The following is a 57,671-nucleotide window of genomic DNA, read 5'->3' as shown; positions in this document are numbered from 1 at the left end:
TTAATTGCGGTTTCATCGCCGATAGTCTCTGCAGCTTCTTGTAATAACCATGCGGCTTCTATATCGTGACCATAAGAAACTATGCTCGATTTTACTTCCCATTGCTCCGTTAAAAACAGGTTGAGATGGTTGGTTTCTTTATTGATGATATGTTCGTTAAAGTTCTTTAGCAAGCTATTAATCGCTGTCTTTAATCGTTCATCTTCCCAAACGGAGTACAGATTTGCGTACGCTTCTATTATGTGTAGATGCGTATTCATGGTCTTCTTTTCGTTTTGGTCTTTATCGCTTAACCGCGGATCTGCAATGGGCTGCCATTCTTTTGTAAACGCCTCTAAATAACCTGTGTTTGCCTTATCGAAGCTGTAAAGCTCTAATAGGGAGAAGATTTCTTTGGCATAGGACAGCGCAATTTCGTTGTTGGTGATTTTGTAGTATTCGGCGAAAGCGTAAATGACGAAAGCTTGCCCGTAGATTTGCTTCTTTGCATCGAGCATGTTACCCTTCTCATCTACCGACCAATAAAAGCCACCGTTAACTTTATCTGAGAAATGTTCAATGAGATAATTAAACGCTCGGTTTGCTATTGCCAGATAATTTTCTTTTGGAGATAGTGCATGTGCAGCCGAAAACGTGTAAAGTATTCTTGCATTAAGTACTAATCCTTTTTCTGCGTTTGGTATAACAGCATTGTCATTAGCTATTCTGCCATAAAAACCACCGTTTTCTTTGTCTAAGGTGTGATTTGCCCACCATTCTAAAATGGTATGCAATTCTGTTTTTACCTCAGAAGCGTAAGTTTTGATACTTTCTAAATTCATTTATTTGGCAGGGCGTATATTCGTATTTAAGAATTCTTTTGTTTAGCAGCGAGATTATTGTTATTTTCGATAATATTAAGAATAGTATGCACCGAAGTGGCTGAGCGTAACCCGTCTTCAGGGTTGTTTATTACATAATCTAACAGTTGATTTACAGAGCTTTTTGCAACATGCATTCTGGTGTCTGATGATGCATAGTAAATATAAACGGTTCCGTCTTCATCGGCTATCCAACCATTGCTGAAAACTACATTTGATACATCTCCAATTCTTTCATCACCTTCTGGAGCTAAAAAATAGCCACTTGGTTTGTGTGTAACTTTGGTTAAATCGTTAAGGTCTGTCATAAACATATAGAGTACATACCTTAACCCGGCGGCAGTGTTTCTTACACCATGAGCCAAATGTAACCATCCTTTTTCGGTTTTTAGCGGGGCAGGACCGAGACCATTTTTTGCTTCGTAAACGGTATGGTAAACTTTTTTATCCATCACTTTTTCTGTGGTAACAGTTGCATTTTGTATGGTTTCTGATAAACCAAAGCCAATACCTCCGCCACTCCCAGCTTCTACAAAACCATCTTGTGGTCGAGTGTAAAAAGCATACTTACCGTCTACAAATTCTGGATGTAGTACTACATTTCTTTGTTGTGGTGATGGTGTTTTAAGATCTGCCAGTCGTTCCCAATCTTTTAAATTTTTTGTACGGGCAATTCCACATTGTGCAACAGCTGCGGATTGGTTGCCCTCACTGGCAGACGGATCTCTTCTTTCGGTACAGAAAAGCCCATAAATCCAGCCGTCTTGATGTTGTACCAGCCTAACGTCATACACGTTTGTGTCTGGCTCTTCGGTTTCTGGCATTAGAACAGGTGAATCCCAAAAAGAGAAGTTATCAACCCCGTTAGGACTTTCGGCTATTGCAAAGAAAGATTTCCGGTCGTTTCCTTCAACCCTAGCCATGATGATGTATTTATCGTTCCATTTAATAGCGCCTCCATTTAAAACAGCATTTATTCCAAAACGTTCCATCAAATATGGATTTGTGTTTGGATTAAGGTCATATTTCCAAGTAAAAGGAATATGGGCAGCGGTTAAAATGGGGTTTTGGTAACGGTTAAAAAGACCATTGCCGGGTGTAATGATATAATTATCTTCCTTAATCAGCGCTTGTTGATTCAGTGCCAACTGTGAAATACGTTCTTCGAAATCTGTTTTCATAAATGTTTTCTTAATCTTCTAATCTGTTCCACCAAGTTCTTTTTAAAACCAAAATAATTACGGTCAAAATGCCGATGGTTATCCATAAAGGCGAGTACATTCCTGTAATGAGATACATTGGGAAAATGGTTAAGCAAAGTTGCGCTATAACGCCAAGCACCACGTTAAACATATCTAGTTTAAAGTTTTTGTTTGCTTTAAAAGTTGGGTCTTCTGCAACTACCAAATCATGTATTGGTTTCCAAAAACCCCAAGGTCTTACGGTTTTGTAAAATGATTTTAATACACTTTCATCAGTAGCTGGAGTAGCGTAAGTGCCAGCGATACAGCCAATCATAGATAATACAAAAAGAGCAGGCCACCAATATAATGGCAAGCCGGTAGTTACATAAGGCATTAATAAAGCAGCGCCTACGCCAATTGCCATTCCCCAGAAAAAGCCATTTGCATTAAAGCGCCACCAATACCATTTTAAACAGTTGGCGGCTACGTATCCACCATATAAACCTCCTACAATCCATTGTAAAATGTCGTTCACATTATTGGCCATAAAGCCAAAGAAGACGCCAACAATCACTACCACTACACCAACAATGTAGTTCATGGAAATTATTTTTTTCGTAGGTGCATCGGGGTTTATGTATTTTAAGTAAATGTCATTTACGATATAAGCCTGTGCTGCATTTAATGTGCCGCTAAACGTTCCCATAAAAGCGCCCAGTAAGCCGGTTAGCACTAAACCCAATACACCAACTGGCAGAAAGTTGTTTATGGTTTCGGGTAAGATCCTTTCGAAATCTGTTACGCCATCTGGTCCTTTTAAATACAATTGATTATAGTACAACAAGGCCAAAACCGTTAAGCCGGTAATCATGCTGTAGCGGATTGGCAATAAGATGATGCTTACAAAGCCGGTCATTTTACTGGCTTCTTTAGGACTGCGAGTGCTTAGTACTTTTTGCATGTCGTAGTTTGGTGCCGGACCAGCGAGTGATGCGAATACGCCCTTCAGCAACATCATCATAAAGAAAATACCGAATAAACTAAAGCCGTCTTCTGCTATTTTTTTATTGGCGTCGGCGGCTATTTTGCTCCAGTCTAGATTTAGTTCCCAGCTAAAAAACGGATCATTCCATCCTGCAGGTACATTTAGCGTTTGTCCTTTTAAGTGTTGTACGGCAATTACCCCAATCGCGATACAGGCTAAAGTCATGATGCAATATTTAATGGCATCGCCCAAAACAATACTGTGCATCCCACCCAAAATGGAATAAAACATAGCAAATAGGGTGAATACGATACCATAGAAATGAGGGACGTATTTTTCGCTTACATGGAACGGAACGTAATCTTTTATTAATTCCCAAGGGATAAAAACTTGCATAAATTTACCCAAGCCTACAAATCCATAGGCTAAAAATCCTAAACAACTAATGAGTGCAAACGCAATTACTATAATGTGTGAACCTTTAACCCCTGGGCCGGTTAGTCCAAACCTGGTTTTTAACCATTCTGCACCGGTAGTGGCGTTACTTCTCCTTAACCATTTAGATAAAAACATCATCATAAAAACCTGATTAAAAACAGGCCATAACCAAGGAATCCAAATGCTTTTGAAACCATACACAAAGCAAAGCGCTACCATCCACATGGTTCCGCTGATATCAAACATGTCGCTGGCATCGCTTAAGCCAAGCATATACCAAGGCAGTTTTTTGCCACCCATGAGGTAACTGTCTTTATCTTGCTTCGCCTTGTTCCTCATATAAAAACCTATGAGTATCATGGAAACCAGATAGGTGACAAGAATTATAATGTCTATTGATTGTAGCTTCATAGGTGCCTTATCGTGATTGGTAGATGTTCTTCCGTCTTAATTTCTTTTCGAACATTATCTTCCTGAGTTTATAGAATTTTTTAAAGTCTGGGGCAGAAACCTGACCTTTAAATGGAGCGTAATAATGCATTTTTTGTATGGAAGGCATATAGCCAGCATTGCGCCAAACCAGCACATAAGAAAGTTGAAAGTCTTTAATGGCGGGCCATAAAGTTCCGGTCCACCACTCGGGGTCTGGAACGGCTTCAAATCCTGTTTCTGCAAAAGCGGCTAACTTGTTTTTTTGTGATGCTATTGCGGTGAGTATTTGTAGTTCGTGTTTTACAGAATCTATGAATACGTTTTTGTCTTGCGCTGCGAACTGATACAGATCAAAACTGACTACATCCACGTAACTGTCTCCGGGGTAGCGCTCTAAAAATGCTTCTTCGTTTGACACACCGTTGGTATTATATACATAAATAAGGTTATGCATTTTTTTTTCGTTGCGTAAATAATCTACGGTAAATCGCCAAGCTTCCTTTAGCTCAGCGGGGCTGCAAGTGTTTTTACCCCACCAAAACCAGTTACCTATTAACTCATGGAAAGGACGGAATAAAATTGGAATTGCTTCGCCTTGATCTCCTTTGAGGGTAGCCATAAAAACAGCGGCTTTATCTAGCCAGTTTTTGTACAGCTCATGTTTTATTCCACCCGGTAAAATACTGGCAACAGCATTTTTTGTAGTATCCCAAGAAGACCCACCCGACAATGGGTTGTTGAAATGCCAACTTATCGTAATTACGCCTCCTCTTTTGTATCCATCTTTAATGTATTGTCGCATTTTATCGAATGACACACCGTCGATATTATTAGCAGCATCTAATTCTAGACCGGCTATGTCCCAGCCATAGACGGCAGGAAAATCATTCACGATGTCCTTGATGTCACTTTTGCCGGGTACATATTTCCAATTTGCTCCGTAAGCCAAATCATCTTGATGACCGAACATTGTGTGTTTCTTGCTTAATTTGTGCAAGTTTTGATAAAGCGCTAGGCTTTCTTTTGTTGCCGCGTTATCAATCAGTGATTGTGCATTTGCCTTTCCCATTAAAGAAAAAAGGAAAACCTGCATCAAAATAATTATGTTGATTTTCATAAATGCCAATTAAACTTATTGTGGTGTTAAAACTTGTTGAATTGCATTTCCAATTATATGACCATTTTCAAATTTAAAACCCAGCAAAGCAGCTATGGTTTGTGCAGCTTGGTTTTGGTATAATTGTCCTTTTTGCTTTATTAGCTGCCATATCCCAAAAGAAGGGCATTATTTTAGCCCTTCTTTCTTTTTCGTTTTACCCCAATATTTTCTGATACGGGATGTTGAATCTTGAGATTTGAATTTTTTATTATCAGACTCTTAATATGTGTTTGTTACTATTGTTAATAGAAGCCAATATCATCTACATAAATATTCGATGTAAAACCGCTAAATTCCTGAAAAGTTAAGTACTCTATTGTTGCTGGTGTTCCGATGTTGATTAATTGTACTTGATAGTCTGTCCACTTTCCTTCTGTTAGCAGTAGCTCATAAGAGCCCGCAGCTGGAGAAACAGATATTTTAACTTTTTTACCTTGGGTACCTACACCTCCATACATTGAAAGTTTAAGCATGGTGTAGCCCGTTGTAGAGAATTTAGATGATAATCTAAATCTCAAAGCTGAAAAGCCTTTGTGATTTACCAAAATTGAACTTGTTCCTCTTCTTACCACGTCCGAATTATTAAAAACAAGACCCAGAGTAGAGTAGGAGGTATTTGTCCAGCTGTTTCTTAGTGCGTCATCGTAAATCACATGTTTTAATCCGAATGTTTTGGTAGCAGTTGCTACACCTACGGGTGTTGTAACTACGACAGCGCCATAACTAACCCCAGCAGGTACTTTTACTTTTATCTCTGTTTTAGTGCTAGATAAAATTGTTGCGGCTAGGCCATTAATTGTTACGTTGGTTACGCCTTTAAAGTAAGCGCCCATGATGGTTACTTCATCGTCTGGTGCGCCGGCAGCAGGATTAAAATCGTCTACTCTAGGCATTGGCTGCATAATTTTAAAGTTTAATGTAGCCGTTCCGTACTTAGTTGTTACCGTTATTGGGTTGTTTACCGGGTCTACTAACTCTGCTGGTATTTTTACCGTAATGCTAGTGTCATTAGCAAAAACTAATGAATCTTTGACTATAGCGCCATTGAAATCAACTTTAAATGTTGTACTTAAGTTTTTACCTGTAATGATAATCCACTCGCCATAGCCTATAGATGGTAAATTTGCCGATCTATTGGTCAAATTGGTTACTGCACTTAAAGTTGGAACCGCGGTGCTTTCATTTTTATCCTTTTTACAAGCAACAATAGTCATAAATGTTAGCATAACTAAGCCCGCATTTATATATTTTCTGATCATTTTCATATTTTGAAAAATTAGTTGTAAAAGTTACCAGTTAGGGTTATTGCCTGGGATAGCTGTGTTTGAGTTTAATTCGTTAATTGGTATTGGTAACAATAGGTTTCTTGTATTGCGTACCTTTGAAATATTATTCTGTCCGGTAGAAATTTTATTCATCACCTGAAGGTAAATGCCCCATCTCATCAAATCAAACCTTCTTATACCTTCTAAATTAAACTCTCTTGCCCTTTCAGCCAATACATAACTGCGAAATTGCTCGGGTGTCATTCCGGCTGGAGCATATGCTTCTGGTACTGGTACCGCTGGCGAACCTGTTGTAGGGAATGAACGAAATCTAACTTTATTTAATGCGGTGTAAGCATCTGGAGTAGCGCCGTTTACTTCGTTTTCTGCTTCTGCATACATCAAATAAACTTCTGCATAGCGAAGCAATGGATAAAAAGCATCGCTGTTGGCTACCGTTGGATCAGCTACACTACTGTATTTAATGGTATAAGCTCTTTCTGCGGTGGTACTCCCGGTATTGTTGTAAGTAATGCCATCTACTACTTTATATTGTGCTGCCTGCGCTTGCGGATAAAAAATATAGGTGCCTTGTAAAGTCTGATAGTTATGGGTGATGCCATCAAGCACTCTTTTGTCCAAAATGTCATAATCTTTGTAATGGTTGTTGGTTGTCCATACAGCACCAACACCAAAAGTAGAACGAGCAGAAAAATAAACGCCTAAATTGTTGATGAATTCGGTTCCAGCTAAAGATTGGATTTCCCACATTTGCTCTTTTGAATTTCGACCGGCAATACTCCAAAGGTCTTTCCAGTTAGGTGTTAGTTCGTAAAGATTGCTCGAAATTACTTCTTGGGCTTTATCTCTAGCCAAAGTATAATAAGCCTTCGCGTCTAAACCTTCTAATCCCTTTACAACATCTTTGGTATAAGTATAATAGCCATTATCTGTGCCTCCACGAACCATGATGTTGCCAGTTGAAGCGCCAGAAGCCATTGTTAAATAGGTTTTAGCTAAAAAAGATTTGGCTACACCTTGGTTTACCCTTCCTGCATCACCAGCTTTCGGATGACCATAAGGCAACAAGTTTGTTTCCGCAGCTTTCAAATCCGCAATTACTGCTTCATAAGTTTCTTTTACGGTAGCCCTTGGTACATTTGTATTAGGGTTAGTGGCAGAAACAGAGCTTAAACGGATAGGTACGCCACCATATAGCTGTACCAATTGAAAATAAGCCCATCCTCGTAAGAAGTAAGCCTCACCCAAAATTCGTTTTTTAACATCAGGATCTATATCAGTGATATTTGGTACGTTTTCTAAAACTGTATTGGCTCTAGCAATAACAGTATAACAGCCAATCCAAGGACCATCTACTCCCCAATAATTTTGAGGATTACCAGCACCCGTACTTCCTAAGAACCAATCTGCACCAGAAACATGGTCATCGTCTAAAACAGTCATATTCCAAAAAGGTTGAATAAACAGATCATAAGTATAAAGTTCTGCGTAAACTCCGTTTATTGCTGCTTTTGCATCACTTTCGTTTTTATAAAAGTTTTCTGGCGAATAAAACGAGAACGGTTTTTCTTCTAAAGCTTTTTTGCAAGCGCTACTGCTTAGTAATACTAAGCCTATAACCGATGCTATAATATATGTTGAAAATGCTTTCATGTGATTTTTAATTAAAGTTAGAAATTGCAACGTAATGAGAAGTTATAGGTACGTGAATTAGGATAGCCACCTAAGTCTACACCAAATACTGCAGGATTATCGCCGTAACTGTTGATTTCTGGGTCAAAACCCGAGTAATTAGTAATGGTAAATAGATTATTTGCCCCTACAGAAACCCTTAATGCAGTAAGTGTTTTAGATTTTAGTGGTACATTATAACCTAATGTTACATTTTTAACCCTCACAAAACTTCCATCTTCTATAAATCTCTCGCTAAATAAAAGCGTTCTAAAAAACTGGCGTATTATTTTAGGACCAGTGGCATTGGTGTTATCGTTGCCTTGTGCCCAAGCGCCATCAGCCATTTCTTGTGTGATGTTTTTGTTGGTTCCAAGGTTTGCATTAAACCTGGTATTCATATTAATAATGTTGTTGCCTTGCACTCCGTTTACAAAAACACTTAAATCAAACCTTTTGAACTTAAAGTTATTGGTAAAGCCAAAAGTGTAATCTGGGTTTACGTCTCCAATAAAAGTTCTGTCTTTCTGGCCGATAGATGTAGGGTCATTGTCTAGGTTTTTATATTTAGCTTCACCTATTGTGCGCTTAATGATAGCATCACCTTGGTTGGTGTAAACCAAATCATTTCTTACTTCAGCTTCATTGTCATAATAACCATCTTCTACATAGCCGTAAAGCGCACCTATTGGTTTACCAACGGTTTGTATAAACGGAGCATCTCCTGTAGAAATGTTTCTTCCATACTGTTCAGTTACATCTGAGCCTAGGCTTAAGATTTTATTTCTGTTAAAAGAGATATTGAAGTTAGAGCCCCATTCAAAATTTTTGGTTTTGGCAATTACACCACTTAGAGTTACTTCTACACCTTTATTTTCTATAGAGCCTGAGTTAACTAGTTTGGTTCTAAAACCTGTGGATGATGGGATAACTAAATTCTGCAACAGATCGTCGGTAGTTTTTTGATACAGATCAATGCTTAAATTCAATCGGTTTTTAAACATGCCAAGGTCTAAACCCAAATTGTAGGCGCTAGTAGTTTCCCACTTTAGCTTTTCATTAGCTGGCCCGGCAAATAAATCGTTTGCTAAGCCTGTTTGCACAGCACCTCCCAACACATAATTATATACACTAAGTTTAGATAAAGATGCATAAGAGCCAATACCTTGATTACCTGTTTTTCCGTAGCTGGTACGCAGTTTTAAATCACTAATTGCGTTTACGTTTTTTAAGAAATCTTCTTCAGAAATTTTCCATGCCGCTGCTGCCGAAGGGAAACCCGCCCACTTGTTGTCTTTGCCAAATTTACTAGACCCATCCTGGCGGTAAGAAACCGTGAGGAGATAGCGGCTGTCAAAATTATAGTTTACACGCCCTAAAAATGAAATTAGGGTAGATTGATAACGAGAACTAATTACAGGCATTATTACTTCTCCAGCTGCCAGGTTTTCATTCTGCAAGCCATCATTTGGGAACGTTTTAGCTTCAACTCTTTTGCTTTGACCGTTTGTGCGTTCAAAGGTGCTAGCACCTGTTGCATTAACCGAGTGTTTGTTGATTTTTTTATTGTAAGTCACAATACTTTCTGAGGTAATGTTGCTCCAAATATTATCAGCTTTTAAACCCCAACCTTTCATCGAAAAGCCTTCATAAACACCTCTTGGGTAGTATTGGTCTCTCGCACTGTTCGAGTAATTGAAACCCACGTTTTGCCTAAATTTAAAATCCTTTAGAAAATTTGCTTCTACATAATTGGAAGAAAAAATATTCAAGCCTTTAACTTTGTTCAGCACCTCGTTTACATAAACATAAGGATTGGTGATAAATGCATCGCCAACACCGTCGTAAGCAATTGGGTCGGATATGGTAGATGGAAATGTAATTGCAGAACGAATAATACCAGCACTTGCGGCGTCAGACTTATCGGTACCGGTTTTTACCCCGTTTGTAGTTGTGTTGGCAAGCGAAGTGCTTGTTCCCATTTTAAAAGTCTTACTAATATTTCTGTTTAGGTTAAGTCCTAATCCAAATCTGTTGTATTTAGAATTTAACACTGTACCTTCTTGATCTAGATAGTTGAAAGTTACACTGTGTGTGCCTGCATCTGTACCGCCGGCGATATTTACCGAATAGTTTTGATACACCCCTTGGCGAAAAATCCGATCTTGCCAGTTGTTGTTATTGCCTACATAATCTTGCGGACCTTTATCGTAATAGGTTTGTCCTGGATTTAAAGGATCCGGTACCTGTGTGCCAGAGTAGGGGACAGCGTAATTGGTTCCGGTATAAATATTTGAATTAAGATATGCTAAGTTTTGGTAGGTAGCATACTCAGATGGGTTTAAAACATCCATTCTTTTAGATACTTGTGCAGTTCCCACATTAAAAGTCCCTTCAATTCTGTCTTTACCGCTTTTGCCTTTTCTAGTGGTAATTAACACTACGCCGTTTGCGCCACGAGACCCGTAAATAGCAGTAGCCGAAGCATCTTTCAAAATGTCGATGCTTTCAATGTCGTTTGGATTGATGAAAGACATTGCATTAAGCGTCTGTTTTTCGTCTTCGCCGATAGATGAAGGCGTACTGCCCGAGCTAGAATTGTTGAACGGAACGCCATCAATAATATACAAAGGTTCTGTGCCTCCTAAAAATGAGTTTGAACCCCTGATTCTGATACTTAATCCAGCGCCTGGCGCACCGTCGTTTTGCGTAACATTTACGCCCGCAACTTTGCCTTGCATGGCTTGTAAAATATTTGTGGGTACATCTTTTATAAAATCTTCCCTTTCTATTCTGGCAACCGAGCCAGTAAGATCTGATTTTTTTACCGTTCCGTAGCCGATGACAACAACATCAGAAAGCATCGTGTTTTTAGATTTTAGCCTAACGCCGAAAAAAGTTTTGTTGCCAATGGGAAGTTGTAAACTCTCCATACCCAAATAAGAAAAAGCGATGGTTTGCTCCTTGGATGTTGCGCTAATAGTGAATTCGCCATTGGCGCCAGTGAGAGTACTTGTTTTTGTGTCTTTTATGCTCACGGAAACCCCAGATAGCGGAGAGCCAGTGTCATCAGAAACCCGTCCGGAAAGTTTTAAGCCTTGAGCGAAAGACTGAGTCGTATATAATAGACAAACAAGTACTGCCAATAAATTAAGAGTAAGTTTATTAAGCATATTGGTTTAAATTGGTTTAACCAAATGTAGCAAGTGATGTCATCCATTAAGTAATACTTTTTTATCATATTTCAATGTTTTTAAAACTTTATAATATTGATTGTTAATGATAAGGTGGTTTTATGATTTGTTATAGTCTTTTTATTAGCTATTTATCTTTTGTTGCTATATATTTGTTGATGGTGTTATTTTATCCTATATATTGATATTATTTTAATTAGCGTGAACCACTTAAATATAATAAAAGAAATTACGCCACTGACTACCAGTGATTGTTTTACGATTTTCGAAAGAAAAAAGCAAGACTTCGATTTTCCTTTACACTACCATGAAGAGATGGAACTGAACTTTATCTCGAACGCTAGCGGAGCTAGGAGGGTTGTAGGTGATCATATTGAAGAAATCGGAGATGCCGAACTGGTTCTTGTAGGCAGTAACCTACCGCATGTTTGGGAAACGTATAAGTTAGCAGGAAAAGAAATACATGAAGTAACGATCCAGTTTCATAAAGATTTATTCGATGAAAAATTTCTTCGGCGTAACCAGCTCCGTGTAGTTAGAGAAATGTTCGAAAAATCAAAATGCGGTATTCTATTTTCAAACGAAACGGCCGCGGCTGTGGGCCCACGATTGATAAGACTGAAAAAAAAGCATGGCTTTGATTCTGTACTAGAATTAATGTCTATTCTTCATGATCTATCAACGTCTAGGGATATGCGTACACTGTCTGATGCAACTTTTAGTAATGCCGAATTTTCTTATAAAAGCCGTAGAGTAGAAAAAGTAATGGAATATATCAATGCAAATTTTGACAAACCGGTTAATCTTGCAGAGGTAGCTAAAATTGCCAGCATGACAGAAGTTTCCTTTAGCAGATTTTTCAAAAGCAGAACCGGCACTAGCTTTATCGATAGCTTAACAGAGATTAGGCTAGGTCATGCGTCTAGAAAGTTGATAGATACCACGGAGGCAGTTGCTGAAGTAGCATACAATTGTGGGTTCAACAATATCTCTAATTTTAACAGGATTTTTAAAAAGAAGAAAGGCTGTACACCTAAAGAGTTTAGAGAAAGCCTTTCTGGCAAACGGATTTTTGTATAGTATGATGAGGAATATAGTTTTGTTAATTCTCGGTTTTTGGACTTGCGCTTTAAGTAGCAAAGCAGGTAATGTGTCTCATTTTTATCCGGCCAACCATAGCTATATCCAATATACCGGACGTGTCGATTTCTCTACACCAACAAAGCCAAAGATTTGGGCATCCGGGGCTTATCTGCAAATAAAATTTAGTGGCAGTTTTTGCATGTTACAAGTTAATGACGAGTTGCTTTGGGGAAAAGTCAACAATTATTTAACCGTAAAAATTGATGATCAGCCTGCTTATAGAATTCAATTAAAAGGTAAAGAAAATGAGCTAATACTTGGGAAAGACTTAAACGAAGGGGTGCATACGGTTTTGGTATGTAAAAGTACAGAGTCTGAAAATGGGTACATTGAAATTTTGGGGATTACTTGCGAAAAGCTCCTTAAACAGCAAGCAAAGCCACCACGGAGAATAGAATATATTGGGGATTCCATTACCTGTGGTGCCGGCAGCGATGAAAGCCAAGTTAAATGTGGGGACGGCGAATGGCACCACCAGCACAATGCTTACCAAGCTTACGGACCTACAACGTCAAGAAGTTTAAATGCGCAATGGCATTTATCGTCAGTTTCTGGAATTGGATTAATGCATAGCTGTTGCGGAAAAAAAATAGTGATGCCACAGGTTTTCGATAAAGTAAACATGGCTAAAGATTCCATAAAATGGGATTTTAGCCTTTACCAGCCAGATGTAGTTAGCATTTGTTTAGGGCAAAATGACGGCGTACAAGACTCTGTGCTATTTACCAGTGCTTATGTCAAATTTGCTAAAACACTAAGAACTTATTATCCAAAGGCGAAATTGATATTTTTATCTAGCCCAATGGCTAGCACCGAATTAAAGCAGGCTTTGGTGAAATACCTAACAGCGGTTGAGGAAAAAATGATCGCAGATGGCGATCACAACGTTGGCAAATATATTTTTACCCAGCAATACCATAAAGGCTGTGGAAGTCATCCTTCCGTTGCAGAACATACAGAAATTGCTACTGAACTAACGGCTTACCTTAAAAAAACTATGAAATGGTGATGTTAGTTAGTTTTTAGTTGTTAGTTAGTTAGTTAGTTAGTTAGTTAGTTAGTTAGTTAGTTAGTTAGTTAGTTAGTTAGTTAGTTAGTTAGTTAGTTAGTTAGTTAGTTAGTTAGTTAGTTAGTTAGTTAGTTAGTTAGTTAGTTAGTTAGTTAGTTAGTTAGTTAGTTAGTTAGTTAGTTAGTTAGTTAGTTAGTTAGTTAGTTAGTTAGTTAGTTAGTTAGTTAGTTAGTTAGTTAGTTAGTTAGTTAGTTAGTTAGTTAGTTAGTTAGTTAGTTAGTTAGTTAGTTAGTTAGTTAGTTAGTTAGTTAGTTAGTTAGTTAGTTAGTTAGTTAGTTAGTTAGTTAGTTAGTTAGTTAGTTAGTTAGTTAGTTAGTTAGTTAGTTAGTTAGTTAGTTAGTTAGTTAGTTAGTTAGTTAGTTAGTTAGTTAGTTAGTTAGTTAGTTAGTTAGTTAGTTAGTTAGTTAGTTAGTTAGTTAGTTAGTTAGTTAGTTAGTTAGTTAGTTAGTTAGTTAGTTAGTTAGTTAGTTAGTTAGTTAGTTAGTTAGTTAGTTAGTTAGTTAGTTAGTTAGTTAGTTAGTTAGTTAGTTAGTTAGTTAGTTAGTTAGTTAGTTAGTTAGTTAGTTAGTTAGTTAGTTAGTTAGTTAGTTAGTTAGTTAGTTAGTTAGTTAGTTAGTTAGTTAGTTAGTTAGTTAGTTAGTTAGTTAGTTAGTTAGTTAGTTAGTTAGTTAGTTAGTTAGTTAGTTAGTTAGTTATTTAGTTAGTTAGTTAGTTAGTTAGTTAGTTAGTTAGTTAGTTAGTTAGTTAGTTAGTTAGTTAGTTAGTTAGTTAGTTAGTTTTTAGTTTAGAAATAGGTAACTACTCGGTTTAAAAGAAGCTGGATTTCTTTTAATGATTAAATGGTTTGTCAATACACGAACTAATAAGAAATTCTATAAAATTGATGCTTTTAAAAGTATTCCAAGAACTGTTGGAATTCCAATTTAAACAGGTTTTTCTTTTTAAAGTCGATGCATACTTCTCACTTTCTTATTACACTGCCAGCAAAATAGCCACATAGTGGCAAACCGCTGCTGCTAAAACGAAAAAGTGCCAAACAGCATGGTTAAACGGATACTTTTCCCACAGATAAAAAATAACGCCCAATAGATAAAGTCCACCTCCAATCAAAATCATGATCATTACGTTGTTTGGTATAGAGGTGAAAAAGGTTCGTCCGCCCACTAATAAAATACAGCCCATCGTCACGTAAACAATCGTTGAAGTTATGTTCCATTTACCAGTAAAAAATATTTTGAAAACGATTCCAAGAGCTGTTAAACTCCATAATATGGATAATAAAGTAATACCAAATGGATTGTTTAAATAGATTAACAGAAAGGGTGTGTAAGTTCCTGCAATTAGGAAATAAATACTGATGTGGTCCAGGATTTCTAAAACGCGTTTTGCTTGTGGATGTTGAAAGCCGTGATACAGCGTAGAGAAAGTAAAAAGCTGTAAAAAACAAAATCCATAAATGGCAGCGCCAATAACTCCTGAGGTGTTATTGCTTTTAAGTGCTAAAGCAATTAAGATTGGAATACTCACAATCCCGAAAATAATTCCGAAACCATGTATAATGCTATTTACAAGTTCTTGTTGAATCCGTAAGTTACGTTTCTGATTTTCCATGACGATGATAAATTTGTCTGGCAGGCGTTTATGCGCCCGTTTTTATTTCAGTATAAATATACGCAACCTATTCAATTGAGTGTCTTTAGATGGTAATTATTCGGTCTCTAAAAAGTCTAATTTTGTTCTGAAATGGATTGTTTTTTACTAAATTAGATGAGGATTACTTGGGTAAATTTACTTTGCCTTTAGCTGAAAAGTAGCGGCGATCAATCATGCACTTTACTAGTTAGGCAGGCATACAAATGTGCTTTAACCATACGTCCCATGTGCTTAATTTTAGTAAATTTTTTATCTTGATGATAAGCCGCCAATTCCTGTCCCAGTGCCAAAGTTTTTTCCAAGGGAGCAATTTCATCGTTTAAAGAAGCATCAAAAAGTTCACGGATTCGGTAGCGACCTAATTTTACGCGGTGACTAATGATACTTCGTTCTTCTTGTTGATATTGCTTCATGGTTTGCTCGTTGATGGAATCCATCCCTAAAAAAACCAGGTTATTGTTTTCTTTAAAATACTGTGGTAGGTAAAGTTTTAGCTTGCCTTCGTAAGATTGTTGGTCAAAATCTATCGCCCTAATCCGGTATTGATTACCTTCAATGTCGGGCGTAATGTCCACCACGAAATTGTAAGAGCGCATATCGCCCAATAACCGCACAAAACAGCGTTCATTAAATTTAACAAATTCTTTGCTGATCCGAGTTTGGTTGAACTTAATGTCGTTGATATATTCATCTACAAAAACATCGCCCGGTAAACCCGGAATATGCTCCTCAATTAGTGTTTCTTTATTGGTGATGTAATTTATTCTGTTTGGAGATAAAATGTGCTCCAGCTCTAAGCCGTAAATCCGTGAAGCATCAGCTCGTTTTACATAAAAATGGTCGTAATTGTCATTCAAGTGGTTGATAATACGAACTCTGAAAGGCTTTGAATTGCCAAATGAGCAATAGTCTATCCTCGATACGGAAAGGTGATTCATTACAGCTAAGCGCCCCGCCGCATGCATCAAGGCATAAATGTATTTTAAACCCGCATAAAGTTCTTTCATCTCACTTTCGTCATAATAAACGGTTTTCCAAAGCGTGTCTTTGTCGTTCTTATCCAAAAGTGGCGTGGCCAAATTAAAGCGAAGCATGTCAGCATACTGTATGGGCAGTTCCAGCTCTCTATCAAACTTAATTAAGTAATTTCTTAAAGGTTGTTGAATCGGATAAAAAATCTTCTTCTTAGATGGTACGTCGTTTCTATCTTGTAAAATGCTCATTATAATGTGCTCTAAATTAGGCTTTCGATTTAAGCTTTTTATATTAAGCTTTCAACCTTTTTATATTTTCCTTAACAAAATATCCACTTCCTTTGCTACCACCTGTCCGGATATAATTGCCGGAGGAACGCCTGGACCGGGAACTGTTAGCTGACCAGTAAACAACAGGTTCTTAATCTTTTTGGCTCTCATCGCTGGTTTAAAAAATGCCGTTTGCGCCAGTGTGTTTGCTAAACCGTAGGCGTTTCCTTTGTAAGAGTGATAATCCTTAGTAAAATCCTGCATGGCGTAACCTCGTTTTACAAGTTCGTGTCCACGGATGGTTTGCCCCGTTATTTTTTCAAACCTATCCATCATAATGTTGTAATATTGCTCACGGTATTCTTCGGTATCCTCCAACCCTGGAGCTAGTGGGATCAAGAAAAACAGGTTCTCTTTTCCCTCTGGCGCAGAAGCTAAATCGGTTTTACTTACACATGAAACGTAGAATAATGGTTTTGACGGCCATTGTGGTGTTGTGTAAATTTCTTTAGCATGCTGATCTAGATCTTCATCAAAAAATAGGTTATGATGTTGGATGCCGTCAATTTTCTTATCTAAACCGATGTAGAAAAGTAAAGAGGAGGGCGACATGGTGCGGCTTTCCCAATATTTTTCATCGTAGTTTCTGTATTTTTTCTCGATGAGATTTTGCTCTATAAAATGGTAATCGCCGGCAGCAACCACAAAATCTGTTTCATAATCTCCGTTATTGGTAATCAGTTTTTTAGCGATACCATTCTCAATGTCAATCTTCTGCACTTCAGTGTTTAACACGATTTTTACGCCGTTATCAGTTGCAATTTTGGTCATCGCTTTTACAATCTCGTACATGCCGCCCATGGGGTACCAAGTGCCCATGGCTAAATCTGCATGGTTCATTAAGCTGTACATTGCCGGTATTTTTTGCGCCGTTGCACCCAAAAATAAAACAGGGAACTCTAAAAGTTGAATCAGTTTGGTGTTGGTGAAATACTGGCGTACATGTTTTGCCATCGGTTTAAGCATGTGGATGCGCAAACTTTCGAGCATCATTTTTAAATCGATGAATTCGCCTAAATGGTGAGATGGCCGAAAAACGTAATCGCCCATGGCACTTTTATATTTATAGGCAGCTTGGTCCATAAACTTCCGCAACCCAACAGAACTTCCAGCTTCGTAATTTTCGAAGAGCGCTTCCAAATCCTGCATGTTTGCAGGTATATCCATAAAATCATCCGCACCAAAATAAACTCGATAACCTGGGTCTAATCTTTTTAAGTCGTAAAAATCGCTCACTTTCTTTCCGAAAAGAGCAAAATAGTTTTCAAAAATATCGGGCATCCAGTACCAACTAGGGCCCATGTCAAAAGTAAAGCCTTCGCTTTTCCACAATCTTGCCCTGCCACCAGTTTGTTCGTTTTTTTCTACGATAGTTACATCATAACCTTGTTTTGCCAAAATAGCTGAAGCTGCCAGGCCGGAAAATCCAGAACCGATAACATGAATTTGTTTTTTTTGCTGCATATTCACTGATAATTCTAAAATTAGCTATTTTGTTTGGCGCAATTGAAAACAAAAGGAACAAAAAACCGTATTTTAAAAAATATGTCGAAACTATCCATGAATCTTTATAACGAAACTTGTTTCGAGTGCAGCAAAATCATCACCAATAAGTACAGTACTTCCTTTAGTTTGGGTATCAAAGCATTTTCTAAAGAGTTGCAGTATCCAATTTATGCGATTTATGGCTTTGTGAGGTATGCTGATGAGATCGTAGATACCTTTCATGATAAAGATAAAGCATATCTGATTGGTAAGTTTAAAACAGATACTGAAGAAGCTATCGCTCAAAAAATCAGCTTAAATCCGGTTCTGCAGGCTTTTCAGGAGGTGGTAAATAAATATAACATCACTTTTGATTTGATAGAAGCCTTTCTAAAATCTATGGAAATGGATTTGGATAAAACCAGCTATACTGATGATAGCTATCACGAATACATTTATGGATCTGCCGAGGTAGTTGGGTTGATGTGTTTGCGGATTTTTTGTGATGGTGATGAGGAGAAATATCAGGATTTATTACCCCAGGCCAGAAGGTTAGGTGCCGCTTTTCAAAAGATTAACTTTTTAAGGGATATCAAGGCTGATTTTGATGAACGTGGCCGAACGTATTTTCCGGGTGTAGATTTTACCCGTTTTACAGAGCAGGACAAAAAAGATATTGAAGCTGATATTAAAGCCGATTTTGATGATGCATTGTTGGGGATTAAACGATTACCAAAAGGTGCAAAACTAGGTGTTTATATTGCTTATGTTTATTACTTAGAGTTGTTTAAAAAGATTAGAAGTACTTCTTCAGCAACCATCTCCGACCGCAGAATTAGAATTTCCGATTCGCGTAAAATTTATTTGATGGCAGAAGCCTTGCTGAAGAGTAAATTAAACTATGTTTGATTTTAATTCGTTTACCAGAGTGTAAACCACACATTAGAGATGAAGATTATTTTAACCATCATATTTTTTATCGGCTCATTTTATCAATCCAAAGCGATCGATATTAATCAGTTGCGGAAGGATTATATTTTGTCGGTAGATGATAGCGACAAAGCCGATGAACTGTACAAAAAATTAAAGGCAGTGAAGAATCCGGATGCTTTAATACTGGCTTACTTAGGTTCGGTAGAGGCAATTCAAGGTAAACACGCTTGGAATCCTGTAAATAAATTAAGCTACTTAAAAAAGGGTTTTGCAACCATCGATAAAGCAGTAGCCAAAGATCCAAACCAGTTAGAGGTGAGGTTTTTGCGGTTTAGTTTGCAGTATTACGTTCCCGCTTTTTTAGGCTATAGCAAAAATTTAACGGTTGACAAAGACAGAATTGTTGCGCTTGTTAAAAGCAACCACACATCGGAAACAAAGATGGATAAATCGGTTTTTAACACGATTGTGAATTTTATGATTGATAGTGAAAAATGTAATGCGCAGGAAATTGCTGTTTTAAGAAAAGCTTTAGTTTAAATGGATAAAAATTACACTTACCTACTTATTAATTTTTTTACCATTCTTTTTCCACTGATTTTATCTTTCGATAAAAAAGTGGCATTCTATAAAAAGTGGAAATACATTGTGCCTGGGTTGTTGATAGCAGGTGTTTTGTACTTAGCTTGGGATTCTGTTTTCACCCTAAAAAACGTTTGGTCTTTTAACGATGATTATATTTTAGGTATCAAGCTTTTCGGATTGCCGTTAGAGGAAATGCTGTTTTTTGTCACGGTTCCGTTCGCTTGCATTTTTATTTACGAATGCTTGATCTGCTATTTTAAACTAAAAATCAGCGAGAAGCTGGTGAAATATATCAGTTTATTTTTGTTGGCACTGAGCCTGATTCTAGCACTTCTATTTGCCGATCGCTTATATAGTATTATCAACTTTTTAACCTTAGCAGTCGTTTTGCTTTATACATTAACAAAGCCCATTAATTTGGATATGGGCAAGTTTTATGTGGCTTACGCGGTGTCGCTAATTCCGTTTTATATCGTTAACGGCATATTAACAGCCATTCCAATTGTTAGTTATAATAACGCTCAGAATATGGGTTTTAGAGTTGGGACAATTCCTTTTGAGGACCATTTTTATTCGATGTCTTTGATTCTGTTGAATTTACTTTTCTTTGAATATTTTAGAAATAAAGATGGAAAGCGAATTGCCTAAGTACACGAAATCACAGTTGGCTTTACGGAACGGACAAGATAAGCCCCAGATTTGGGTGGCTTATTTAGGGATGATTTACGATGTAACCGAGAGCCGTTTATGGCGAGCAGGTAAACATTATGAGCATTGGGCCGGTCAGGATTTAACCGATGAATTGAAAGATGCGCCGCATACCGAAAAAGTTTTTGAGAAATTTAAGGTGATTGGAGTGGTGAAGGGGTGAAGAGGAAGGATGGAGTTTTGGAATGTTGGAAAGGATAATTTGTCTTGGTTCTTGTGTCTTGTCTCTTGCTTCTAAGTAATTGAAGGAAAGAATGCTTAAATAGTCCAACAAGAAGTTGGTCCTTGCTCCTTAATCTTTTGCTCTTTGTTCTCAAAGCTCGAATTCTGACTGATAGAATGCTTGTGAAATGGAGACTGAGATTTCATTGTTAAGAACAAACCGACGTGATTCTTGCTACTTATATCTTCCTTCTCAAATAGATTTTCACAAAAATTTTGCAATACAAGTTTGAATAGCTACTTTTGCAATCCGATTTAAGGAAAACGCAATGTTTTAAAATTAAAAAGGGCATTAAAATAATAAAATGGACCTGTGGCTCAACTGGATAGAGCACTTGACTACGGATCAGGAGGTTAGGGGTTCGAATCCCTTCAGGTTCACCATTAATTTAAGGTAAAGCCTTTTTGCCAAAGCAAAAAGGCTTTTTAATTTTAATAGAAATATATGCTAAATATCGTTCTCTTCGGCCCTCCAGGTGCTGGCAAAGGCACACAATCTCAAAATTTAATTCAACAATATAACTTGATTCATCTTTCTACAGGTGATATTTTGAGAGGTGAAATCACTAACGGAACTCCGCTTGGCTTAGAAGCAAAAAAGCTAATGGATGAAGGTTTATTGGTTCCAGATGAAGTGGTGATAGGGATGATTTCTAATAAATTGGATCAAAATAAAGATGCTAAAGGATTTATTTTCGACGGTTTTCCACGTACAGTTGCACAGGCGGAAGCGTTGGATCAGTTATTAGTTTCGAAAAATGAAGCCATTTCTGGAATGATTGCCTTAGAAGTTGAAGAAGAAGAATTAGGAAAGCGTTTGTTGTTAAGAGGAAAAGATTCTGGCAGACCAGATGATCAAAATCCTGAAATTATTAAAAAGCGAGTACACGAATACACCACTAAAACTGCTCCGGTTGCTAACTTTTACAAATCACAAAGTAAATTTTATTCGGTTCAAGGAATTGGTAGCATAGAAAATATCTTTTCTGATATTAAAGCAGTAGTAGAAAAGCTTTAATCCAGAAGTTCAATTATTTAGAAACTGCTTAATTAATACGGTTAAGCAGTTTCTTTGTTTTATTGCATTGTTAATTAATATGGATTGTATGTTTTTATGGTCTCCGACTAGCACTGGCTTTGAATATACTTAAATTCGCCCTTGGCATTTGCGGAAGAGGTGAAGAAGGAAAAGCACTTCCATTAATAGCAAATGGCTCAGGCGAGAGTTTTTGTTTACTTTTTTCGGAAAAAAGTAAATGCCGTTGCCCGGCATGAGGGCAGAAAAGACTGTGGGTGAGGGGAAAATAATTTCTTTGTTCGGGTTGTCATTAAAAAACACATAACTCATTAATTAATATCAAATAACATTAAATACACACCATGTCTCAAGGAACAAATTTTGTAGATTATGTAAAAATTTCCTGTAAATCGGGGAAAGGCGGGCCAGGTTCTGCTTATTTACATCGCGATAAAAAAACGAGCATGGGTGGTCCAGCTGGAGGCGATGGTGCCCGCGGCGGACACGTAATTGTTAAAGGCAATGCACAACTTTGGACTTTATTACATCTAAAATTTCGTAAACACGTTTTTGCTGGCGAAGGCGGAGCAGGTGGCGCAACCATGAAAAGTGGTAAAATGGGTCGTGATGAGATTTTGGAAGTTCCATTAGGAACAGTAGCCAAAGATGCCGAAACAGGAGAAATTCTTTTTGAAATTACCGAAGATGGTGAGGAACAAATTTTACTGCCTGGAGGAAAAGGTGGTTTAGGAAATTCGCATTTTAAATCAGCAACCCACCAAACACCACGTTATGCACAACCGGGTATGCCTGGGCAGGAAGCATGGCGTGTTTTAGAATTAAAAGTATTGGCGGATGTTGGTCTGGTAGGTTTTCCGAATGCAGGTAAATCAACTTTACTTTCAGTAATTACAGCGGCAAAACCAGAAATTGGCGACTACCCGTTTACTACAATCGTTCCTAATTTGGGTATCGTTTCTTACCGCGGACATCAGTCGTTTATCATGGCAGATATTCCTGGGATCATCGAAGGTGCATCAGAAGGAAAAGGTTTAGGTTTTAGGTTTTTGCGCCATATTGAGCGTAACGCAGTTCTTTTATTTATGGTTCCGGCTGATACTACTCGGACGATTAAAGAAGAATACGATATTTTACTTTCTGAGCTAACCGCGTTTAATCCAGAATTACTTCAAAAACCGAAGATTATTGCGATTACTAAAACCGATTTATTGGACGACGAGCTTCAAAAAGAGATGACTGCTCAGTTGCCTAAGGATGTACCATCAATATTTATTTCTTCTTTAGCCAACAAAGGTTTGATAGAGCTGAAAGATATGTTGTGGAAAGAGATTAATGGGTAGAAAAGCGAACTAAAGATTTTATCTGTTTTAAGCTTTGTATTGGTGGGATTAATATCCTTTATCATAATAATAAAACGTTCGCTAAAATTTAGCTGACATAAAATATTCGGCCTTACCATAGATGTTGTTTTCTATGGTATATGGAGTACCGTGAATGATGTCGAACCATTGCCCAAGTTTGCTTTTCCATAAACCATCTCGATTTTGTCTAGCTGCATGCGTAAATTCATTATTGCTATCCACGTATAAAGCTATCTTAACAAGGGTGGGGTCAAAATCATAGCCTTCACAAAGTTTGAATCCCTTCATCTCGAACAGTTTTATCAAGGAGCTGATTTCTTTAGTTTTTTCTGTTATAGGCCAAGTAACTACACCATCAATACTTGGGAAAGGCCAATACCAAATATTATTAATTCCACATGCCCAAGCTATGCAATTATATTTTTCATCATCAGGGCTGGTGATTTTAAAATAAGGGTCGTTAGCCAGAGCTGGAAATTCTTTTTCTACAGAGATTCGATTTTCAGGAGAGTCCAATAACATTAACTATCAAGCAATAAGATTGTTTTGAATGCCCCAGTTAACCCAAGCCTTAGAAGCATCTTTGATAGATAACGCTTGATTAGATATTTTTCTGTCTAAAATCATATTTATAGCCCATACGAGCGTACTAGGTCTTTCTTTTAATTCATTTAATAAAAACGGGAGAGCCTTTAGTTTAAATGAAAGAATTTGTTTGAAATTATTATTATCCATAATCTTATGTACGTCAGATAAAACCAAAGTCTCGTTTTTCCACTTTTTAACAAGAGTTTTTAGCTGATTTTCAAGGTAATTATTGTCATAATCCATGGAGCTTAGGTTTTCTTGGAATAACTTTGGATTTACGTCTGATATAATTAGATTGTTCTTTATATCTTTTTCATTAAAAACGATATCGGTTTTGTCATAATGAAAAGTACTAGACGAAATTCCGACAATGAGAGGTATCATTGTTAAAGACTTCTGTAAAATCATAATAAAGAGTTAATAGCTTTGTCGGTCAAATTATTAAAAAAAGTTTGATTTTTCAATTCTCTAAGGCGGTCAAATTTGCTCCATAGTTCGGTTTCTGAGAAATTTTTTATTGAGATAACGTCAATGTCGAACATATATATGGTTTTGTTATCAATGGGAGGCTCGAATCCTTGAACAACATGGATTTGTATATCTTCTCCATTTAAAACTGTATTGTACTTAAAAAGAAACGAATTTACTGGAGCCGGAATAACGTTTTCATCAGCGTAAATAGTTGTTTTAAAATAATCAGCGGGATTTTCTAGATTGAGAATTTCAAAATGATTAATAAATCTAGTGGACGCCCTTAATAAAGAATAATCATTTTTTAAGACAGATGCTGAATATTGACCCCATAAACTTCTAAAAAGCGATATATGATCCTCCCAAGATTCATATGAATTGTTAATGTTTAATATGAAACCATCTTTACTTAGCGATAAAACTTTTGTTTTGTCACTGGAAAAATAGCGAATCTGATTTATTTCTTGACCCGTGATATTGAAACTAGTCTCGCCATTTGGCAAATCATTTATTTCGATATTTTTATTAATGTTGTTTTGAACGATAGGAAATAAGCTCTTAAAATAATTGTTGAACTCTTCCAAAGATGGAGGAAAGACTTGGGACTCGTTTTTAAACCTAATTTCAAAAATAGCAACTTTAATAGGCGGATTTGTTAAAATAGGAAATTTTTGTTCAGCCATTGATTTCAAAAGTATGAAAATTAATTCCAATTATAACGAATTTTAGATATCCAACAATAAATAAATATAATTATTCTTAACATTCTCTTTACCATAACCATTTGAATTTCATAGTGCTATTAATTACCTTTGCAGCTCACTAAATAATTAACTATGTCATCAGTAGAGACAAAATACGTTCCTTATAAAGTTAAGGACATTTCCCTTGCAGAATGGGGAAGGAAAGAAATTGAACTAGCCGAAGCAGAAATGCCCGGTTTAATGGCTCTTAGAGAAGAGTTTGGCGCTAGCCAACCACTTAAAGGAGCTAGAATTGCAGGTTGTTTACACATGACCATCCAAACTGCAGTTTTAATTGAAACATTGGTTGCTTTAGGCGCCGATGTAACTTGGTCTTCATGTAATATTTTTTCCACTCAAGATCACGCTGCTGCTGCAATTGCTGCTGCTGGTATTCCAGTTTATGCTTGGAAAGGCTTAAACGAAGAGGAATTTGATTGGTGTATTGAACAAACTTTGTTTTTCGGTGAAAACCGCGAACCATTAAACATGATTTTAGACGATGGTGGTGATTTAACCAACATGGTTTTAGATAGATATCCAGAATTAGCAGCTGGAATTAAAGGTATTTCTGAAGAAACAACTACTGGTGTTCTTCGTTTACACGACCGTGTGAAAAAGGGAACTTTACCAATGCCTGCAATCAACATTAACGATTCGGTTACTAAATCTAAATTTGATAACAAATACGGTTGTCGCGAGTCACTGGTTGATGCAATTCGCAGAGCAACTGACGTAATGATGGCTGGTAAGGTAGGTGTTGTTTGTGGTTACGGTGATGTGGGTAAAGGTTCTGCAGAATCTTTAGCAAGAGCTGGTGTACGCGTAATCGTTACAGAAATTGACCCAATTTGTGCTTTACAAGCTGCAATGGAAGGGTACGAAGTTAAAAAACTAACTACTGCAATTAAAGAAGCAGACATCGTTGTTACGGCAACTGGTAATAAAGATATTGTTACTGGAAAGCATTTCGAAGCATTGAAAGACAAAGCTATTGTTTGTAACATCGGTCACTTTGATAACGAAATTGATATGGCTTGGTTAAACAAAAACCATGGTGCATCAAAAATCGAAATTAAACCACAGGTAGATAAATATACCATCAACGGAAACGATGTAATCGTATTAGCTGAGGGGCGTTTAGTGAATTTAGGTTGTGCAACTGGTCACCCATCATTTGTAATGTCTAACTCATTTACTAACCAAACTTTAGCTCAGTTGGAGTTATGGACGAATTCAGGAGCTTATGAAAATAAGGTTTATGTATTGCCAAAAACTTTAGATGAAAAAGTTGCTCGTTTACACTTAGCTAAAATTGGTGTTGAATTAGAAGAATTATCTTCTGACCAGGCTGATTATATCGGAGTAACTGTCGAAGGTCCTTTCAAATCTGATGCTTACCGTTATTAAGTAGTAGGATCTTTAGTATCAAGTATCAAGATACCGCTCTGAATTTCAGGGCGGTTTTTTTTATTTTTATTTGTCAGAAATTGATAATTATTTGGGCATTTTAACACGCTGTCCGTTATGTCTTTTTTTGCCATCCTGAGCCGAGTCGAAGGAAAAAAAAAGGATGTCACTGCTATCGTTAACGCGACTTATAAGAACGAAACATTGCTCATTAAGCCTAAATGGGAAACGAATTGAACTCGCGTTATTTACTAAAAAAGTGTTTCTCTGCTTTTTCGGCAATTTGCCCTCCAATAGCAAGTGAAGCCGTAGCTGCCGGAGAAGGTGCGTTAAGCACATGAATAGAATGATTATGATATTCAATTCTAAAATCATCTCTTGTGTCTCCGTCTTGTCCTAACAATAATGCTCTTACACCAGAACCGCCTGGTTTTAAGTCTTCCATCGTTAAAGACGGAATTAAACCTTGCAACGTTTTAAGGAATAATTTTTTAGAGAATGCCCGGCGGTATTCATCAATTCCAAATTTCATATTCTTAAAAAATAATTTCCAAGTACCTGCATAAGTCAATGCGTCATACGTATCTTTCAAGTCAAAATCAAGCTTGCCATATCCTTCGCGTTTAAACGTAAAAACTGCGTTGGGTCCGCATTCAATATGACCGTTGGTCATCCTTGTAAAATGAACGCCAAGGAACGGGAAATCTGGGTTAGGAACAGGATAAATCAGGTTTTTAACTTTATGTTTCGCTTGGTCGGTAAGTTCGTAATAGTCTCCACGGAAACCTACTACCTGTTCTTTTAAATCAAGTCCATCTTTGCGGGCTAATCTATCAGCTTGCAATCCAGCACAAAAAATTAAGTGTTTGGCTTTGAATTTTTGCGTTGCTCCAATTACCGTAGAATAGCTATCGTTACTTTCAATATCCACAATCTCTTCGCCTAAAATAGTTTTAGAATTGGTGTTTATTCCCAAGGCATTAGCAATCATCTTTTCAGTTGCATCGCGATAGTCGATAATTCCTGTACAAGGGACTAAAATCCCTGCCACACCTTCTACAAAAGGTTCATGCTCTTTAATTTGATTAGCGTCAATCTTTTCAATCCCTTCAATTTTGTTCTCTAAGCCAATGTTAAAGATTTTATCAAGATAAGGGAGTTCGTCTTTTTTGGTAGCCACCACCACTTTTCCGCAAACATCATGAGGCACCTTGTTCGCTTTAGCAAATTCAACTAATTCGTGTCGGCCTTTCACACAATTCTCCGCTTTTAAAGAACCCGGTTTGTAATATAAACCAGAATGAATTACTCCAGAGTTGTTTCCGGTTTGGTGATCCGCAAATTGCTTTTCCTTTTCAATAAGGATAATATTTAGTTCTGGGTTTCTTTTCTGAAGTTTATAGAATGTAGCAGCACCGACAATTCCTCCGCCAATAATTGCTACGTCAAATGTTTGATTTTCCACGAGATTATTTTTTTGCAAAAATAGTGATTAGTTAGATAAGAGCGTCTTTTTTAAAGTATAAAAAGACCTTATTTAAAGTAGGCTATTTATTATTTATAGTAAAGAAATAGTTTGGTGTTGAATAGAATCTACGGAAAATGACGTAGTCGGCGTGAATTAATTAGCTTTCTAGCTCCTCATAATTCAAAATATCGAAGTACACTTTTTCGCCGGTTACAAAGGGAATAAACTCTGGGTCGTGAACTAAGATAATTTTGCTTTCAACAACCAGTTCAACTTCTTGGTAAGCACCGCAAAAATGGGTCGATTTAATTACTGCATTCGCCATTCCGTTAGTGTAAGACAAACCAATTTGGTGCGGATATACAGCAAATTCAACTCCCTGTCTGGGTAAAAAACTTAGATTCTTTAAAAGATTTGCTTTACCTAACAAATTGGCAACATAGGCTTTTTGCGGATGCAAGTATAGCTCGCGGGGATTTCCTTGTCGTACAATTTTTCCGTTTCTCACAATAATAAGCTGGTCCGATAATGCTAAACCATCCGTGGGGTCGTGAGAAACCATAATTACTGTGATTTTTAAAAACTTAGAAAGCCTTTCGATATCATCTCTTAACTGACGTTTTAAAATACTATCAATCTGGCTAAAGGGTTCATCCAACAAAAGTACTTTTGGTTCGGTAATTACCGCTCGGGCAATAGCCACACGTTGCTGTTCGCCACCACTTAATTCCACAATTTTCTTTTCTGCCAAGTGGTCAATCCTTAAAAACTCCATGGTTTGTAAGGTAAGCTCACTTTTAGCCTGTAAATCAGTATTGGATAGTTGCGATGCGATATTATCGAAAACCTTAGCGTAGAGGTTTAAGGTGACTTCCTGCGTTACCATCTTCATCTCATCATGCCCCGGAATCAGTTTTTCCGTTGGACCTTTGATTTTTTCGCCATTAAATAAAACTTTACCTTCCTGCGGTGTAAGGTAGCCGTAAATCAATTTCAGCAAGGTGGTTTTACCACAGCCGCTTTCGCCAATGATGGTCACAATTTCTCCTTGCTCAATATTTAAGCTTACGCCCGATATCCCAGAAGGAACACCTTCTAAAAAATTTTTGCTTACATTTTTTAGTTGAATTAGCGACATTTCTGTTTTTTTTGATGGGGCGTAAAGATAAAAAAAATTGATGGATGAGCGTCCTTTGTTAAGGAAGTAAAAAGTTGAAAGTGAAAAGTGAAAAGTTTTGGACGACAACTTATATTTTGTACGCTGTTAAAGATTTGCGCCCTGTGGTTAGGCTTAGACTCCGCTCAGCCTTGACAGAAGCGATATAAACGAAGAAGCCTCGGAGCTTTTTGAAGTCCGAGGCTTAAATAAACTATGTTTTCCTACTTAAAACCCGAGAGTTAATCCAAAATTTAAATTCTTATAATCCGCTGGTCCTTGCCCTTTAGCAAAAACATCATTCATGTAGTATTTAAAAAATAAGCCGGCTCCGCCGTAACCAATTCTAATGTTTGCGCCGTAACGGAAAGGTTCTAGGTTAAAATCATCCTTAAATTTTTCTTTCCCGTTTTCTTTACTCACCTGCTTAACTTTCCCATCTAGCAGAAACCCTATCTCCGGTCCAAAAACTACCGAAGCTCTTTTGCCTTTTTTGTTCTCTGGTGAGCGATATTCAAAATATAAAGGAACTCTTAAATAACGGCTCGAAAACCTGTTTTTTGAATACTTGATAGCTTCCTGCGTTATCGTAAGTGCTGGTTGTTCGGCTTCTATAGTCACATTTTGTTTCAAACGCATGTGGTTCCAATCTAAACCAGCGGCCAACATTACTTTAACATTAGGACTAAATCTTAAGCCCAACTGTAGTACATCAAAGCCAATGTTGCTGGTTTTCCAGGTGTCGGTTTCTAAAGCATAACCGTTAGGTGCGCCAAACTCAGAGCCGGTATGGTACATACTTAAACCGATGTCAAAATGTTCGAAAGTTAAGCCGTACGTTAAGTTAGGGTAGGTAACAGGTTTTTTAACTTTTTTACTACTGTCGCGTTCGCCAACACTTACTTTCACTGGCCCAGCTTCAATGGTCACATGTGTGCGGTTTCCTTTTTTAATTGTAATACTATCAGTCTTAACGCTGTCTGTGGTTTGTGCAGATGCTAATTGTGCCATGCAAATAACAATAGCTATTAAATATATTTTCTTCATGTTGCTGTATTTAGTCTAGTTTGTTGAATTTAAAAAGCCCTAAGTTTATCCCAGTTATTTCATTATCGCTTTCGTCAGTTTTGCTCATTGTGATGATTTTATCGTCTCTCTTATCTACTTTAGCAACTACAAAGTTTACTAAATCTCCCATTGATGATATTTTATTTTTTTTTGCTGGGTTAGGTTTATCCGCTGCACTTGCAATAAACGTGTGCTGATTGTCATCTAACATTATAGCTTCGTTTTTCTTTAAATTTATAATTTCTTCCGCTGTCAAAAGTTGCTCAGCTACAAGCTTTGGGCGCAGAGCTTTTGGGCTTTTTACAGCCACTATCTCCGCTGTTAACGGTTCATCTGCTACAGTCCGCTCATTATTTGCTACAGTTCCAACAGCAATTTTGTCCTTAGCTAAATTATCACCAACGGTGGTTGTTGTCACCGACTTTTTCACTGGATCAACAACAATCTCTGTCTCTGTCTCACTGTTATTTACGCTGGTTTTTTGTTCCTTAACCAAATTTGCAATCATCTCGGTTTCTTTATCAGGGTGCAGTTTAATAACCTCCGTAGGCTTGGTGAATAAGCCAATTCCGAACCCTAATACAATAACTATGCTAGCCGCAGCCATCCAAAAAACCGGAAAGCTTTTTCGCGATTTTGAGTTGATTTGTTCACTTATTTTTGTCCAGCTATCTGCCGTTGGCGTAATTTCATAATCTTCTAAAGAAGATTTAAAAAACGCATCAAAATCTTTATCCAACATTGGCTTCATTTTTATATCCTTCTAATTTCAAAACTTGTTCTTTTAATATTGCTCTGGCTCTCGATAGTTGCGACTTGCTTGCGCCTTCCGTAATTCCTAAAGTTTGTGCAATTTCTTTGTGTGAATAACCTTCAATAGCGTACATGTTAAACACCAAGCGGTAACCGTTACTTAAATTCTGAATCAATCGCATTAAATCTTTGACATTTATACTGCTCATATCAAAATTTACGCTGGCTTGGTGGTCATGTGTTTCGTCAATATCAACCACATTAAGATTACGTAAGTTTTTACGATAGAACTCTATGGACGTATGCACCATTATCCTCCGCATCCATCCTTCAAAAGAACCTTCACCTCTATAGTCTGCCAGCTTTCTAAACACCTTTATAAATCCTGTCTGCATCATATCCTCCGCCTCAAACTGATCCTTTGCGTAGCGCATACAAATCCCCAGCATTTTGGTACTTGTTGTTTTGTACAGCAACTCTTGGCTTTGCCGGTCACCATTTTGGCATCCTAAAGCTAGTTCTTCTAAAGTGTACTTATGTTCCAAATTCATGTAAGGTTCTATATGTAAGATGGGTTATTTTAGCAAAAGGTTGCATAACTCCTCAGCTTTTTTGTAAAATTTTTTAGTTAGGGCGTTTAAACACGCTATACGCTCATACTGCACAAAGCATTAGCCACAGGTCGGTATCCGCTTCTGTCGTTAACGCAACATTTAATTCCTATTAATATTTACTGGTTAAGTGGAAATTGTACGATAAAAATCATTCGGTAAATCTGTAAACCAGTGTATTTTATGCTAAATTTTGGATAAAATATTCTAGTTTTTTCCAACAGAAGTTTATACGATCAATTTCTAAAAAACATGAAACTAAAGCCTTCCGTTTTCGTAAAAAGAGCCAACACACAAACAGCTAAACTCATTTTTATTGATGCACCTCTATTTTTTTGCATTTTATTATACCGTGAAGAAGCAAATAGGTGCCCTAAGGCTTATGCTAAAGACTGCGCTTTTTAGTTTATTGTTTGCTTTTCTTTTTGTTTTCAACCTGAGTTTAACGAAAGCCCAGGTGTGTGGAACTTCGGGTTTAGACGGTCCTCAGAACGCAGTGCCTCCTGTGAACACTTATTTTCCTTTATCAACAGGCACTACTTTGATCGCTGGCAGTAAGAGCATTCTCTTAAACGCAGTACCACCAGATGATCCTAATTTTAACTTGAGTTACGGAGTAACGCCAATTAAGTCTGGAGATTTAATCTTGCTTATTCAAATGCAAGATGCTTCGTTTAATTATACAAACAGTAATTTATATGGGAGTGGGCTAACCAATAGTGGTCCTGATAATTTAGGAGGAACAGGTTTTACAAATTTAAATAATTCTGGAAAATTTGAGTACGTAGTTGCAACTAGTAATGTACCAATTACTGGTGGTACACTCAAATTTAGAGGTGCCGGAACAGGTGGTGGTTGCTTCAACTCCTATACCAATTCAAACGCCACAGGAACCGCTGGCCAAAAAAGGTTTCAAGTAATACGTGTACCCCAATATTCAAACTTAGTTTTAACGGCAAATATCACCACACCACCGTATAACGGGTCCGTTGGTGGCTTAATTGCTTTTGATGTTGCGGGTACGATGCAGTTTAATGGGTTTGTTGTTGATGCGTCAGAACGTGGATTTCGAGGTGGTTATGGAGATAAAAGTCAAGGGTCAAATGCTAATAATAGTACAGATTATGTACTATTATCTACTTCGTCAAAATCAGTTGGCAAAGGCGAGGGAGTTGCCGGAACGCCAAAATATATGTGGGATGGCTTCAATAGAGTTACTAATCCTACAGATGGTCTGCCGGCTGGATCATATGGAAGAGGAGCGCCAGCAAATGGAGGCGGAGGCGGAAATGATCACAATTCTGGTGGAGGAGGTGGTGGTAACGGTGGCTATGGCGGATTAGGTGGCGCAGGTTGGCAAGGCGCAGGAGGGAATTTGCTTATTAATAATTTAACAGGAGGAGGACGACCGGGGTCGCTATTACCCCTTGATTATTCGAGGCTAGTTATGGGCGGTGGTGGCGGTGGAGGTGACGCCAATAATGCAATTACTGATGTTAAAGGTGGTGTAGGAGGTGGGATTGTCATTATTAATGTAGATAAAATAGCAGGGGTTGGCGTAATAAGAGCTAATGGTGGCAATGGTGAGGCTGGAGCATATGGCTCTGCCCCAGATGGTGCAGGAGGTGGAGGGGCAGGAGGTTCTATTTTTGTTCGTTCTTTAGCATCGAGCCCCGGCGCAGCTTTGACGCTAGAAGTGAGAGGCGGCAAAGGTGGAAACACAAAAAATGATACGGGGGGCACATTGCCACACGGACCTGGCGGTGGTGGCGGTGGTGGCGTAATTTATACCCAAGTTCCTTCAGCAACAATAAATAGCATTGTTACCAAAGGCAATTCAGGTAAGACCAATAATGGCAATGGAATCAACCATGGCGCAATGGATGGCACTGTTGGTATAGCTCATTCTTTCGGAACAACAGACTTACCAACCCATCTACAAGGTGGCGGTTCAATTTGTTATCCACGGCTTACAACCACACTCAAAGAACTAAATCCTGGATCTGCCGGAGCAAGAAGCGCTGGAAGTTCAGCAACCTATACCTTAACTATTGAGAATGAACCCACAAACGGGAATGCTGGAAATGTAGAAGCTTGGTTTAACCTTCCATCAACTTTTAAAGTAAGTGCTATTTCTTATACGTTAACCGGAGATGCTGCGGGGACGTTAAACGCTGCCCCTCATATTGGTGCTTCGGGTGTAATGAGTTTTGGGAATTTTAATATTTCGCCAGGCGATAAGGTAACCATCACCATTAATGTGAATATTGAAGCAAATGCACCTACAGGAATCTATCACGCAAGTGCTCAAGCTACTTATTTAGATCCTACAAGAACAACTTTTAATCCGTTTAGAAAAATAACAGGTTCTACAGATCATTTTACGGGCAGTAATTTTACCTATGAAACTGGTGGAGTTGCGAACGTTATTGGCACAAATTACAACGGAGATCTAGGGACTTCAATTGCTGAGGATGTCCATATTAATGCCCTAGCAGCAGCAGGGTTTTGTGATGCGATTACTGGCGGTGGCTTTGAGACCTATACTGTAGGCGGCTATACAACTTTAGATAAGTGGAATCCAGTTAATTCGGGCGAAGTAGTCAAAATTGCGAACCAAAACGGTATTAACGGCGCAGTTATTAAAAATAAAGCAGCTGAAAAATTCTCGCTACAGCAGACTGTAATTTCTATAGAACCAGCGACCGCATATACGCTAACATTTAATTACAGAAACTGGGATTTTTGTGGCAGTCCATCTACTTCAAAAATTTATGTCGAAATTTTAGATGGGGTTACAGGTGTAGTCATTGTTCCTAATACTCAATTTAATGCAGGTAATTCTCCTGACATAGGTACAGTCCCGTTCGTTACTTTGGCGGGAACTACCTCTTTAATTGTAAAATTTACCGATGCGGGATCGCCCAATCCGGCTTGTGGCACTTTTCTGGATCATATCTCAATAGTCTCTAACTTAAATATCACATATCCCACAACAAACATAACTTGCAACGGTGCAGGTGATGGGAAAGTAACTATCAAATTATTATCAGGTGCCGCGGCTCCTTATCGCATTTCTTACTCGTTTAATGGGGGGACTTTTAGTTTACCTGTTCCTATAAATCCAATCGATAATTCTGGAACTCCGCTCGTATTTCCTGATTTGTTACCAGGAACTTATCTATTGAAAATAGTTGATGCTAACGGATGTGAAAACATTAAAAATTTCAGTATTACAGAACCTCCAGTTCTTTCTCTTTCAGAATCACATATAAACAACGTTTGTTATAATAATTCTATTGGAGCAATAGACTTAACCGTTACTGGTGGAACCTCTCCATACACCTATTTTTGGACAAAAAACGGAATACCTACTGAATATGCGGCGACAGAAGATATTAGTAATCTAACTCCAGGTAATTATACAGTTACAGTCACTGACAAGAATAGCTGTCAGAGTACACTTTCTGTTGATATTTTGCCTTTAATGGTATTTAAATTAGCTGGTGATCATGTTGATAATACTTGTTTTGGGAATTCTCTGGGCTCAATCAATTTGGTTCCATCTGGAGGGAAAACTCCTTATAGTTTTACTTGGAGTAATGGTTCGCATGATCAAAATCAAGTTAATTTGCCAGCCGGAACATATTCCGTAATAGCTAAGGACGGGTTAGGTTGCGAAGAAACGCTGGAATTTATAATAGCAGAACCCGAAGCCCTCCTTTTAAGCACCACACTATTAGATATCAAATGCTACGGCGAGAGCACTGGAGCGATAGACATCAGCGTTAGCGGTGGAACATTACCCTACACCTACGCATGGGACAACGGAAGCACAACAGAAGATTTAACAGGTCTGAAAGCAGGAGCTTACCAAGTAACGGTAACCGATGCAAACGGCTGTGAATTTATCAAGACGATCACGATCACCGAACCAGCTTCACCGCTTGCGATGAGCTTCAGCCAGACCGATGTGAAATGCTATGGCGAGAGCACCGGAGCGATAGATATCAGCGTTACTGGCGGAACATTACCCTACACTTACGTATGGGACAACGGCAGTACAACAGAAGATTTAACAGGACTGAAAGCAGGAGCTTACCAAGTAACGGTAACCGATGCAAACGGCTGTGAATTTATCAAGACGATCACGATCACCGAACCAGCTTCACCGCTTGCGATGAGCTTCAGCCAGACCGATGTGAAATGCTATGGCGAGAGCACCGGAGCGATAGATATCAGCGTTACTGGCGGAACATTACCCTACACTTACGTATGGGACAACGGCAGTACAACAGAAGATTTAACAGGACTGAAAGCAGGAGCTTACCAAGTAACGGTAACCGATGCAAACGGCTGTGAATTTATCAAGACGATCACGATCACCGAACCAGCTTCACCGCTTGCGATGAGCTTCAGCCAGACCGATGTGAAATGCTATGGCGAGAGCACCGGAGCGATAGATATCAGCGTTACTGGCGGAACATTACCCTACACTTACGTATGGGACAACGGCAGTACAACAGAAGATTTAACAGGACTGAAAGCAGGAGCTTACCAAGTAACGGTAACCGATGCAAACGGCTGTGAATTTATCAAGACGATCACGATCACCGAACCAGCTTCACCGCTTGCGATGAGCTTCAGCCAGACCGATGTGAAATGCTATGGCGAGACCACCGGAGCGATAGATATCAGCGTTACGGGCGGGACCGCACCCTACACCTACGTCTGGGACAACGGAAAAACAGATGAAGATTTAACAGGTCTGAAAGCAGGCGCTTACCAAGTAACGGTAACCGATGCGAACGGCTGTGAGTTTATAAAGACGATTACGCTGAGCGAACCAGCTTCACCGCTGGCAATAACCTTCAGTCAGACCGATATCAAATGCTACGGAGAGAGTACCGGAGCGATAGAGATCAGCGTTAGCGGTGGAACATCACCCTATACCTACGCATGGGACAACGGAAAAACAGATGAAGATTTAACAGGACTGAAAGCAGGAGCTTACAAGGTAACGGTGACCGATGCGAACGGCTGTGAATTTATCAAGACGATTACGCTGAGCGAACCAGCTTCCCCGCTTGCGATGAGTTTCAGCCAGACCGATATCAAATGCTACGGAGAGAGCACTGGAGCGATCGACATCAGCGTTAGCGGTGGAACATCACCCTACACCTACGTCTGGGACAACGGAAAAACAGATGAAGATTTAACAGGACTGAAAGCAGGAGCTTACAGGGTAACGGTGACCGATGCAAACGGCTGTGAGTTTATAAAGACGATCACGCTGAGCGAGCCTACCGCACCACTATCGATGAGCTTCAGTCAGACCGACGTGAAATGCTACGGTGAAAGCACAGGCTCGATAGACATCAGCGTTAGCGGTGGAACATCACCCTACACTTACGCATGGGACAACGGAAAAACAGATGAAGATTTAACAGGACTGAAAGCAGGAGCTTACAGGGTAACGGTGACCGATGCAAACGGCTGTGAGTTTATAAAGACGATCACGCTGAGCGAGCCTACCGCACCACTATCGATGAGCTTCAGTCAGACCGACGTGAAATGCTACGGTGAAAGCACAGGCTCGATAGACATCAGCGTTAGCGGTGGAACATCACCCTACACTTACGCATGGGACAACGGAAAAACAGATGAAGATTTAACAGGTCTGAAAGCAGGCGCTTACCAGCTGACCATAACCGATGCAAACGGCTGTGAACTGATAAAAACCATCACCCTTATCGAACCAGCTTCACCGCTATCGACGACCTTCACTCAGACCGACATCAAATGCTACGGTGAAAGCAGTGGAGCGATAGACATCAGCGTTAGTGGTGGAACATTACCCTACACTTACGCATGGGACAACGGAAAAACAGATGAAGATTTAACAGGTTTAAAAGCTGGCGATTATAAAGTAACAATAACGGATGCGAACGGCTGTGAACTGATAAAAACCATCACCCTTAGCGAACCAGCTTCACCGCTATCGACGACCTTCACTCAGACCGACATCAAATGCTACGGCGAAAGCAGTGGAGCGATAGACATCAGCGTTAGTGGCGGAACATCACCCTACACCTACGCATGGGACAACGGAAGCACAACAGAAGATTTAACAGGTCTGAAAGCAGGAGTTTACCAAGTAACCATAACCGATGCAAACGGCTGTGAATTCATAAAGACCATCATGCTGAGCGAACCAGTTTCACCACTGGCGATGACCTTCAGTCAGACCGATATCAAATGCTACGGCGAGAGCACCGGAGCGATAGACGTCAGCGTTAGCGGTGGAACATCACCCTACACCTACGCATGGGACAACGGCAAAACAGATGAGGATTTAGCAGGTCTGAAAGCTGGCGATTATAAAGTAACCATAACCGATGCTAACGGCTGTGAACTGATAAAAACCATCACATTGAGCGAACCAGCTTCACCGTTGGCAATGACTTTCAGCCAGACCGATATCAAATGCTACGGCGAGAGCACCGGAGCGATAGACGTCAGCGTTAGTGGCGGAACATCACCCTACACTTACGCATGGGATAACGGAAGCACAACAGAAGATTTAACAGGTTTAAAAGCTGGCGATTATAAAGTAACAATAACGGATGCGAATGGCTGTGAACTGATAAAGACCATCCCGCTGAACGAACCAGTTTCACCGTTGGCAATGACCTTCAGCCAGACCGATATCAAATGCTACGGTGAAAGCAGTGGAGCGATAGACATCAGCGTTAGTGGTGGAACATTACCCTACACTTACGCATGGGACAACGGAAAAACAGATGAAGATTTAACAGGTTTAAAAGCTGGCGATTATAAAGTAACAATAACGGATGCGAACGGCTGTGAACTGATAAAAACCATCACCCTTAGCGAACCAGTTTCACCGTTGGCAATGACCTTCAGCCAGACCGATATCAAATGCTACGGTGAAAGCAGTGGAGCGATAGACATCAGCGTTAGTGGTGGAACATTACCCTACACTTACGCATGGGACAACGGAAAAACAGATGAAGATTTAACAGGTTTAAAAGCTGGCGATTATAAAGTAACAATAACGGATGCGAACGGCTGTGAACTGATAAAAACCATCACCCTTAGCGAACCAGCTTCACCGCTATCGACGACCTTCACTCAGACCGACATCAAATGCTACGGTGAAAGCAGTGGAGCGATAGACATCAGCGTTAGCGGTGGAACATCACCCTACACTTACGCATGGGACAACGGAAGCACAACAGAAGATTTAACAGGTCTGAAAGCTGGCGATTATAAAGTAACGGTAACCGATGCTAATGGCTGTGAACTGATCAAGACGATCACCCTTAGCGAACCTACAGCATTAAGATTCGAAGCATCGAAAACAGAAATCAAATGCTACGGTGAAACATCAACTGTAACACTAACTACAACAGGCGGAATAGGAACGTATGTTTACAGCAAAGACGGAACAAATTTTCAGTCAGAAAGCAGATTCGAAAACCTACCTGCTGGCGACTATAATTTTACAGTAAAAGATGCCAATAACTGTATCAAAGAAGTAGTTGTTAAAATCTCACAACCACAACTACTTTCAATAACAGAAACACACGAAAGCAATGTTTGTTATGCCGAAGTAAAAGGTAAAATAAACTTATCAGTATCCGGCGGAACCGCACCATACCAATATCAGTGGAACAACGGAGCAGTAAGTCAAAATATAGCAAACCTTCCGGGTGGAATTTACTCGGTTGTAGTCACCGATAAAAACGGCTGCAACCAGACGTTATCAGTAGAGATTTTACCATTAAAGCCATTTGTTATTCTTGAAAAAATAGAACAGATCAAATGTTTTGGAGAAAACTCGGGTAAAATAAATCTAGAATTAAGTGGGGGAGAAGCACCTTACCAAGTAAGTTGGTCTAACGGAGCAAGTGGTTTAATATTACAAAATTTAGCACCTGGAAATTACACCTATGTAGCTAAAGATGCGCTTGGCTGTTTACAAACTAAAACAATCAACATCTCACAACCTCGGCCACTATCGGTAAAAACAGAAGTTAAAAACACAACCTGTAAATACTCGCCAGATGGAGCTGTGAAATTAATTGTTTCGGGTGGAACGCAACCGTATAAATTTATCTGGAACGGTACGGACAGGGGACTTAACAGTACTTTGTTAAATGTAAATGCGGGTAGATATAATATTACTGTTATTGATGCAAATAATTGCACCATTCAGCTTTCCGCAGAAGTTTTGCCAGGTAATTGTGCGCCAAGTGCAGATAATGATAGGTACGAAACAAAAGAAGATACGCCAATTAACATTAATGCGCCAGCCGGTGTCATTGTAAACGATACTGATCCCGATGATGACGAGCTAAGAGTTAGTTTAGGAAGTGCTAAAGATCCAGACGGAGAAACTGGGGACGTTGATGCCAGTACATCTGTTTTTAAAACTAAAAATGGAAAGGTTATCCTCAATAAAGACGGCTCGTTCACCTATATTCCAAATAAGAATTTCTTTGGTACCGAATACTTTATATATGAGGTAACCGATGGGGAACTAAAATCCAATTTTGCGCAGGTAACCATTGTGGTTACACCAGTAAACGATTCTCCTGTAGCAGTAGACGACTTTTTTAGCACAGCAGAAGATACTCCGATAAATGGTTCGGTAGCAACCAATGATTACGACCCTGACAATGATCCGCTAACCTATATTGTCACAAATCCACCTGCAAGTGGAACATTGACGTTAAACGCAGACGGTACGTTTATCTACATTCCAGCAGAGAATTTTAACGGGACTGTTACTTTTGGGTATCAAGTTTCCGATCCTCGTGGATTAACAGGTCAAGCGACCGTTACAATAGTTGTAACTCCGGTTAACGATGCACCAATAGCTGGTGATGATAAGTTCAGCATCCAAAGAAACGGTCAAATTACGGAAACAGTTACCGCAAATGATAGCGACCCAGACGGAGATCTACTGCAATTCACGAAGCTTACAAATCCTACAGACGGAGTGCTAACATTTAACCCTGATGGGACTTTTGTGTACAAACCAAATAACAACTTTAAAGGTATCGATCATTTTACTTACCAGGCCTGCGATCCTTTTGGCTTGTGTGATAGTGCAACAGTTACGCTTGTGGTACAGCCTTTAGTAACTGTTCATTTAACGCCGAAAGAAGCAACTATTAAAGAAGGTGATAGTATTAAAATTACAGCAGTTTTAACCGAATCTTTAGTAGAGGATGTAACCATTTATTTAAGTTATTCGGGTACAGCAGAAATTAATAAAGACTACATTTTAACGGATAATTATATATCGATGATTATTCCTGCGAATCAAACTGAAACCACACAGTATTTCACCATAAATACCATTTTGGATGATATAAAAGACGATAATGAAACCATCATAAGCAATATTACGAGTACATCAAAACCCACATTTGTTAATATCGGCGACAATGCTACCGTAATCGTTAAAGATGTTTACCCAGACAGCGTTAAAACGACCCCGTCAGAAAATCCTGATATAAATCCCGATCCATTAATATCTCCAAATGGGGATGGTTTGGGTAACGAGAGTTTTATTATTTACAACATCACCAAATACCCCAATAATGAAGTGATGATATTTAACCGCTGGGGAAACAAGGTTTATCAGACCCGAGGCTACGATAATAAAGGCAATTCGTTCAAAGGAATTGCAAACGTAGGCATCCTTACCAACTCCAACAAAGAACTGGTTGATGGGGTTTATTACTACATCATTTACACCGATGAGAATAGCAAACGGAAAATGAATAAGGGTTATTTGATTCTCAAACGATAATTTTCATAAACGCTAAAAGCTGATGTCAGAAAGCTAAAAGTGAAAAAGGATTAAGCAATAATGATTTGAAAAACACGGGACTGTCTAAACCAATAAAGGCAGCCCCCGTTTTACACTCATACTCCACTCCAACGCACAACCCAAATCACGGCCTTAGCCACAAGCTGGTATCCGTTTCACCCGGGTTTAGGAATTCAGGCAATCTGAATTTATTCTTTTTTTAGCGCAGCAAATAAAGTAAGGAAAAGACTATAAATTCGAAATAGAATAGAGAAGCGCCCAACCAGCAAAAGCAAATACCAAAGTACCGCGAAAAATTCGGCATTGGCCTTTGCGGCAACGAATGACCAAGGTAAAAGCACTACCTTTTTAGCAAAGGGCGCAGCCGAGCGTTTTTTGTTTACTTTTTTGCGGAAAAAAAGTAAATGCCATTGCTCGGCATGAGAGCAGGCAAGCTATGTGCGCAAAAGCCAAAATGCCAATCTATATCAAAATAACCAAGAATTCCATCTATTGTCGATATTAACCTAACACCTAACACCTAACACCTAACACCTAACATTCTTCTTCCCAAATCATAGCCAAATTAATAATCGTCCGTACAGCAGCTTCCATATCTTGCACAGAAACCCATTCCTGTTTGCTATGGAAAGCATGTTCGCCAGCAAAGATGTTCGGACAAGGCAATCCCATAAAAGAAAGCCGTGAACCATCTGTTCCTCCTCTAATACTTTGTCTCTTCGGTTTTACACCAGCTCGCTCAATAGCTTTTAAGGCAAACGCACTTACTTTTGGATGTGCTGCAACAATGTTTTTCATATTTCGGTATTGCTCAGTTATTACAAATTCAACTGTCGAATCCGGATAATCCGATAAAACCGCGTTACAAATTGCTTTCAGCTCGTTTTCGTGTTTAAGCAAATGCTCATCTTCAAAATCTCTGATGATAAAATCGATAGTAGCTTCTTCCACCTGCCCACTTATCCCAACCGGATGAATAAAACCTTCTTTCCCTTCTGTACTTTCGGGCGAGAGTTTATCTTTAGGTAATGCATTTATAATTTGTCCTGCTATTTTTATGGCACTTTGCATTTTGTTTTTAGCAAAACCCGGGTGTGTGCTCACACCTTTTATTTTTACTTGCATCCCATCTGCAGAAAAAGTTTCATCCTCAAAAGAACCTAAAGTTTCCCCATCAATCGTATAACCGAAATCGGCACCAAGTTTTTTAATGTCTAAATGGTTTACGCCTCTGCCAATTTCTTCGTCTGGAGTGAATAGTATTTTAATTTCCCCATGCTTTACGTCAGGGTTTTGTGTAAAGAAATTAACAGCATCCATAATCGTTGCAACTCCAGCTTTATTGTCGGCTCCTAAAAGTGTTTTTCCGCTTGCGGTAATAATATCATTTCCTATTTGTGCGCTCAAATCCGGATGTTCTGCCATTTTTAAGACCACGTTGTTGTCATCAGGCAAAACCAGATCCTCGCCGTTATAATTGTTATGGATTATAGGTTTAACATTTTCGCCACTACAATCTGGAGAGGTATCTACATGTGAGCAAAAACAAATTACGGGTACGTTTTTCTGTGAGTTAGCAGGAACTGTTGCAAATACATAACCAAATTCATCTAAATGTGCGTCCTTAATTCCTAGCTGTAAAAGCTCTTTTACCAACTCGGCAGATAAGAGTTTTTGTTTTGCTGTAGAGGGCACAGAGGTAGAATTATAGTCAGACTGGGTGTCGTACTTAACGTACTTTAGAAAACGTTCTTTAACAGTATGGATGATGGTCATGAAAATAGAATTTTGATTATCGGATTATTTGAAATATTTTTATGGCTCGATTAACCGGGAAACAACAAAGTAAAAGAATAAGTTTACAAACTTGATAATTTTACATTAGCTATTAAATAATTTGAAAAAATTAATTTTCATCCTTTTACTTTTTGTCTCTGTTCAGGCTTTCTCACAAGCCGAATTTAGTAGAATCGGGTTTGGGATTTCAGCAGGGGCAACTACCGCTTATACAGGTTTAACTTTTGGAATGAGTGAATTGCCAGGTTTAGTAGGTTTTAATCCTAAGAAAACTTTAACTATAAACAAATCACAAGTTTTAGGTGGTTCATTAGATTATTATTTTAGCCCCTTTATTTACGGGGGTTTGGAATATAATAAAGTGCAGCTTAAAGATGGTCCAGACAAACACAACCGGGCTTTTATTTCAGATTTCACCTCAATAGAAGTTAGAGGTAATGTTTCAGCTGGGCAGTTTATTGATTATTCTTACAGCCCATTCTTATATGCAATCCGAAATGTAAACGCAGGTATAGGAATTGGTTTTATAAGCGGGAAAAATAATGTTGCCGATTGGCCTGTAGGAACAACTGCCTCAGATCCTGGGCCTTTTCCACGGAGGACACATGGAGATGATTTGGGTAAAAGCAAATTTAGTAGCGTTATTGCATTACCAATCAGTATCGGTTATAATCTCAACCTATATAATGTTTATCAAGAAGTTAAATTTGTTGTGGGTTTCCAATACAAAATGGTTTTTACCACATCAGATGATTTAGATGGTTTTGCAGATGATCCTAATAAAGGCTTTCAAAACAACGCGAAAGATGCATATACCACAATGGGCGTTTCGATAAAATACCTGTTTGGGCCTAAGAGTCTTTACTTCAAGTAATTTGAATATAGAAAGCCTTAGAGAGCACTGCATTGATAAACCAGGTGTAGAAGAAAGTTTCCCTTTTGGTGAAGATACTCTGGTTTTTAAAGTCGGCGGAAAAATATTCCTACTAACAAGTCTCCTTAATCCAATTAGTTTTAACGTCAAATGTAACCCAGAGAAAGCGGGTTTACTTAGGGAACAACATGCTGAAATTATCCCTGGTTACCATATGAACAAAAAGCATTGGAACACAGTATACTATAATCAGAACCTTCCCGATCTACTTTTAAAAGAACTGATAGACCATTCTTACGAATTGGTTTTTTCAAGTTTACCCAAAACAACACAATCCAACATAAATGTATCAAATACTTAACGACACACCGGTTTCGGTGATTATTTTTATTTTCACCATAGCTACAAGTGTGTACACTTTTTACGAACACTCACTGTTTGGCAAATTGATGCTCCACCCTTATTCCGTAAGCCGTGGGAAAAACATTTATCAGCTTGTTACCAGCGGGTTCATACATAAAGATTGGCAACATTTGATATTCAACATGCTGTCGTATTATTTTTTTGCTTTCGATTTAGAACGCACTATCGGGCATTGGCAATTTGGTGTGCTGTATATCTTAGCTTTGATATTAAGCGACCTGCCAACGGTTTTTAAACATAAAAACAATTATAACTACCATAGTTTAGGTGCTTCAGGCGCAGTATGTGCTGTTTTGTTTTCTTTTATTCTTTTTTCTCCATTTACAACACTATTAATTATTCCAATACCTTTTCCAATTCCTGCTATTATTTATGGGGTTTTGTTTTTGATATATACCTCTTACGCTGGCCGTAAAGCAAACGATGGCATCAATCACCAAGCGCATTTTTACGGTGCATTGTCTGGCGTGTTCATTACTGTTATTCTTTATCCGCAGGTAATACAGTATTTTATCGCTAGTGTAAGTGCAAAACTATTATAACTCACTAATGAAATGCTTGTAATCAGTTTATTAGCATAAACGGTTATTGTTAAATTTACCACTTAACTTGGTAATACAGAAAATTTTACTACATTTGCAGAGATTCGAAAGAGGGGGCGATAGTCCCCTCTTTCTATTTAGAAAAAAAAAGAATAATGAGCGTAGAGAAGAGAATCAGAGCTTTAATAGAAGAAAAAATAGAAGACAGGCCTGATCTTTTTATAGTAGATATCAAAATTGTAAATAACAAGAGTGTTATTATACTTTTAGATGGCGACGAAGGAATAGGAATTCACGATTGTGCTACAGTTAGCCGACATGTTGGATTTCATTTAGAGGAAGAAAATCTTTTTGATAAAGAGTATAATTTGGAGGTGGGCTCACCAGGATTAGATGTTCCTTTAACGCTTAGCCGTCAGTTACAGAAAAATATAGGTAGGCTTTTAGAAATTAAGCTTACCGATGGTAAAAAAACTGAAGGTAATTTGATTAGTGCTAATGAGCAAGAAATCGTTATCAACGAACAGGTAAAAGAAAAAGGCAAAAAAGCCAAACAAGCAGAAAGAATTATCAATAGAAGTGAGATTGCCGAAATGAAAGTTGGCGTTTCATTTAAATAGAAGCATTATTTTAGAAAAACAGCAATGATAAAAAAATGAGCAGTATTAATTTAATCGATTCATTTCAGGAGTTTAAAGACTTCAAGAATATTGACAGACCAACGGTAATTAGCGTATTGGAAGAAGTTTTCCGTAGCATGTTACGCAAACGTTTTGGTACTGATGAAAATTGCGACGTAATTGTGAATCCAGATAATGGAGATTTAGAGATTTGGAGAACCAGAACTGTAATGGAAAATGGTTTTTCTGAAGATGATGATTTAGAAATTGAATTGTTAGATGCTCATAAAATAGATCCAGATTTAGAGGTTGGTGATGATTTTATCGAGCAAATTACTTTAGAAAGTTTTGGAAGAAGAGCAATTTTAGCGGCCCGTCAAACTTTAGTTTCTAAAATTTTGGAATTAGAAAAAGACGAGATCTTTAAAAATTACAAAGATAGAGTAGGAGAGATTGTTACTGGAGAAGTTTACCAAGTTTGGAAAAAAGAAACTTTGGTTTTAGACGATGAAGGTAACGAACTTATTTTACCTAAAACAGAGCAAATTCCTGCAGATTATTTCAAAAAAGGAGATTCGGTAAGAGCGGTTGTGTACAAGGTAGAAATGCTAAACAGTAATCCTCGTATCATTATCTCTCGTACAGCACCAGAATTTTTACAGCGTTTGTTTGAATTAGAGGTTCCTGAGATTTTCGACGGTTTAATCACCATCAAAAAGATTGTACGTGAACCAGGTGAAAGAGCCAAAGTTGCGGTTGAATCTTACGATGATAGGATTGACCCAGTTGGAGCTTGCGTTGGAATGAAAGGATCTCGTATCCATGGTATTGTAAGAGAATTGAAAAATGAGAATATTGATGTAATTAACTTTACGGCTAATATTTCCTTATACATCCAAAGAGCTTTATCCCCTGCTAAAATCACGTCTATTAAGTTAGATGATGAAACCATGAGAGCTGCGGTTTATTTAAAGCCAGATCAGGTTTCTTTAGCAATTGGCCGCGGTGGGCATAATATTAAATTGGCAGGGAAGTTGACCGGCTATGAAATTGATGTTTACCGCGAATCTACTGAGGAGGAAGAAGATGTTGATTTAGAAGAATTCTCAGATGAAATTGACGGATGGATAATAGATGAGTTTAGGAAGATAGGTTTAGATACCGCAAAAAGTGTTATAGCGTTAACCGCTGCAGAATTGGTTAAACGTACAGACTTAGAAGTAGAAACCGTAGAAGAAGTTCTAGGGATTTTACGCTCAGAGTTCGAATAATTTTTGTTTTGCAGTAACTAAACGTACTTTTGTGTTAAATAATAGGTTAGAAAGAGAACAATAAATGTCAGAAGACAAAAACTTAGGAATATTAAAAGTTGCGAAAGAGCTAAACATAGGTTTAGGTACCATCGCCGAGTTTTTAAATGGCAAAGGCTTCAGTGTTGAAGCTAAACCAAATACAAAACTTACAGGCGATATGTATGGCGCTCTTTTAAAAGAGTATCAAGGTGATAAAAACCTTAAAGAAGAGGCGAAAAGTATTGTAATTGGTAAAATCCGTCGTGAAGATGCAAATACCGTTATTGACTCAAACGATACGCCTTTAGCTCCACCTGTGAAAGAAAATGAGGAAGTGGCGGAAATTTTGATTAAAAATACTGGTTCGTCTCAAAAAATAGATGCACCAGTTGCGCCTGCCCCAGCAACTCCTAAAGTTACGGAAACTGAAACAACTGCAACACCAGAGGCTCAACAGAGTCCAGGTGTAAAAGTAGTTGGTAAAATTGATTTAGACAGTCTGAATACTAAAACTCGTCCGGATAAAAAAGCTAAAGAAGAGCAAGCTGTGGTAACACCTAAAGCTCCAGAGGTAGTGGTACAAAAGGAAGAAGTTAAAGTTCCGGCACCAGAACCTGTAAAAGAAATTAAACAGGAAGAGCCTGTGCAACCAAAGGCAGAAGAGAAGGTAGTAGAACCTAAAGCAGAGGAAGCTCCAAAAAAGGCTGAACCCGTTAAAGAGGTTGAAGCACCAAAAGAAGCAGAAGTACCTAAGGCTGTTGAAAAAGAAGTTGAAAAGCCTGTAGTAGTAGCAACGCAAGTAGAAGCACCATCAGCTCCAGAAGAGGATGATGATGTAATTAGAGCAAAAGCAAAACAGCTAACAGGGCCTAAAGTAATTGGCAGAATAGAACTTCCGGTTAACAAGAAAAAAGATCAACCGGTTGCGTCCTCCTCTAATCCAAATACCGCAGATAATAAGAGAAAACGTAAGCGCAAACCTACTGTAGGTACTGGAGTTGGAACTCCACGTCCGGCAGGAACACCTGGCGCACCAGGTTCGCATACACAAAGACCGGGTGGTGGCGCAAATACAGGCGCTGGGAATAACAGACCAGCACATTCTAATGGTGCAAGACCTCCACACAAAAGAGGGCAACCAGTTCCGCCTAAGGCAGAACCTACAGAAAAAGAAATCCAAGATCAGATTAAAGCAACACTTGCAAGATTAAGCGGTGCTGGTAAATCGGGTAAATTTGCACAAAGATCTAAACTGAGAAGACAAAAACGTGATGACGTTGCTGCAACTACAGAAGAAAGATTAGCTGCAGAGCAAATGGAATCCAAAGTATTAAAAACCACCGAATTTGTTACGGCAAATGAGTTGGCTACCATGATGGATGTTACTGTAACCGAGATTATAGCAACTTGTATGAGTTTAGGTCTGTTTGTGTCTATCAACCAAAGGTTGGATGCTGAAACCCTGACGATTGTTGCTGATGAGTTTGGCTACGAGATCCAGTTTGTAGGTGCAGAACAAGAAGAAATAAATTTAGAAGAGGAAGATAGCGAAGAAGATTTAGTGCCACGTTCACCAATTGTAACCGTAATGGGTCACGTAGATCATGGTAAAACATCTTTGTTAGATTTTGTTCGTAAAGCAAATGTAATCTCTGGCGAAGCTGGAGGAATTACGCAGCATATTGGAGCCTATGAGGTAAAAGTAGAGGGAGATAAGAGTATCACATTCTTAGATACTCCAGGTCACGAAGCCTTTACCGCAATGAGAGCCCGTGGAGCTAAAGTAACAGACGTTGCAATTATTGTAATTGCTGCGGATGATACCGTGATGCCACAAACCACAGAAGCAATTAACCACGCGTTGGCTGCAAATTTACCAATGGTATTTGCATTCAATAAAATGGATAAGCCAGGTGCAAGACCCGATAAAATTCGTGAGCAATTATCAGCAATGAACATTTTGGTAGAAGAGTGGGGTGGTAAATACCAAACTCAAGAAATCTCTGCAAAATCAGGAATGAACATTGATAAGTTGTTAGAGAAAGTATTGCTTGAAGCAGAATTATTAGAACTTAAAGCGAATCCTAAGAAAAGAGCTGTTGGTACTGTAATAGAAGCCCAGTTAGATAAGGGTAGAGGTTATGTTGCTACTGTATTAGTTGAAGCTGGAACGTTAAAGGTAGGAGATCCTATTTTAGCAGGATCGTACGCTGGTAGGGTAAAAGCACTTTATAATGAAAGAGGAGCTCGTGTAAACCAAGTAGGACCATCACAACCGGTACAAGTATTAGGTTTTGCAGGTGCACCGCAGGCAGGAGATCGTTTTAACGGAGTAGAAAGTGAGCCAGAAGCTCGTGATATTGCAAACAAACGTTTACAACTACAACGTGAGCAAGGTCTGCGTACGCAGAAACACATTACGCTTGATGAAATTGGTCGTCGTTTGGCAATTGGTAACTTTAAGGAGCTTAACATCATTATCAAAGGTGACGTGGATGGTTCTGTTGAAGCATTATCCGATTCATTGCAGAAACTTTCTACCGAGCAGATTTCGGTTAAAATCGTTCACAAAGCGGTTGGTCCAATCTCAGAATCCGATGTATTATTGGCAACTGCTTCAGATGCGATTATTATCGGTTTCCAGGTACGTCCATCAGCAGGTGCTCGTAAATTAGCAGAAGCAGAAGAGATCGATGTAAGATTGTACTCTATTATTTACAAAGCTATTGACGAGATTAAAGCGGCAATGGAAGGTATGTTAGCGCCAGAATTCGAAGAGAAGATTGTTGCAAACGTGGAGATCAGAGAAACTTTTAAAATCACTAAAGTTGGTACAATCGCCGGTTGTATGGTGTTAGATGGTACTATTCACAGAAATAGTAAGATCAGAATTATCCGCGAAGGCGTGGTAGTTTACACGGGCGAATTGGAATCATTAAAACGTTTCAAAGACGATGTGAAAGAAGTCAACAGAGGTTACGAGTGTGGACTGAATATCAAAGGATATAATGACATACAAGAAGGTGATATTGTTGAAGCTTACGAACAAGTTGAAGTGAAAAGAAAGCTCTAATAAACTGATTTTTATATAAATTATTTAAACCGTTTAGATTTTTCTAAACGGTTTTTTTATGATGTAGGTTTTGATTTTATTATACAACTAATTGATTATTAGTTGGTTATTGTGTTGTAGATTATTCTAAAAAATAAAGTCTACTAAATCTATATATTTTATATATTTGCCCTGCGAATCATTCATTTTTTATGATTTGTTTTTCTTTCCGAGCTTTCGTAGATGTGAGATAGCGTTGGAGAGGGAAAATACGAGGATTTTGGATAATTTTGTGTTATTAATTCCTCTTCTACAAATAAAAGAAGAGGTTTTTTAGGTTGAAAATTTATGTTGAGTTTTAGAAGTGAGCTTGAAAACCCAGTAGTTGAAAAAGAGATTATTGATCTTGAACGTAAAATCAGAGCGTTTCGTGATGGTAAAATTCATGACGATAAGTTTAAGAGTTTAAGATTAGCCCGGGGAATTTACGGTCAGCGCCAACCTGGTGTTCAAATGGTCCGTATAAAAATTCCATTTGGGAAAGTTACTTTTAAGCAGCTTTTAAAAATTGCAGACGTTTCTGATGAATTTGCATCGTCAAACCTGCATTTTACAACCCGCCAGGATATCCAAATCCATTACGTAAGTTTAGATAGAACGCCAGAGCTTTGGGCTAGGTTGGCAGAAGACGGCGTAACAACTCGCGAGGCTTGTGGTAATACAGTAAGAAATATCACAGCATCGGCAATTGCAGGGATCGATCCAAAAGAGCCTTTTGACGTTTCTCCTTATGCTTTTGGGTTTTTTAAATACTTTTTGCGTAACCCAATCTCTCAAGAAATGGGTCGTAAATTTAAGTTTGGTTTTTCATCAAGCGAAGACGATACCGCGATTTCATTTATTCACGATATAGGTTTTATCCCGAAAGTTAAAATTGAAAACGGCGAAGAGGTAAGAGGTTTCAAGGTGGTTTTAGGTGGAAGCTTAGGTGCGCAACCTTACATTGGTCAATTGGTTTATGAGTTTTTACATGAGGATTTAATTATTCCTTTTTCAGAATCTGTTATCCGCGTTTTCGATCGTTATGGAGAAAGAGCAAACAGAAATAAAGCCCGTTTAAAGTTTTTGTTGAACAAAGTTGGTTTTCAGGAGTTTTTGAAAATGGCCGAGGAAGAACTTACGGCAACAAAAGTAAAATCTTTCAAAATTGACAGAGACACAGTTGAATTACCAAACATTCCGGATGCGATAGTTACGGATGTAGAAATTCCAGCCGATAAGAAATTAGCTTACGAAATGTGGCTAGGAACAAACGTTTTTCCTCAAAAGCAAGAAGGATTTAACGGCGTTTTTATCAAGGCGCAAACTGGTGACATGTCAACAAGTGTGGCTAGAGAATTTGTTAAAGCTATTAGTCCGCTAGTGGCTGATGAAATGCGAGTTACAATTAGTCAAGGTTTATTGCTGAAATATGCTCGTACAGAAAATTTGCCTGCGTTATTTTTAGCTTTAGACAAATTGAATTTAACGGCAGCAGGTCATGATAGTGTTGCAGATGTAACTACTTGTCCAGGCACAGATACCTGTAACCTTGGGATTTCAAATTCTATGGAGCTTTCCAGAGTTTTAGAATCTGTAGTTTATGAGGAGTATGAGGAATTTGTTTACAACAAAGAAATCAAGATAAAAATAAGTGGCTGTATGAACAGCTGTGGTCAACATGGTATTGCACATATTGGCTTTCACGGTAGTTCGATGAAAGTTAATGGTAAGGTGATGCCGACGGCCCAAGTTTTAATTGGTGGAGGTGTTGTTGGTAATGGTGAGGGTAGAGTTGCAGATAAAGTGATTAAAGTGCCAACTAAAAGAGCGCCACAGGTTTTACGTACCATTTTAGATGATTATAAAGAAAAAGGAAGTGCATACCAAAGTTTCCATCAATATTATGATGATTTAGGTAAAGATTATTTTTACCAAATGTTGAAGCCAATTGCAGATCAATCAAATGTGGAAGACCATGAATATGTGGATTGGGGACACGAGGAGAAATATGAAAAAGCAATTGGTGTTGGAGAATGTGCGGGAGTAATCATTGATTTGGTTGCAACTTTAATGTACGAAGCAGAAGAGAAATACAGCTGGGCGCTAGAAACTTATGAAGCTAAGGGATGGGCGGATGCTATTTACCATGCTTATAATACGATGGTTAGTGCTGCAAAAGCTTTGTTGTTAGATAAGGGTGTTAGCCAAAGTACACAGATTGGTGTGATGACAGCTTTTGACGAAAACTATGCCGGACAGTTTGGAGTAGAAAGTTTAAAAGAAACCATATTACAGATCAACAAAAACGAGCCAAGCCAAGCTTTCGCGGAAGCTTATTTGGCACAAGCGAGTGATTTTTTAAATCAGGTTAAAAACTTTAGAGAAGTACCTGCAACTGCTAGCAATTAAAATTTAAAGCCTTAATAAAGGCCTATATGAGTTTATCAATTAAAAATATAGAAGGAGTTGAAGTGGATAACGGTAACGAGTTGTTCCCGGTGTTTTTGAAACTTCAAAACTTTCAAACCTTAGTTGTTGGCGGAGGAAATGTAGGTTTAGAGAAACTAGACGCTATATTAAACAACAGTCCAAAAGCGAAAGTTACCATTGTTGCCGATCGATTTTTGAATGAGGTAAAAGCATTGGCCACAAAGTATGCAACTATTAATCTTTTAGAACGCAAGTTTGAAGATAGCGATTTAGAAGGAGCGGAGTTGGTTATTTTAGCAACCGATAATAAAGAGTTACATCGATATATCAGAGCTTTAGCTAAGGCAAAAGGTATTTTGGTAAATGTGGCTGATACGCCAGAACTTTGTGATTTTTACTTAGGTTCCATAGTTAAAAAAGGGAATCTGAAGATTGCAATTTCTACAAACGGTAAATCACCAACGGTAGCTAAACGTATTAAGCAGGTTTTAAACGAAAACATTCCAGAAGAGATTGACGAAACTCTGGAAAATATGAGTCAGTTACGGTCAACCTTAAGTGGAGATTTTTCTGACAAAGTGAGAGCGATGAACCAAGCGACAGTGGGCTTGGTGCAGAAAGATGGTGTAAAGCCACAAATTTCCTCTTTGAAAGTGAGTTTGGTACTGTGGACATTGGTAGTAGCTTTTGCAGCGTTGACTTTTTACGTAATCTTTAAAGAAGAACCAGAGTTTAGGGCTTATGTGGAGGGAATTAATCCAAAGTTTTATTGGTTTTTAGCCGCCGGTTTCGTGTTTGCCATGGTTGATGGAGCAATTGGGATGTCTTACGGAGTTACATCAACTACGTTTTCTTTGTCCATGGGTATTCCACCTGCATCTGCAAGTACGGCAGTTCACATTTCAGAAATATTGAGTAACGGAATAGCTGGCTGGATGCACTTTAAAATGGGTAACGTAAATAAAAAGCTCTTTAAAGTGTTGATTATTCCGGGTATAGTTGGAGCCGTGACTGGTGCGTTTATCCTTTCATCTTTAGAGGAATATAACCACTACACAAAACCCTTAATTTCGGTTTACACTTTGATTTTAGGAATTGTAGTATTAAAGAAAGCTTTTGCTTTAAATAAAAAAAGAGTCGCCAAAGCGGATAAGATAAAAAAGATAGCACCACTTGGATTTTTCGGTGGATTTATTGATGCAGTAGGTGGCGGAGGATGGGGGTCAATTGTACTTTCGTCTTTGATAGCCGGCGGTAGAAACGCCCGCTACTCATTAGGAACGGTGAAGATGACCCGATTTTTTATTGCGTTGATGAGTTCGTTAACGTTTTTAACCATGCTAGATGGTTTACGTTGGTATGCCGTTGCAGGTTTGGTAATAGGTAGCGCAATAGCGTCGCCAATTGCGGCAAAGGTTTCTAATAAAATATCAGCTAAAACCATTATGGTTGCAGTTGGGATAATTGTAATTTTGGCGAGTTTAAATACAATCGGTAAATTTTTAATGGCGCTGTAAAGAAACTGAAGATGAATATAGATGAAGTAAAACAAGCGATAGCAGGCTTAGGCCCACAACAGCTTTTGGCTTTTGTTGCCCAAAACTTTGGCGGAAAAGCAGTTTTTTCTACCAGTTTTGGTTGGGAAGATCAGGTGATTTCTGATATGATTTTTACTGAAGACCTAAATGTTAAAGTTTTTACTTTAGATACCGGGCGTATGTTTACAGAAACTTATTACACCTGGAACCGTACCTTAGAAAAGTATCAGAAGCCGATTTACACGTTTTATCCCGACAAAGAAAAACTACAAGAAATGGTGACAAAAAAAGGTCCAAGTAGTTTTTATGAATCTGTGGAAAACAGAAAAGAGTGTTGTGGCATCCGTAAAGTTGAACCTTTAAATAGAGCTTTAGCAGGTCACGAGGTTTGGATAACCGGAATAAGGGCAGATCAATCTGCAAATCGCGAGGATATGCAATGGGTTGAGTGGGATGCAGCGCACAACTTAATAAAAGTACATCCACTTTTCTTTTGGAGTTTGGATGAGGTGAAAACCTACGTTAATGAAAAGAATGTTCCTTACAATCCGCTACATGATAAAGGCTTTCCTAGTATAGGTTGCCAACCGTGTACACGAGCGGTGCAGCCAGGCGAAGATTTTAGAGCCGGTCGTTGGTGGTGGGAAGATGCAAGTAAGAAAGAATGCGGATTACATGATGTAACCGCACATGAAGAAGTTTTTAAGCCGTAAATAAGGCAAACGGTTATTAACCCGTAGTCCGCAATGGGATGAAGACTTATAAGTTGCTAAAGTCAACAGTTTTTAGTTGGTAGTTCGCAACTGGACGAAGACTTATAATTTGAAATGAATGAATAAAAAAGTCTTAAGCAGAGGTTAGATTTATCACCATATAATATGGTCTTATTACTTACTACTTAATACTTATTACTTTAAAAAAATGGATTATTTAGATCAACTAGAGGCAGAAGCCATCGCAATTTTAAGAGAGGTTGCTGGGCAATTCGAAAAACCTGCCCTGTTATTCTCTGGAGGAAAAGATTCGATTACGTTGGTACGTTTAGCAGAAAAAGCTTTCCGTCCGGGTAAGTTTCCTTTTCCTTTGGTACACGTAGATACCGGACATAACTTTCCCGAGGTTATTGAATTCCGTGACCGTTTAGCTAAACAAATTGGTGAAAGATTAATCGTAGCTAACGTACAAGATGCTATCGATAGCGGAAAAGTAATTGAGCAAAAAGGTAAAGACGCAAGCAGAAATGCCTTACAAACAGTTTCGCTTTTAGAAGTTATAGAACAAAATAAATTTGACGCTTGTATCGGAGGTGCTCGTAGAGACGAGGAGAAAGCCAGGGCAAAAGAACGTATTTTTTCTGTACGTGATGAGTTTGGACAGTGGGATCCAAAACGTCAAAGACCAGAGCTTTGGAATACTTTCAACGGCAGAATCAATAAAGGAGAAAATGTAAGGGTTTTTCCAATTAGCAATTGGACAGAGCTCGACGTTTGGAACTATATTAAGCGAGAAAAAATCGAAATTCCTTCTATTTATTATTCTCATAACCGAGAAGTAATTGAACGAAATGGGGTTTGGATGGCAGCACACGAGTTTTTAAACATGGATGCGGATGATACAGTTTACACCAAAAGCGTACGTTTCCGTACGGTTGGTGATATGACTTGTACTGCAGCTGTTGAATCTGTGAAAACCGATATTGACGATATTATTTTAGAAATCAGTCAGTCAAAAATTAGTGAAAGAGGTGCCCGTATGGATGATAAAGTTTCTGAAGCAGCCATGGAAGACCGTAAAAAAGGAGGATACTTTTAATGGATATATTAAAATTTTTAACAGCAGGTAGTGTTGACGACGGAAAGAGCACTTTAATTGGTCGTTTATTGTACGATACAGGTTCTGTATTGGCAGATCAATTAGAAGCGATTCAAAAATCAAGTCGTAAAAATGAAGATGGGACGGTTGATTTGGCCATTTTAACAGATGGATTAAAGGCCGAGCGTGAGCAAGGAATTACCATAGATGTAGCGTATAAATATTTCCAAACAGAGAAAAGGAAGTTCATTATTGCTGATACTCCGGGGCATATCCAATATACTCGTAATATGGTTACAGGCGCTTCAAACGCCGATTTGTCCATTATTCTGATTGATGCCCGTAAAGGTGTTATTGAGCAAACAATTCGTCACACCTATTTAGTGTCGCTTTTAGCTTTAGAGCATGTGGTTGTTTGTGTTAACAAAATGGACATGGTTGATTATAGCGAGGAGGTTTTTGATCGAATCCACGCTGAATATCATGCTTTAGCGGTAAAATTAGGTATACATGAAGTAACTTTTATCCCCGTAAGTGCTTTACACGGAGATAATATTGTAAATGATTCTGTAAATATGCCTTGGTATAAAGGAAAAAACTTATTGGATCATTTAGAAACTGTTCCTGTACGTGAACTCGATACTTTGTTGCCTGCTCGTATGGCGGTACAATGGGTTGTGAGACCGCAAACAGATGAACTGCATGATTATAGAGGTTATGCTGGTAGGATTTTGAGCGGTGCGCTAAAATTGGGAGATACAATAAAGGTTTTTCCATCAGGTATGAAGTCAACCATTTCTAAGATCGAAACTTTTGATGGTGAACATGCAATTGCGGAAGATGGAAAATCAATCACTTTGCATTTAGCGGATGAGATAGATATCAGTCGTGGAGACATGATTGGAGAAATTGAACGTCCGCCGATTGTTTCCAACGAAATTGAGGCAGATATCTGCTGGATGGACACACGCGAGTTAGATACTTCTGCAACTTATTTTATCCAACACCAAAGCAAGGTAACGCGTTGCAAAATACGGGAGATTTTGTACAAAGTAAATATCAATACGCTTGAAAAAGTGAATGCAGATAGTTTTGGATTAAACGATATTGGTAGGGTTGAAATAAAGACAGCCGATGAGTTGGCTTTTGATCCATACGATAAAAACAAAAGAAACGGTGGTGCTATTATCATTGATAGCCGTACAAACGTTACCGTTGGCGCTTTAATGCTGAGAGCGGCATTGTAGCGAAGTAATATTTGATGATTTAAGATCCTCTGATTAAACAATCAGGGGATTTTTTTTTGGGGGGAGATACTAAGCTGTGTCAGCGAACTTCGAAATACAACAAACGTTTGGTAGTTGTGCAGAAGCTTTATAGTTCGTACTACTCTAAGCTTCCCGAAGTTTTATAAACAACAAAAGGTTGCCTTGTAAGGCAACCTTTTGTTAATATGGTTTTGTTCTAATTAGAAGTAAAACTGAACTCCAATTTGTGGAGCAAAGAAATCTGTTCCAATTGCGAAGCTGTCGTTACCTGCACCTTTAACTGTATTGTTGTTTGCATCTTCTACTTTCAGGTTATTGTAAGAAATACCTTTAAAAGCAAACTCAATTCCGATTTTTTTAGATGGGAAGTAAGTGAAACCTGGAGATAAAACAACACCAATAGCAGTAGAGTTGCCAATTTTATCGCCTGATTTGCCATCAGCATCAGTTTCTTTTGCCGTTCCAAAAGCCAAAGGCACTTGCGCCTGACCAAAGAAAGCGAATTTTTCCGCAATTGGTACATAAACTCTACCGAAAGGAGCAACAACAAAAGCCTCAGTTTGACCTGCGATTAACGCTCCGCTAGCTACTCCAATGTTAGTATATTGATATCCTAAACCCGTACCTAAAGCAATATTATCTGAAATAAAGTAACCTACGTTTGGTACGATACTGAAATTTTCTACCGCTTTAGAATTACTTGCATCGGATTTTACTGATTCGTAAGATGCGCTTCCTCCTAAAATCCATTTTCCTTTTTCTGTTTGTGCTTGGCTGCTAAATGCTAAACCTGTTAAAACTGCGATTGACAAAATTAATTTTTTCATGATTTTATTTGTTTTTGTTTATTAATAGTAATCGATTTGATTTTTATGTTTTCGACTATGAAACAAAAATAGTCTAAAATTTATTCACTGCGAAATTGAATTACGGGTTAAAAATGAAGAGGAATCGTAACTCATTGACTAACGGCATATTTGACGGATAGCTGACGTATCTATTACAGAATGCTGACGATTTTTGTGGTGATTCTTTCGTTTATAGTCCATGAAACTATTTAATTTATTTTTGTATATTAGACTAACCAAAAATTTTAGTCGATAAAAAAGAGGTGTAATGAAAGAAGACGAATTA

42 protein-coding genes and 1 tRNA gene (2 of these 43 cut by a window edge) are annotated in these 57,671 nt (G+C 38.4%); 23 read left to right on the top strand and 20 right to left on the bottom strand.

Translation table 11 applies throughout. The features are described from left to right. From B176_RS0115645 to B176_RS0115615, 7 genes are all read right to left on the bottom strand, one after another. On the bottom strand, positions 1–821 hold the 5' portion of the coding sequence (locus tag B176_RS0115645; protein WP_017259771.1) for an AGE family epimerase/isomerase. Its footprint begins 385 nt before the window's first position; only the first 821 of its 1,206 coding nucleotides appear in the window; it begins with the start codon at positions 819–821; its stop codon lies off the left edge, out of view. 26 nt (positions 822–847) lie between these two features. Then, positions 848–2,041, bottom strand: a complete 1,194-nt coding sequence (locus B176_RS0115640) for a glycoside hydrolase family 130 protein (protein WP_017259770.1) — start codon at positions 2,039–2,041, stop codon at positions 848–850. 10 nt (positions 2,042–2,051) lie between these two features. Beyond that, positions 2,052–3,878, bottom strand: coding sequence for a sodium:solute symporter family protein (locus tag B176_RS0115635; protein WP_026063380.1), 1,827 nt, complete (start codon positions 3,876–3,878; stop codon positions 2,052–2,054). A gap of 7 nt (positions 3,879–3,885) precedes the next feature. Further along, positions 3,886–5,016 carry a glycoside hydrolase family 26 protein gene (locus tag B176_RS0115630; protein ID WP_017259768.1) on the bottom strand — a complete coding sequence of 377 codons (1,131 nt, stop codon included), beginning with the start codon at positions 5,014–5,016 and terminating at the stop codon, positions 3,886–3,888. 284 nt (positions 5,017–5,300) lie between these two features. Further along, a complete protein-coding gene (locus B176_RS0115625; protein ID WP_161603034.1) occupies positions 5,301–6,317 on the bottom strand; it encodes an IPT/TIG domain-containing protein in 1,017 nt (338 codons plus the stop codon). Between the two features lie 30 nt (positions 6,318–6,347). Then, a complete protein-coding gene (locus B176_RS0115620; RefSeq protein ID WP_017259766.1) occupies positions 6,348–7,997 on the bottom strand; it encodes a RagB/SusD family nutrient uptake outer membrane protein in 1,650 nt (549 codons plus the stop codon). 17 nt (positions 7,998–8,014) lie between these two features. Beyond that, complete coding sequence (locus B176_RS0115615; protein ID WP_017259765.1) at positions 8,015–11,188, bottom strand: SusC/RagA family TonB-linked outer membrane protein; 3,174 nt, start codon at positions 11,186–11,188, stop codon at positions 8,015–8,017. Positions 11,189–11,410: 222 nt separating this feature from the next. Here B176_RS0115615 and B176_RS0115610 point away from each other — a divergent pair, with 222 nt between their 5' ends. Together B176_RS0115610 and B176_RS0115605 are read left to right on the top strand one after the other, a co-directional pair. Then, positions 11,411–12,289, top strand: a complete 879-nt coding sequence (locus B176_RS0115610) for an AraC family transcriptional regulator (RefSeq protein ID WP_017259764.1) — start codon at positions 11,411–11,413, stop codon at positions 12,287–12,289. A gap of 1 nt (position 12,290) precedes the next feature. After that, positions 12,291–13,361: an SGNH/GDSL hydrolase family protein gene (locus B176_RS0115605; protein ID WP_017259763.1), complete on the top strand. Its 1,071-nt coding sequence runs from the start codon at positions 12,291–12,293 to the stop codon at positions 13,359–13,361. Positions 13,362–14,393: 1,032 nt separating this feature from the next. Here the strand turns inward: B176_RS0115605 and trhA are convergent. The 3 genes from trhA to B176_RS0115590 all read right to left on the bottom strand — a co-directional run bounded on the left by trhA (position 14,394) and on the right by B176_RS0115590 (position 17,842). Further along, a complete protein-coding gene (gene trhA / locus B176_RS0115600; RefSeq protein ID WP_017259762.1) occupies positions 14,394–15,032 on the bottom strand; it encodes a PAQR family membrane homeostasis protein TrhA in 639 nt (212 codons plus the stop codon). A gap of 209 nt (positions 15,033–15,241) precedes the next feature. Then, a complete protein-coding gene (locus tag B176_RS0115595) occupies positions 15,242–16,297 on the bottom strand; it encodes a hypothetical protein (RefSeq protein WP_017259761.1) in 1,056 nt (351 codons plus the stop codon). 60 nt (positions 16,298–16,357) lie between these two features. Then, the gene (locus tag B176_RS0115590) at positions 16,358–17,842 is read right to left on the bottom strand and encodes a phytoene desaturase family protein (RefSeq protein ID WP_017259760.1); all 1,485 of its coding nucleotides are present in this window, start codon (positions 17,840–17,842) and stop codon (positions 16,358–16,360) included. A gap of 81 nt (positions 17,843–17,923) precedes the next feature. On the opposite strand from B176_RS0115590, the gene B176_RS0115585 reads away from it, so the two are divergent. The 7 genes from B176_RS0115585 to obgE all read left to right on the top strand — a co-directional run bounded on the left by B176_RS0115585 (position 17,924) and on the right by obgE (position 22,690). After that, the gene (locus B176_RS0115585; protein ID WP_237739841.1) at positions 17,924–18,772 is read left to right on the top strand and encodes a phytoene/squalene synthase family protein; all 849 of its coding nucleotides are present in this window, start codon (positions 17,924–17,926) and stop codon (positions 18,770–18,772) included. Between the two features lie 39 nt (positions 18,773–18,811). Continuing rightward, positions 18,812–19,336, top strand: coding sequence for a hypothetical protein (locus tag B176_RS0115580; RefSeq protein ID WP_017259758.1), 525 nt, complete (start codon positions 18,812–18,814; stop codon positions 19,334–19,336). Further along, the gene (locus tag B176_RS0115575; protein ID WP_017259757.1) at positions 19,337–20,029 is read left to right on the top strand and encodes a lycopene cyclase domain-containing protein; all 693 of its coding nucleotides are present in this window, start codon (positions 19,337–19,339) and stop codon (positions 20,027–20,029) included. Continuing rightward, positions 20,010–20,252, top strand: coding sequence for a cytochrome b5 domain-containing protein (locus B176_RS0115570; RefSeq protein WP_017259756.1), 243 nt, complete (start codon positions 20,010–20,012; stop codon positions 20,250–20,252). Before B176_RS0115575 ends, B176_RS0115570 begins: the two co-directional genes overlap by 20 nt. A gap of 366 nt (positions 20,253–20,618) precedes the next feature. Then, positions 20,619–20,695, top strand: a tRNA-Arg gene (locus tag B176_RS0115565). A gap of 61 nt (positions 20,696–20,756) precedes the next feature. Beyond that, positions 20,757–21,329, top strand: coding sequence for an adenylate kinase (locus B176_RS0115560; protein ID WP_017259755.1), 573 nt, complete (start codon positions 20,757–20,759; stop codon positions 21,327–21,329). A 362-nt stretch (positions 21,330–21,691) separates the two neighbouring features. Then, positions 21,692–22,690 (top strand): GTPase ObgE, encoded by a 999-nt coding sequence (gene obgE, locus B176_RS0115555; RefSeq protein ID WP_017259754.1) that lies wholly within the window; start codon positions 21,692–21,694, stop codon positions 22,688–22,690. An 81-nt stretch (positions 22,691–22,771) separates the two neighbouring features. On the opposite strand, the gene B176_RS19735 is transcribed toward obgE, so the two are convergent. Genes B176_RS19735 through B176_RS0115540 form a run of 3 tightly spaced genes read right to left on the bottom strand, consistent with a single transcriptional unit; the run spans position 22,772 to position 24,453 of the window. Further along, positions 22,772–23,233 carry a DUF7689 domain-containing protein gene (locus B176_RS19735; RefSeq protein WP_017259753.1) on the bottom strand — a complete coding sequence of 154 codons (462 nt, stop codon included), beginning with the start codon at positions 23,231–23,233 and terminating at the stop codon, positions 22,772–22,774. Positions 23,234–23,239: 6 nt separating this feature from the next. Continuing rightward, complete coding sequence (locus tag B176_RS0115545; RefSeq protein WP_017259752.1) at positions 23,240–23,707, bottom strand: hypothetical protein; 468 nt, start codon at positions 23,705–23,707, stop codon at positions 23,240–23,242. Continuing rightward, entirely contained in the window at positions 23,704–24,453 is a 750-nt protein-coding gene (locus B176_RS0115540) for a TIGR04255 family protein (RefSeq protein ID WP_017259751.1), read from the bottom strand. The genes B176_RS0115545 and B176_RS0115540 overlap by 4 nt, the downstream gene beginning before the upstream one ends. 153 nt (positions 24,454–24,606) lie before the next feature. On the opposite strand from B176_RS0115540, the gene ahcY reads away from it, so the two are divergent. Continuing rightward, positions 24,607–25,923, top strand: coding sequence for an adenosylhomocysteinase (ahcY, locus tag B176_RS0115535; protein ID WP_017259750.1), 1,317 nt, complete (start codon positions 24,607–24,609; stop codon positions 25,921–25,923). Between the two features lie 244 nt (positions 25,924–26,167). On the opposite strand, the gene lhgO is transcribed toward ahcY, so the two are convergent. The 5 genes from lhgO to B176_RS0115505 all read right to left on the bottom strand — a co-directional run bounded on the left by lhgO (position 26,168) and on the right by B176_RS0115505 (position 30,919). Beyond that, the gene (gene lhgO / locus B176_RS0115525; protein ID WP_017259748.1) at positions 26,168–27,388 is read right to left on the bottom strand and encodes an L-2-hydroxyglutarate oxidase; all 1,221 of its coding nucleotides are present in this window, start codon (positions 27,386–27,388) and stop codon (positions 26,168–26,170) included. A gap of 160 nt (positions 27,389–27,548) precedes the next feature. Further along, a complete protein-coding gene (locus B176_RS19730) occupies positions 27,549–28,529 on the bottom strand; it encodes an ABC transporter ATP-binding protein (RefSeq protein WP_017259747.1) in 981 nt (326 codons plus the stop codon). A 246-nt stretch (positions 28,530–28,775) separates the two neighbouring features. Then, positions 28,776–29,594 (bottom strand): outer membrane beta-barrel protein, encoded by an 819-nt coding sequence (locus B176_RS0115515; protein WP_017259746.1) that lies wholly within the window; start codon positions 29,592–29,594, stop codon positions 28,776–28,778. 10 nt (positions 29,595–29,604) lie between these two features. Beyond that, on the bottom strand, positions 29,605–30,366 hold the full coding sequence (locus B176_RS0115510) for a hypothetical protein (protein WP_154648003.1): 762 nt from the start codon (positions 30,364–30,366) through the stop codon (positions 29,605–29,607). Then, positions 30,347–30,919: an RNA polymerase sigma factor gene (locus tag B176_RS0115505; RefSeq protein ID WP_017259744.1), complete on the bottom strand. Its 573-nt coding sequence runs from the start codon at positions 30,917–30,919 to the stop codon at positions 30,347–30,349. The genes B176_RS0115510 and B176_RS0115505 overlap by 20 nt, the downstream gene beginning before the upstream one ends. Positions 30,920–31,331: 412 nt before the next feature. Between B176_RS0115505 and B176_RS21045 the strand changes: the two genes are divergently transcribed. Next, positions 31,332–40,826: an Ig-like domain-containing protein gene (locus B176_RS21045; RefSeq protein ID WP_154648002.1), complete on the top strand. Its 9,495-nt coding sequence runs from the start codon at positions 31,332–31,334 to the stop codon at positions 40,824–40,826. 555 nt (positions 40,827–41,381) lie between these two features. On the opposite strand, the gene pepT is transcribed toward B176_RS21045, so the two are convergent. Then, complete coding sequence (pepT, locus tag B176_RS0115495) at positions 41,382–42,623, bottom strand: peptidase T (protein WP_017259742.1); 1,242 nt, start codon at positions 42,621–42,623, stop codon at positions 41,382–41,384. Between the two features lie 121 nt (positions 42,624–42,744). Here pepT and B176_RS0115490 point away from each other — a divergent pair, with 121 nt between their 5' ends. From B176_RS0115490 to B176_RS0115440, 11 genes are all read left to right on the top strand, one after another. After that, on the top strand, positions 42,745–43,518 hold the full coding sequence (locus B176_RS0115490) for a hypothetical protein (RefSeq protein WP_017259741.1): 774 nt from the start codon (positions 42,745–42,747) through the stop codon (positions 43,516–43,518). A 1-nt stretch (position 43,519) separates the two neighbouring features. Continuing rightward, on the top strand, positions 43,520–43,879 hold the full coding sequence (locus B176_RS0115485) for an MmcQ/YjbR family DNA-binding protein (protein WP_017259740.1): 360 nt from the start codon (positions 43,520–43,522) through the stop codon (positions 43,877–43,879). After that, the gene (locus B176_RS0115480) at positions 43,863–44,483 is read left to right on the top strand and encodes a rhomboid family intramembrane serine protease (RefSeq protein WP_017259739.1); all 621 of its coding nucleotides are present in this window, start codon (positions 43,863–43,865) and stop codon (positions 44,481–44,483) included. Before B176_RS0115485 ends, B176_RS0115480 begins: the two co-directional genes overlap by 17 nt. Before the next feature lie 155 nt (positions 44,484–44,638). Beyond that, a complete protein-coding gene (rimP, locus tag B176_RS0115475; RefSeq protein ID WP_017259738.1) occupies positions 44,639–45,103 on the top strand; it encodes a ribosome assembly cofactor RimP in 465 nt (154 codons plus the stop codon). Positions 45,104–45,138: 35 nt separating this feature from the next. Further along, positions 45,139–46,374: a transcription termination factor NusA gene (nusA, locus tag B176_RS0115470; RefSeq protein ID WP_017259737.1), complete on the top strand. Its 1,236-nt coding sequence runs from the start codon at positions 45,139–45,141 to the stop codon at positions 46,372–46,374. 64 nt (positions 46,375–46,438) lie between these two features. Next, complete coding sequence (gene infB / locus B176_RS0115465; protein ID WP_017259736.1) at positions 46,439–49,468, top strand: translation initiation factor IF-2; 3,030 nt, start codon at positions 46,439–46,441, stop codon at positions 49,466–49,468. A 327-nt stretch (positions 49,469–49,795) separates the two neighbouring features. Next, on the top strand, positions 49,796–51,898 hold the full coding sequence (locus tag B176_RS0115460) for a HEPN domain-containing protein (protein ID WP_017259735.1): 2,103 nt from the start codon (positions 49,796–49,798) through the stop codon (positions 51,896–51,898). Between the two features lie 26 nt (positions 51,899–51,924). Then, positions 51,925–53,436 (top strand): TSUP family transporter, encoded by a 1,512-nt coding sequence (locus tag B176_RS0115455; protein ID WP_017259734.1) that lies wholly within the window; start codon positions 51,925–51,927, stop codon positions 53,434–53,436. A gap of 11 nt (positions 53,437–53,447) precedes the next feature. After that, a complete protein-coding gene (locus B176_RS0115450; RefSeq protein WP_017259733.1) occupies positions 53,448–54,170 on the top strand; it encodes a phosphoadenylyl-sulfate reductase in 723 nt (240 codons plus the stop codon). A 208-nt stretch (positions 54,171–54,378) separates the two neighbouring features. Beyond that, entirely contained in the window at positions 54,379–55,269 is an 891-nt protein-coding gene (cysD, locus tag B176_RS0115445) for a sulfate adenylyltransferase subunit CysD (RefSeq protein WP_017259732.1), read from the top strand. After that, positions 55,269–56,516 carry a sulfate adenylyltransferase subunit 1 gene (locus B176_RS0115440; protein ID WP_017259731.1) on the top strand — a complete coding sequence of 416 codons (1,248 nt, stop codon included), beginning with the start codon at positions 55,269–55,271 and terminating at the stop codon, positions 56,514–56,516. The genes cysD and B176_RS0115440 overlap by 1 nt, the downstream gene beginning before the upstream one ends. Before the next feature lie 221 nt (positions 56,517–56,737). Here B176_RS0115440 and B176_RS0115435 read toward each other — a convergent pair whose 3' ends face one another. Continuing rightward, the gene (locus B176_RS0115435; RefSeq protein WP_017259730.1) at positions 56,738–57,364 is read right to left on the bottom strand and encodes an outer membrane beta-barrel protein; all 627 of its coding nucleotides are present in this window, start codon (positions 57,362–57,364) and stop codon (positions 56,738–56,740) included. 289 nt (positions 57,365–57,653) lie between these two features. Here B176_RS0115435 and B176_RS0115430 point away from each other — a divergent pair, with 289 nt between their 5' ends. Continuing rightward, positions 57,654–57,671, top strand: the 5' portion of a protein-coding gene (locus B176_RS0115430; protein ID WP_017259729.1) for a TetR/AcrR family transcriptional regulator. Its footprint extends 567 nt past the window's final position; only the first 18 of its 585 coding nucleotides appear in the window; it begins with the start codon at positions 57,654–57,656; its stop codon lies off the right edge, out of view.

This window comes from Pedobacter arcticus A12, assembly GCF_000302595.1.
Taxonomy (GTDB): domain Bacteria; phylum Bacteroidota; class Bacteroidia; order Sphingobacteriales; family Sphingobacteriaceae; genus Pseudopedobacter; species Pseudopedobacter arcticus.
This window is presented reverse-complemented; position numbering and strand designations above follow the sequence as displayed.

Bases quoted from the DNA above. Each gene is read 5' to 3' on its own strand.
- B176_RS0115640 (WP_017259770.1), bottom strand. From the start codon at position 2,041: ATGAAAACAGATTTCGAAGAACGTATTTCACAGTTGGCACTGAATCAA.
- B176_RS0115635 (WP_026063380.1), bottom strand. From the start codon at position 3,878: ATGAAGCTACAATCAATAGACATTATAATTCTTGTCACCTATCTGGTT.
- B176_RS0115630 (WP_017259768.1), bottom strand. From the start codon at position 5,016: ATGAAAATCAACATAATTATTTTGATGCAGGTTTTCCTTTTTTCTTTA.
- B176_RS0115625 (WP_161603034.1), bottom strand. From the start codon at position 6,317: ATGATCAGAAAATATATAAATGCGGGCTTAGTTATGCTAACATTTATG.
- B176_RS0115620 (WP_017259766.1), bottom strand. From the start codon at position 7,997: ATGAAAGCATTTTCAACATATATTATAGCATCGGTTATAGGCTTAGTA.
- B176_RS0115615 (WP_017259765.1), bottom strand. From the start codon at position 11,188: ATGCTTAATAAACTTACTCTTAATTTATTGGCAGTACTTGTTTGTCTA.
- B176_RS0115605 (WP_017259763.1), top strand. From the start codon at position 12,291: ATGATGAGGAATATAGTTTTGTTAATTCTCGGTTTTTGGACTTGCGCT.
- trhA (WP_017259762.1), bottom strand. From the start codon at position 15,032: ATGGAAAATCAGAAACGTAACTTACGGATTCAACAAGAACTTGTAAAT.
- B176_RS0115595 (WP_017259761.1), bottom strand. From the start codon at position 16,297: ATGAGCATTTTACAAGATAGAAACGACGTACCATCTAAGAAGAAGATT.
- B176_RS0115590 (WP_017259760.1), bottom strand. From the start codon at position 17,842: ATGCAGCAAAAAAAACAAATTCATGTTATCGGTTCTGGATTTTCCGGC.
- B176_RS0115585 (WP_237739841.1), top strand. From the start codon at position 17,924: ATGTCGAAACTATCCATGAATCTTTATAACGAAACTTGTTTCGAGTGC.
- B176_RS0115580 (WP_017259758.1), top strand. From the start codon at position 18,812: ATGAAGATTATTTTAACCATCATATTTTTTATCGGCTCATTTTATCAA.
- B176_RS0115575 (WP_017259757.1), top strand. From the start codon at position 19,337: ATGGATAAAAATTACACTTACCTACTTATTAATTTTTTTACCATTCTT.
- B176_RS0115570 (WP_017259756.1), top strand. From the start codon at position 20,010: ATGGAAAGCGAATTGCCTAAGTACACGAAATCACAGTTGGCTTTACGG.
- B176_RS0115560 (WP_017259755.1), top strand. From the start codon at position 20,757: ATGCTAAATATCGTTCTCTTCGGCCCTCCAGGTGCTGGCAAAGGCACA.
- obgE (WP_017259754.1), top strand. From the start codon at position 21,692: ATGTCTCAAGGAACAAATTTTGTAGATTATGTAAAAATTTCCTGTAAA.
- B176_RS19735 (WP_017259753.1), bottom strand. From the start codon at position 23,233: ATGTTATTGGACTCTCCTGAAAATCGAATCTCTGTAGAAAAAGAATTT.
- B176_RS0115545 (WP_017259752.1), bottom strand. From the start codon at position 23,707: ATGATTTTACAGAAGTCTTTAACAATGATACCTCTCATTGTCGGAATT.
- B176_RS0115540 (WP_017259751.1), bottom strand. From the start codon at position 24,453: ATGGCTGAACAAAAATTTCCTATTTTAACAAATCCGCCTATTAAAGTT.
- ahcY (WP_017259750.1), top strand. From the start codon at position 24,607: ATGTCATCAGTAGAGACAAAATACGTTCCTTATAAAGTTAAGGACATT.
- B176_RS19730 (WP_017259747.1), bottom strand. From the start codon at position 28,529: ATGTCGCTAATTCAACTAAAAAATGTAAGCAAAAATTTTTTAGAAGGT.
- B176_RS0115515 (WP_017259746.1), bottom strand. From the start codon at position 29,594: ATGAAGAAAATATATTTAATAGCTATTGTTATTTGCATGGCACAATTA.
- B176_RS0115510 (WP_154648003.1), bottom strand. From the start codon at position 30,366: ATGAAGCCAATGTTGGATAAAGATTTTGATGCGTTTTTTAAATCTTCT.
- B176_RS0115505 (WP_017259744.1), bottom strand. From the start codon at position 30,919: ATGAATTTGGAACATAAGTACACTTTAGAAGAACTAGCTTTAGGATGC.
- pepT (WP_017259742.1), bottom strand. From the start codon at position 42,623: ATGACCATCATCCATACTGTTAAAGAACGTTTTCTAAAGTACGTTAAG.
- B176_RS0115480 (WP_017259739.1), top strand. From the start codon at position 43,863: ATGTATCAAATACTTAACGACACACCGGTTTCGGTGATTATTTTTATT.
- rimP (WP_017259738.1), top strand. From the start codon at position 44,639: ATGAGCGTAGAGAAGAGAATCAGAGCTTTAATAGAAGAAAAAATAGAA.
- nusA (WP_017259737.1), top strand. From the start codon at position 45,139: ATGAGCAGTATTAATTTAATCGATTCATTTCAGGAGTTTAAAGACTTC.
- infB (WP_017259736.1), top strand. From the start codon at position 46,439: ATGTCAGAAGACAAAAACTTAGGAATATTAAAAGTTGCGAAAGAGCTA.
- B176_RS0115460 (WP_017259735.1), top strand. From the start codon at position 49,796: ATGTTGAGTTTTAGAAGTGAGCTTGAAAACCCAGTAGTTGAAAAAGAG.
- B176_RS0115455 (WP_017259734.1), top strand. From the start codon at position 51,925: ATGAGTTTATCAATTAAAAATATAGAAGGAGTTGAAGTGGATAACGGT.
- B176_RS0115450 (WP_017259733.1), top strand. From the start codon at position 53,448: ATGAATATAGATGAAGTAAAACAAGCGATAGCAGGCTTAGGCCCACAA.
- cysD (WP_017259732.1), top strand. From the start codon at position 54,379: ATGGATTATTTAGATCAACTAGAGGCAGAAGCCATCGCAATTTTAAGA.
- B176_RS0115440 (WP_017259731.1), top strand. From the start codon at position 55,269: ATGGATATATTAAAATTTTTAACAGCAGGTAGTGTTGACGACGGAAAG.
- B176_RS0115435 (WP_017259730.1), bottom strand. From the start codon at position 57,364: ATGAAAAAATTAATTTTGTCAATCGCAGTTTTAACAGGTTTAGCATTT.